This is a genomic window from Variovorax sp. KK3 (assembly GCF_001984055.1).
In the GTDB taxonomy this organism is placed as follows: Bacteria; Pseudomonadota; Gammaproteobacteria; order Burkholderiales; family Burkholderiaceae_C; genus Variovorax.
The window spans coordinates 1-47,459 of sequence record NZ_LYVO01000055.1 but is presented as its reverse complement, the minus strand read 5'-3'; the positions used below and the strand labels follow the sequence as shown (position 1 = coordinate 47,459).

44 protein-coding genes and 1 tRNA gene are annotated in these 47,459 nt (G+C 67.1%); 20 read left to right on the top strand and 25 right to left on the bottom strand.

Annotated elements, in window-relative coordinates; all coding sequences use genetic code 11:
• The first annotated feature begins 122 nt into the window (after positions 1–122).
• Positions 123–2,621 carry a tannase/feruloyl esterase family alpha/beta hydrolase gene (locus tag B0W80_RS23180; RefSeq protein WP_256856667.1) on the top strand — a complete coding sequence of 833 codons (2,499 nt, stop codon included), beginning with the start codon at positions 123–125 and terminating at the stop codon, positions 2,619–2,621.
• Positions 2,621–3,991, top strand: a complete 1,371-nt coding sequence (locus B0W80_RS23175) for a S9 family peptidase (protein WP_306171869.1) — start codon at positions 2,621–2,623, stop codon at positions 3,989–3,991. Before B0W80_RS23180 ends, B0W80_RS23175 begins: the two co-directional genes overlap by 1 nt.
• Before the next feature lie 7 nt (positions 3,992–3,998).
• Here B0W80_RS23175 and B0W80_RS23170 read toward each other — a convergent pair whose 3' ends face one another.
• The 6 genes from B0W80_RS23170 to pbpC form a co-directional block, all read right to left on the bottom strand.
• Entirely contained in the window at positions 3,999–5,156 is a 1,158-nt protein-coding gene (locus B0W80_RS23170) for an alpha-hydroxy acid oxidase (protein ID WP_077001518.1), read from the bottom strand.
• Positions 5,157–5,254: 98 nt separating this feature from the next.
• A complete protein-coding gene (locus tag B0W80_RS23165; RefSeq protein ID WP_077001517.1) occupies positions 5,255–6,229 on the bottom strand; it encodes a tripartite tricarboxylate transporter substrate binding protein in 975 nt (324 codons plus the stop codon).
• A gap of 35 nt (positions 6,230–6,264) precedes the next feature.
• Positions 6,265–7,419, bottom strand: coding sequence for a mandelate racemase/muconate lactonizing enzyme family protein (locus tag B0W80_RS23160; protein WP_077001516.1), 1,155 nt, complete (start codon positions 7,417–7,419; stop codon positions 6,265–6,267).
• A gap of 115 nt (positions 7,420–7,534) precedes the next feature.
• Positions 7,535–8,425, bottom strand: coding sequence for a LysR substrate-binding domain-containing protein (locus B0W80_RS23155; protein ID WP_077001515.1), 891 nt, complete (start codon positions 8,423–8,425; stop codon positions 7,535–7,537).
• Positions 8,409–9,158, bottom strand: a complete 750-nt coding sequence (locus tag B0W80_RS23150) for an aspartate/glutamate racemase family protein (RefSeq protein WP_077001514.1) — start codon at positions 9,156–9,158, stop codon at positions 8,409–8,411. The genes B0W80_RS23155 and B0W80_RS23150 overlap by 17 nt, the downstream gene beginning before the upstream one ends.
• 68 nt (positions 9,159–9,226) lie before the next feature.
• Entirely contained in the window at positions 9,227–11,407 is a 2,181-nt protein-coding gene (pbpC, locus tag B0W80_RS23145) for a penicillin-binding protein 1C (protein ID WP_077001513.1), read from the bottom strand.
• Between the two features lie 208 nt (positions 11,408–11,615).
• On the opposite strand from pbpC, the gene B0W80_RS23140 reads away from it, so the two are divergent.
• Positions 11,616–11,831: a hypothetical protein gene (locus B0W80_RS23140; RefSeq protein WP_179107003.1), complete on the top strand. Its 216-nt coding sequence runs from the start codon at positions 11,616–11,618 to the stop codon at positions 11,829–11,831.
• A gap of 30 nt (positions 11,832–11,861) precedes the next feature.
• Here the strand turns inward: B0W80_RS23140 and B0W80_RS23135 are convergent, their stop codons facing one another.
• From B0W80_RS23135 to B0W80_RS23115, 5 genes are all read right to left on the bottom strand, one after another.
• Positions 11,862–12,284, bottom strand: coding sequence for a GFA family protein (locus B0W80_RS23135; RefSeq protein WP_218668936.1), 423 nt, complete (start codon positions 12,282–12,284; stop codon positions 11,862–11,864).
• Positions 12,285–12,407: 123 nt separating this feature from the next.
• A complete protein-coding gene (locus B0W80_RS23130; RefSeq protein ID WP_077001511.1) occupies positions 12,408–12,809 on the bottom strand; it encodes a PaaI family thioesterase in 402 nt (133 codons plus the stop codon).
• A 24-nt stretch (positions 12,810–12,833) separates the two neighbouring features.
• Positions 12,834–13,103, bottom strand: a complete 270-nt coding sequence (locus B0W80_RS23125) for a DUF2277 domain-containing protein (protein WP_077001510.1) — start codon at positions 13,101–13,103, stop codon at positions 12,834–12,836.
• A 192-nt stretch (positions 13,104–13,295) separates the two neighbouring features.
• Positions 13,296–13,372 (bottom strand) — tRNA-Pro (locus B0W80_RS23120).
• Between the two features lie 49 nt (positions 13,373–13,421).
• Entirely contained in the window at positions 13,422–14,414 is a 993-nt protein-coding gene (locus B0W80_RS23115) for a polyprenyl synthetase family protein (protein ID WP_077001509.1), read from the bottom strand.
• A 186-nt stretch (positions 14,415–14,600) separates the two neighbouring features.
• Here B0W80_RS23115 and rplU point away from each other — a divergent pair, with 186 nt between their 5' ends.
• From rplU to proB, 4 genes are all read left to right on the top strand, one after another.
• Complete coding sequence (gene rplU / locus B0W80_RS23110) at positions 14,601–14,912, top strand: 50S ribosomal protein L21 (protein ID WP_077001508.1); 312 nt, start codon at positions 14,601–14,603, stop codon at positions 14,910–14,912.
• A gap of 12 nt (positions 14,913–14,924) precedes the next feature.
• A complete protein-coding gene (rpmA, locus tag B0W80_RS23105; RefSeq protein WP_077001507.1) occupies positions 14,925–15,182 on the top strand; it encodes a 50S ribosomal protein L27 in 258 nt (85 codons plus the stop codon).
• Positions 15,183–15,258: 76 nt separating this feature from the next.
• On the top strand, positions 15,259–16,311 hold the full coding sequence (cgtA, locus tag B0W80_RS23100) for an Obg family GTPase CgtA (RefSeq protein WP_077001506.1): 1,053 nt from the start codon (positions 15,259–15,261) through the stop codon (positions 16,309–16,311).
• A 15-nt stretch (positions 16,312–16,326) separates the two neighbouring features.
• Positions 16,327–17,475 carry a glutamate 5-kinase gene (gene proB, locus B0W80_RS23095; protein WP_077001505.1) on the top strand — a complete coding sequence of 383 codons (1,149 nt, stop codon included), beginning with the start codon at positions 16,327–16,329 and terminating at the stop codon, positions 17,473–17,475.
• A 31-nt stretch (positions 17,476–17,506) separates the two neighbouring features.
• Here the strand turns inward: proB and B0W80_RS23090 are convergent, their stop codons facing one another.
• On the bottom strand, positions 17,507–18,061 hold the full coding sequence (locus B0W80_RS23090) for a CNP1-like family protein (RefSeq protein WP_143684748.1): 555 nt from the start codon (positions 18,059–18,061) through the stop codon (positions 17,507–17,509).
• Positions 18,048–18,707 carry an RNA pyrophosphohydrolase gene (locus tag B0W80_RS23085; RefSeq protein ID WP_077001504.1) on the bottom strand — a complete coding sequence of 220 codons (660 nt, stop codon included), beginning with the start codon at positions 18,705–18,707 and terminating at the stop codon, positions 18,048–18,050. The genes B0W80_RS23090 and B0W80_RS23085 overlap by 14 nt, the downstream gene beginning before the upstream one ends.
• A 123-nt stretch (positions 18,708–18,830) precedes the next feature.
• Here B0W80_RS23085 and B0W80_RS23080 point away from each other — a divergent pair, with 123 nt between their 5' ends.
• Positions 18,831–20,576: a proline--tRNA ligase gene (locus B0W80_RS23080; RefSeq protein ID WP_077001503.1), complete on the top strand. Its 1,746-nt coding sequence runs from the start codon at positions 18,831–18,833 to the stop codon at positions 20,574–20,576.
• The gene (locus B0W80_RS23075) at positions 20,573–21,211 is read left to right on the top strand and encodes a lytic transglycosylase domain-containing protein (protein ID WP_077001502.1); all 639 of its coding nucleotides are present in this window, start codon (positions 20,573–20,575) and stop codon (positions 21,209–21,211) included. Before B0W80_RS23080 ends, B0W80_RS23075 begins: the two co-directional genes overlap by 4 nt.
• A 6-nt stretch (positions 21,212–21,217) precedes the next feature.
• Here B0W80_RS23075 and B0W80_RS23070 read toward each other — a convergent pair whose 3' ends face one another.
• The 6 genes from B0W80_RS23070 to hemA form a co-directional block, all read right to left on the bottom strand.
• Positions 21,218–22,534: a hemolysin family protein gene (locus tag B0W80_RS23070; protein ID WP_077001501.1), complete on the bottom strand. Its 1,317-nt coding sequence runs from the start codon at positions 22,532–22,534 to the stop codon at positions 21,218–21,220.
• 66 nt (positions 22,535–22,600) lie between these two features.
• Positions 22,601–23,608: an AAA family ATPase gene (locus B0W80_RS23065; RefSeq protein WP_077001500.1), complete on the bottom strand. Its 1,008-nt coding sequence runs from the start codon at positions 23,606–23,608 to the stop codon at positions 22,601–22,603.
• Between the two features lie 93 nt (positions 23,609–23,701).
• On the bottom strand, positions 23,702–24,028 hold the full coding sequence (grxD, locus tag B0W80_RS23060) for a Grx4 family monothiol glutaredoxin (protein WP_077001499.1): 327 nt from the start codon (positions 24,026–24,028) through the stop codon (positions 23,702–23,704).
• Between the two features lie 30 nt (positions 24,029–24,058).
• Entirely contained in the window at positions 24,059–24,904 is an 846-nt protein-coding gene (gene prmC, locus B0W80_RS23055) for a peptide chain release factor N(5)-glutamine methyltransferase (RefSeq protein ID WP_143684747.1), read from the bottom strand.
• A complete protein-coding gene (prfA, locus tag B0W80_RS23050; RefSeq protein ID WP_077001498.1) occupies positions 24,901–25,989 on the bottom strand; it encodes a peptide chain release factor 1 in 1,089 nt (362 codons plus the stop codon). The genes prmC and prfA overlap by 4 nt, the downstream gene beginning before the upstream one ends.
• Positions 25,990–26,063: 74 nt before the next feature.
• On the bottom strand, positions 26,064–27,335 hold the full coding sequence (gene hemA / locus B0W80_RS23045; RefSeq protein ID WP_077001497.1) for a glutamyl-tRNA reductase: 1,272 nt from the start codon (positions 27,333–27,335) through the stop codon (positions 26,064–26,066).
• 82 nt (positions 27,336–27,417) lie between these two features.
• On the opposite strand from hemA, the gene B0W80_RS23040 reads away from it, so the two are divergent.
• Positions 27,418–27,696 carry a hypothetical protein gene (locus B0W80_RS23040; protein ID WP_077001496.1) on the top strand — a complete coding sequence of 93 codons (279 nt, stop codon included), beginning with the start codon at positions 27,418–27,420 and terminating at the stop codon, positions 27,694–27,696.
• A 12-nt stretch (positions 27,697–27,708) separates the two neighbouring features.
• On the opposite strand, the gene B0W80_RS23035 is transcribed toward B0W80_RS23040, so the two are convergent.
• From B0W80_RS23035 to ugpB, 6 genes are all read right to left on the bottom strand, one after another.
• Positions 27,709–30,147 (bottom strand): DUF3772 domain-containing protein, encoded by a 2,439-nt coding sequence (locus B0W80_RS23035; RefSeq protein WP_083745564.1) that lies wholly within the window; start codon positions 30,145–30,147, stop codon positions 27,709–27,711.
• A 45-nt stretch (positions 30,148–30,192) separates the two neighbouring features.
• Complete coding sequence (gene ugpQ, locus B0W80_RS23030) at positions 30,193–30,933, bottom strand: glycerophosphodiester phosphodiesterase (RefSeq protein ID WP_077001495.1); 741 nt, start codon at positions 30,931–30,933, stop codon at positions 30,193–30,195.
• On the bottom strand, positions 30,930–31,937 hold the full coding sequence (gene ugpC / locus B0W80_RS23025) for a sn-glycerol-3-phosphate ABC transporter ATP-binding protein UgpC (RefSeq protein ID WP_077001494.1): 1,008 nt from the start codon (positions 31,935–31,937) through the stop codon (positions 30,930–30,932). Before ugpC ends, ugpQ begins: the two co-directional genes overlap by 4 nt.
• A 45-nt stretch (positions 31,938–31,982) precedes the next feature.
• The gene (gene ugpE, locus B0W80_RS23020; RefSeq protein WP_077001493.1) at positions 31,983–32,831 is read right to left on the bottom strand and encodes a sn-glycerol-3-phosphate ABC transporter permease UgpE; all 849 of its coding nucleotides are present in this window, start codon (positions 32,829–32,831) and stop codon (positions 31,983–31,985) included.
• A gap of 45 nt (positions 32,832–32,876) precedes the next feature.
• The gene (ugpA, locus tag B0W80_RS23015) at positions 32,877–33,758 is read right to left on the bottom strand and encodes a sn-glycerol-3-phosphate ABC transporter permease UgpA (protein ID WP_077001492.1); all 882 of its coding nucleotides are present in this window, start codon (positions 33,756–33,758) and stop codon (positions 32,877–32,879) included.
• A gap of 159 nt (positions 33,759–33,917) precedes the next feature.
• Entirely contained in the window at positions 33,918–35,228 is a 1,311-nt protein-coding gene (gene ugpB / locus B0W80_RS23010) for a sn-glycerol-3-phosphate ABC transporter substrate-binding protein UgpB (protein ID WP_077001491.1), read from the bottom strand.
• A 236-nt stretch (positions 35,229–35,464) separates the two neighbouring features.
• On the opposite strand from ugpB, the gene serA reads away from it, so the two are divergent.
• From serA to B0W80_RS22960, 10 genes are all read left to right on the top strand, one after another.
• Positions 35,465–36,694 carry a phosphoglycerate dehydrogenase gene (serA, locus tag B0W80_RS23005; RefSeq protein WP_077001490.1) on the top strand — a complete coding sequence of 410 codons (1,230 nt, stop codon included), beginning with the start codon at positions 35,465–35,467 and terminating at the stop codon, positions 36,692–36,694.
• A gap of 86 nt (positions 36,695–36,780) precedes the next feature.
• Positions 36,781–40,659 (top strand): FAD/FMN-binding oxidoreductase, encoded by a 3,879-nt coding sequence (locus B0W80_RS23000; protein WP_077001489.1) that lies wholly within the window; start codon positions 36,781–36,783, stop codon positions 40,657–40,659.
• A complete protein-coding gene (locus B0W80_RS22995) occupies positions 40,656–41,108 on the top strand; it encodes an HIT family protein (protein ID WP_077001488.1) in 453 nt (150 codons plus the stop codon). Before B0W80_RS23000 ends, B0W80_RS22995 begins: the two co-directional genes overlap by 4 nt.
• The gene (locus B0W80_RS22990; RefSeq protein WP_077001487.1) at positions 41,108–41,521 is read left to right on the top strand and encodes a gamma-butyrobetaine hydroxylase-like domain-containing protein; all 414 of its coding nucleotides are present in this window, start codon (positions 41,108–41,110) and stop codon (positions 41,519–41,521) included. Before B0W80_RS22995 ends, B0W80_RS22990 begins: the two co-directional genes overlap by 1 nt.
• A 102-nt stretch (positions 41,522–41,623) precedes the next feature.
• Entirely contained in the window at positions 41,624–42,355 is a 732-nt protein-coding gene (ubiE, locus tag B0W80_RS22985) for a bifunctional demethylmenaquinone methyltransferase/2-methoxy-6-polyprenyl-1,4-benzoquinol methylase UbiE (RefSeq protein WP_077001486.1), read from the top strand.
• A gap of 38 nt (positions 42,356–42,393) precedes the next feature.
• The gene (locus tag B0W80_RS22980; protein ID WP_077001485.1) at positions 42,394–43,443 is read left to right on the top strand and encodes a Tim44 domain-containing protein; all 1,050 of its coding nucleotides are present in this window, start codon (positions 42,394–42,396) and stop codon (positions 43,441–43,443) included.
• 47 nt (positions 43,444–43,490) lie between these two features.
• The gene (locus B0W80_RS22975; RefSeq protein WP_077001484.1) at positions 43,491–44,045 is read left to right on the top strand and encodes an SCP2 domain-containing protein; all 555 of its coding nucleotides are present in this window, start codon (positions 43,491–43,493) and stop codon (positions 44,043–44,045) included.
• Positions 44,042–45,607 carry a ubiquinone biosynthesis regulatory protein kinase UbiB gene (gene ubiB, locus B0W80_RS22970; RefSeq protein WP_077001483.1) on the top strand — a complete coding sequence of 522 codons (1,566 nt, stop codon included), beginning with the start codon at positions 44,042–44,044 and terminating at the stop codon, positions 45,605–45,607. Before B0W80_RS22975 ends, ubiB begins: the two co-directional genes overlap by 4 nt.
• 19 nt (positions 45,608–45,626) lie before the next feature.
• The gene (locus B0W80_RS22965; protein ID WP_077001482.1) at positions 45,627–47,075 is read left to right on the top strand and encodes a sodium:solute symporter family protein; all 1,449 of its coding nucleotides are present in this window, start codon (positions 45,627–45,629) and stop codon (positions 47,073–47,075) included.
• 76 nt (positions 47,076–47,151) lie between these two features.
• Positions 47,152–47,459, top strand: a 308-nt coding sequence (locus B0W80_RS22960) for an FmdB family zinc ribbon protein (protein ID WP_077001519.1), incomplete at its 3' end; no start/stop codon positions are given.

The following is a 47,459-nucleotide window of genomic DNA, read 5'->3' as shown; positions in this document are numbered from 1 at the left end:
GCTTCGCCGCGTTTCCCGTCACGCCGACCTCGCCCGGTTCGGGGCCTTCGGCGGAGCCTGATCCACCCGTCACGCCGCCCGTGACGGTCACGCCCAAGGTCTCCTGCGCATCGCTCGCCAACATGGACATTCCAGCCGGACGCATCGGCCTGCCCACCCAGGGCGCGACCGTGGCCACCGCCGTGGACGTCGCGGCCAACGAACCCGGCAATCAACTTGGCGCCCATTGCCGGGTACGCGGCAGCATCCGTTCGGTGGATGCGAACGCGCCGGTCATCAACTTCCAGCTCAACCTGCCGCAGCAGTGGAACCAGAAGCTCATCCACTTCGGCGGCGGCGGCTTCAACGGCCGCCTGATCGACGGCACCGAAACCGTTCGCTTCGGGCCGCCCGACAAGCCCGCGCCGCTGGCCCTGGGTTACGCCACCTTCGGCGACGACTCGGGCCACCAGAGCAGCAGCATCACCGACGGGCGTTTCGCCGCCAATGACGAATCGCTCGCCAACTACGGCGGCCAATCGCTCAAGAAAACGCATGATGTCGTGATGCAGATCGTCCTGGCGCACTATGCCGACGCACCGAAGAAGGCCTACTTCCTCGGCACCTCGACCGGTGGCCGCGATGCGCTGGCCTACATCCAGCGCTGGCCCACCGACTACGACGGCGTCGTCGCCAACGAGCCCGCGCTCAACTACAGCGGCACGCGCCTGTCGAACGTGGCGGTGGGACGTGCTCTCTATGCCAACGGCGGCGCGGGCTGGCTCAACGTCGCCAAGACCCTGCTGGTGCAGCGCACCGTGCTGCAGGCCTGCGACCGGCTCGACGGCGCCGCCGACAGCATCGTCAGCAACGTCGAGAGCTGCCGTCTGCTCAACGCGCAGATCCTGGCCTCGCTGCGCTGCAGCGGCGGCACCGACAACGGCGACGGCTGCCTGTCCGACGCCCAGCTCACGACGGTGCGCACGATTGAGTCACCGCTGGTCTTCAGCGGCTACACCCTGGCAAACGGCGTGGGCCGCGCCGGCGGCTACAACCTGCTCGAAGGCGCACTGGTCGCGGGGCCCTACACCACGCGCGACCTCGGCACGCGGCCGGTGCCCGCCAATCCGGCGACTTCTGCCGATGCCAATATGTACGTCACCGGCGACCAGTGGGTGAAATACTTCGTCACCCGCAGCGAAGCCTTCGACTCGCTGGGCTTCGACCCCGCGGCGCCCGGACCCTGGGCGGCACGCGTGGCCGAGGTCTCGGCGATCACCGACGCCACCAATCCGCAGCTGACCCCCTTCCTGGCGCGCGGCGGAAAACTGATCTTGTTGCACGGCCTGGCCGACGAAGTGATCAGCCCGAACTCGACCATCGACTACTTCCAACAACTGACCGCCACCGTTGGCGCCGATGCGGTGCAGCGCGGCGTGCGCTTCTACACCGTGCCCGGCATGGGCCACGGCACCGGCGTCTTCATCCCATCCTGGGACTCGCTCGCAGCGCTCGAAGGCTGGGTCGAAGGCGGTATGGCGCCGGCCACCGGCGTTGCGATGGACACGGTCGCCGGCAGCTTCGGCCGTACGCGGCCCCTGTGCCGCTTTCCGTCCTGGCCCAAGTACCGCGGCAGCGGCAGCCTGGATGCCGCCATCAACTACAGCTGCGTGACGGAAGTGGGCGACCCGCTCGCCTGTCCCAATCTCCCGGCGGCCGCCACCCGCTACAAGGGCGGCAACAGCCTGGGCGAAGAACTCGACGTGCTCGTGGACCCGTCCACGCTGGCCTACACGGTCACTGTCAACGCTAGCCTCGACCGGGCCGCCGGCACGCAGCGCGCCGGGACGCTCGCGGCCCGGGGCGCGTGCACCTATGCCAGCGCCGAGAACGGCGCCGTCTTCAGCTTCGGCGCAGGCGGAGTGCTGCAGGGTGGCGTGGCCGCGCCAGCGGGTGGCAGCTTCGCGCCGCTCGTCGCCTTCCAGACCACTTTCGAGAACGCCGCCACGCCCACGGTCTTCAACCCGGTGGCGAACATCTTCAACGCGGCCGGTGCGCAACAGGGCGCGGGCGCTGCCAGCAGTTACGCGGGGGCGGTGCGGCTTCGCAATGCGGGCACCTTCCAGTACTGCCGCGATGCGGTCACGGGTGGATTCATGAACTACGACCCGAACTGCACCCAGACGGAAAAGGGTTACGTCACGTGGACCGCTGCGCGGCAGGCTTTCGACGTCTACACCACCGCGCCGGGTGGCGGCGCCACGACCACCGGCGGTACGCTTTCGGGATCGATGGTGATCGGCCTGGTGGGCGGCAGCGCCGTGCCCTTGCACCTGGTGCGCGAGTCGGCCGCCAACCGCGGCATGCGCTTCATGGCGCCCCAACAGAGCCTGGCGGCAGGCGCGGCCGATGGCCTCTACGCCATGGCCAGTGTGCAGGGCGAGTCGCGCGAAGCGACGGTGGCCGGCACCGCCTTCAACCTCGGAGGCGCGACCGCGAGCCTGAGCTATGACACGCCCGTTCCGGGCGTTGCACAGGCCGACGCCGGCCGGCCGGGCTTCTTCCTCTTCAACCAGGGCGTGCTGGCTTACGTTTCCTCGTCCAGCGCCAGCGCAGCCTTCGACATCGGAGCACGTCATTGATGACCGCGAACACGAAGAACACGAAGAACACGACGACCAAGGTGATGATGACTCGGAAGACATCGATCCGCCTCCTTGCCGGCCTGGCAGCCATGGCGGCTGCCTGGAACGTCCATGCGGCTTCGCCGCCGAAGTCGGCCGCGTGTCCCGAAGCGGTCCCTGCTTCTGCCCGCTGCTTCACCGGCCAGGACGGCGCCGGCGCCTTCTACTGGATCGCGATCCCGCAGGACTGGAACAAGGTGCTGGTCATGCACGCGCACGGCGGGCCCGAAACCGGGCCGCCCGAATCCGAGCGCAGCCGCAAGGACCTCGAGCGCTGGGCCGTTACGGTGAAGGCCGGCTACGCGTGGGCCGGCTCCACCTACCGACGCGGCGGCTACGGCGTGACCATGGCCGCGGAGGACACCGAGCGCCTGCGGCGTCTCTTCGTCTCGCGCTTCGGCGCGCCGAAGCGCACGCTGCTGCACGGCCAGAGCTATGGCGGCGGCGTGGCCTCAAAGGCGGCCGAACTTTACCCGTCAGGCTCCTACGACGGCGTGCTGCTGACCAACGGCGTGCTGGGCGGCGGCAACAGCGCCTACGAATTCCGGCTCGACCTGCGCGTGGTCTACCAGCAGGTGTGCCGCAATCATCCGCGGCCCGACGAGCCGCAATACCCTCTGTGGATGGGCTTGCCGAAGGACTCGAAGCTCACGCGCGCCGAGCTGGCGGAGCGGGTCAAGACGTGCACCGGCGTCGGCCTGCCGGCGACGCAGCGCACACCCGAGCAGGCTGCGCGCCTGAAGACCATCCTCGGCGTCGTGAAGATTCCCGAGCGCACGCTGGTCGGTCACCTCAACTGGGCCACCTGGCTGTTCCAGGACCTCACGCAAGATCGCCTGGCCAACCGCAACCCTTTCGGCAACATCGGCGTGCGCTACCAGGGCTCAGCCGACGACGCCGCACTCAATGCCGGTGTGCTGCGTTACACCGCCGACCCGCAAGCCCAGGGCGCGCTGGCTGCCGACAGCCAACCGACCGGCCGCACCACGCTGCCCACGCTGACGCTTCATGCGATCAACGATCCGACCGCATTCGTCGAACTGGAAAGTGCATACCGCGATCTTCGCCAGAGCGCCGGCACGGCCGACCGCCTGGTGCAGAGCTTCAGCGACGAGTCCGAGCACAGCTACCTGAGCGATCCGCAGTACCCCGCGCTCTTCGCCGCCTTGCTGGACTGGATCGACAAGGGCGACAAGCCCACGCCTGCGACCATCGCGGCGCGCTGTGCCGCCTTCGAGCCGGCGTTCGGCGAAGGCGGCAAGGCCCGTTGCCGCATCCGCCCCGACTACCAGCCGCCGCCGCTGGCGTCGCGCGTGCCGCCGCGCTGATGCGGGCTCAGAAGGTGCCGGGCAGCAGGATGCTCGAATCGACCTCGTCGATCTGCGTGCGGCCGCAGAAGGCCATGGTGATGTCCAGCTCCTTCTGAAGGATCTGCAGCGCCCGCGTGACGCCTGCCTCGCCATAGGCGCCGAGCGCATACAGAAAACTGCGGCCGATCAAGGTGCCGCGCGCACCGAGCGCACGGGCCTTGAGCACGTCCTGCCCGCTGCGGACGCCGCCGTCCATCCAGACTTCGATTTCGGTGCCCACGGCTTCGGCGATGGCGGGCAGGGCCTCGATGGAAGAAGGCGCGCCGTCCAGCTGGCGGCCGCCGTGGTTCGACACGATCAGTGCATCGGCGCCGCTCGAGGCTGCCAGGCGCGCGTCTTCCACGTCCATGATGCCCTTCAGGATGAGCTTGCCGCCCCAGAGCTTCTTGATCCACTCCACGTCGGCCCAGCTCAGCGATGGATCGAACTGCTCGGCCGTCCATGACGACAGCGACGACAGGTCCTTCACGCCCTTCGCATGGCCCGCGATGTTGCCGAAGGTGCGGCGCTTGGTGCCCAGCATGCCCAGGCACCAGCGCGGCTTGCCGGCCAGGTCGATCAGGTTGGCGAGCGTAGGCTTGGGCGGGGCGGTCAGGCCGTTCTTGATGTCCTTGTGCCGCTGGCCGAGGATCTGCAGGTCGAGCGTGAGCTGCAGCGCCGACACGTTGGCAGCCTTGGCGCGCTCGATCAGGCGCTCGATGAAGTCGCGGTCCTTCATCACGTAGAGCTGGAACCAGAAAGGGTGCCGGTCGGTGTTCTCCGCGATGTCTTCCAGCGAGCAGATGCTCATGGTCGACAGCGTGAACGGAATGCCGAAGGCCTTGGCCGCGCGTGCGCCGAGGATCTCGCCGTCGGCATGCTGCATGCCCGTGAGCCCGGTCGGCGCGATGGCCACCGGCATCGCGACCTCTTCGCCCACCATCGTCGTGCGCGTGGAGCGGCCTTCCATGTTCACCGCCACGCGCTGGCGCAGCTTGATCTTTTGAAAGTCGCTCTCGTTGGCGCGGTAGGTGCCTTCGGTCCAGGCGCCGGAATCGGCGTAGTCGTAGAACATGCGCGGCACGCGCGACTGGGCGATCACTCGCAGGTCTTCGATGCAGGTGATCTTCGACAGGTCGGGCACTCGGGGTCTCCTTGATCTCAATGGCGCTGGGGCCCCGATTATCGCGGGCACCACGTCGGCGGCCGATTCAGGGGCCGCCATCGCGCCGCGCGATACCGCTATTGCGCCGAGATCTTCTGCTCGCTGATCAGCTTGCCCCAGCGCGCGGACTCCTGCGCCATGGCGTCGGCCAGCGCGGCCGAAGGCAGGAAGTCGGTGACCGCGCCCTGCAGCGCAGCGGCGGGCGCGAGGTCCGGCGCGCTCATGGCGGTGCGCACGGCCTCGCCCAGTTTTTCAACGATGGGTGCGGGGGTGCCTGCGGGCGCCAGCAAGAAGAGGCGCGGTGCCACGTCCACGCCGGGCACCGCGGTCGACAGCGCCGCCACGTCCTCGGCGCCCGGCAGCTTGTCGGTGCTCATCATCGCCACGGCGCGCAGCTTGCCGGCCTTGGCCTGCGCCATGCCGGCCGTGGCGCTCACCACGCCCAGCGGCACCTGGCCGCTGATGACGTCCGGCACGATCTGGGCCGCGCCCCGGTAGGGAATGTGCAGCGCGAAGGTGCCCGACTGGCCCTTGAGCATTTCGAAGCCCAGGTGCTGGACCGTGCCGACGCCGGAACTCGCGAACGAGTAGAAGCCGGGCTTCGCCTTCATCGCGGCCACCAGTTCACGCGGGTTCTTCGCGGGGAAATCGTTGCTGGCGACGATCAGCAGCGGCGACTTGAACAAGCCGGCCACCGGCACGAAGCTCTTAACCGGGTCGAAGGTGAGCTTGGCCTGCATGTACTTCGCGATCAGCGTCGAGCTGTCGCCCAGCAGCAGCGTGTAGCCGTCGGGCGCAGCCTTGGCGACCGCATCGCCGGCGATCACGCCCGCCGCGCCTGCGCGGTTTTCCACCACCACCTGCTGGCCCAACAGCGTCGACAGGCGAGGCGCGATCAGGCGAGCCATGGCATCGACGCCGCCGCCGGCGGAATAACCGACCATCAGTCGAATCGGCCGCTCGGGATAGCTGGCCTGCGCGAAGGCCTGGCCGGCGAGCAGCGCGGCACCGAGGGCGAGCAGGGTGCGGCGGGGGAGGAGGTCGGCGTTCATCGTGGTGTCTCCGTCAATCTTGTTTTGAAAGGGGTTCAGGCTTTGCCGGCGCCGCGCGAACCCGGGCGCTTCGCGAGTTCGGCTACGCGCTCGCGGTTCGGCTCGAAACCCAGGCCGGGCTTCTCGGGCAGGGCGAGCATGCCCTGGCTCGGCACCGGCAGGTCGTCGAACACCAGTTGGCAGCAGTCGACGGCCACCGAGTGGTATTCCACCAGCGAGCCGTTGGCGAGCCCTGCATGCAGGTGCATGTTGTGATGCGGCCAGGCGCCGCCGTTGGCGAAGCGTGCATTGAAAGCCGAGGCCATGCCGGCGATGCGCTGGCATTGGGTGAAGCCACCGGTGATGCAGGCGTTGGGCTGCACCACGTCGACCGCCTGCGCCATCAGCATGTCGCGGAAGCGGCTTGCATGGCCCTCGTTCTGGCCGGCGGCCAGCGGGATCGAGGTCTTTTGCCGCAGCTTGACCATGTTGGGGATGTCGTTCTGCGTCACCGGCTCTTCGAAGAAGCTGATGCCGTACTGCTCGATGCGCTGTGCCAGCGAGAGGGCGTGGAAATAGTCGAGGCTGCAGTTGGCGTCGATGTAGATCTGCACGTCCGGCCCGACCGCCTCGCGCACCGCGCGGATGCGTTGCACGTCTTCGGCGATGAGCGTGTCGAGCGGGCGGGGCTCGTCGCGCCGCGACAGGCCATGGTGGCCCACCGTCATCTTGAGCCGCTTGAAGCCGCGCTCGACCCAGCTGCGCGCGGCCTCGGCCAGTTCGTCGCGCTCGAAGAAGGCGAAGCCGAAGGTGGCGTACACCGGCACTTCCGCCCGCGCACCGCCCAGCAGGCGCCAGCAGGGTTGGCCCAGTGCCTTGCCCTTGAGGTCCCACAGCGCCAGGTCCAGCGCCGCGATGGCATGGCTCGCGTAGCCCGACTGGCCGCGCGGGGTGAGCAGCCAGTACAGCTTGTCCCAGATCTGCTCGTGTCGCATCGGGTCCATGCCGACGAGCGCGTGGGCGGCGATGTCGTTGACCACCGAGGCGATCACCTCTTCTTCGGTGATGGCGGTCATGCCGGTGCCGACCAGGCCGTCGTCGGTTTCGATGTCGACCAGGCAGAGCGAGAGCGAGGTGGTCTTGCTGCGACCCGATGCCTGCACGGTGATCGGCAGGTGCAGGGGTGTCGCGGCAACGCGGGTGATCTTCATGTGGGGTGTCTCCAGGGCTGGGGCGCAGTTTAGAAAGCCGTGCCCGCCGCTCACAAGCATGCCCCGCGAAGCCTGCTTTCGCGAACGGCGAAATCGAGGGTTTGCCCGAGGCCGCTCAGGTCCGGCGCAGGAAATCGATCAGCGTCAGCGTGGCCGGTGCGGGCTCGACTCCGCTGCGCATCGCGATGCGGTGCATGCGCGCTGCCCAGGGATCGGTGAGGCCGATCGCTGCCAGCGGCAGGCTGGCGAGTTGGGGGCCGATGGCCTGCAGCGGCAGCACCGTCACGCCCAGTCCGCCGGCGACCATGCGACATACCGCATCGAAGCTGCGCATCTGCATGCGGACTTTCAGCGCCTTGCCGGCCTGCGAGGCCGAACGCATGAGGCGCGCGGACAGCGCCGTGCCGTCGTTCAGCGTGATGAAGTCTTCGTCCAGCGCATCCTCCAGCGACACCGGCCGCGCCCCCGCCATCGCATGGCCGGCCGCGACCACCAGCACCAGCGTGTCGGAAAAGCAGTCGGTCAGCGTGATGCCGTGCGGCGCATGCGCCATGTCGACGATGCCCAGGTCGGCGCGCCCTTCGAGCAGCAGCAGCGGAATGTCGTGGCTGCCGTGCTCGGCCACGTCGATGCGGATCAGCGGATGCGCGCGCGCCATGCCGTCGAGCTTGGCCGGCAGCACCTCCAGCATGGCCGACGCGTTGGCCACCAGGCGCACATGCCCTTGCAGTCCCCGCGCATAGTCGTGCAGGTCGACCGAGAGCCGGTCGGCGTCGGCCAGGATCTCGCGGCCGCGCCGCACCAGCATCTGGCCGGCCGGCGTGAGGCGCACGCCGCGCGACGAACGCTCGAAGACGCGCAGGCCCAGCGCTTCTTCCAAGGCCGTGATGCGCGCGCTGGCGGCGGCCACTGCGAGTTGCAACCGGTCGCCGGCAGCGCTGATGGAGCCGAGCTCCGCCGCCGCCACGACCACGCGCAGCGTCGCCAGGTCAAGCGGCTCGTTCAAGCGGGGACTCGAGCTCGAAGAGCCGGCCGTGGCCCGGCGATGCGGCGTCGAGGCCGCCGGCGCGCACCAGGTCCCAGAACCCGGCCGGCGAACTGGAGGTGACGGGGATGCCGAGCTTCTGCTCCAGCGGCACATGGATGTCGAGCGTGAGCAGGCCGCCGCACGAGATCAGCAGGCCCTGGGCCGAGCGGTCCGCCGCGAAGGTGCGCTCGGCCAGCGCCATCAGCGTGTCGGCATCGACCCGGCCCACTTCTTCCACGCCGGTGATCGACAGTCCCTCGATGTGCGTGACGGTGATGCCGCAGCTCGCGAGGTACGCCACCAGGCGCTGGTTCAGCGTGTCGATGTAGGCAGTGGCCACCGCCACACGTTTGATGCCCATGGTGCGAAGGCTCTCGACGATGGCGTGGCTCATGGTGGTGCAGGGCAGGCCGGTGGCTTGCTGCATGCGGTCGCGCAGCGCATGGGTGAATTCAAGGCCGCGGTAGAAGCTCAGCGAGGTGCCCATCAGCGATACCGCCTGCGCACCGGCGTCGCGCAGCTCGACCGCCAGCGCGAGGATGCGGTCGACCACGGTGTCGAACCCCTCGGGCGAAATGCCCGGGATGCCCAGGCCGCGCGCGATGAAGCGGATGTCGCGATCGCCGTAGAGCGCCTCGCCGTCGATCGGCACGAGGCCAGCGGCAGGTGGGACGATGAGGCCCAGGGTGGCTGGCTGGTGGACAGTGGTCATTGCGATGTCTCCTTTCGTGGTCGATGCGGGCGCGTGAAGCGACGCATTGTGCGTGACGGGGATTTTTGCTACCTGGCCGCGCGCCGTATGCCCGCGCCGCGCACTTCGAGCCGTACTTGGTCGATGACCTTGCCCTGCGCATCGGCCAGCTCCACCACGTGCCGTCCAGGCCATGGCAGCCACTGGGCGCTGCCGCCGCGCGCGAAGGGCTTGCCGTCGAGGCGCCACTGCACGCTGCCGCCGTCTGCCTCGAAGCGCACGCGCTGGTGGCGCGGGGGGATGTCTGGGTCGAGCGCGATGATGGTGCCGTCGGCCGGTGCGGTGATGCGCGGCACGCCTTCTGCGGTGGCCTTGGAAGGCAGGTCGAACACGGACTGCTCTGTGCCGGCGATGAACCATTCTTCTCTGGCGGCCTCCAGCTCGTCGCCGAATCGCACGCGCTGCCGCACCAGGCCCGGCGGCGCGGCCGGGGCGCGGCTGGCTTCGCGGCGGTGCAAGAATCCCATCAGCTCGGCCCACACCGGCGCGGCGCCGCTGGTGCCGCTCACGTCCCACATCGGCGCGCCGCTCGCGTTGCCGATCCACACGCCCACGGTGTAGCGCTCCGACCAGCCGACGGCCCAGTTGTCGCGCATGTCCTTGCTGGTGCCGGTCTTCACGGCAGACCAGAAGCGGGTGCCGAGCACGCTGTCGAGCCCGAAGGTGCGCGCGCGCGCGTTGCCGTCGCTGAGGATGTCGCCCACGATGAAGGCCGCACGCGGGTCGATGACCGGGCTATTGCTCCTTCCCCCGCTGGGGGAAGGCCAGGATGGGGGCGGGGGCGCCGGCAGGAGGTGCGTTTCTCCGACCAGCCCGCCATTCGCCATCGTCCGATACGCATTCGTCAAGCCGAGCAGCGACACCTCCGCACTTCCCAGCGCCAGGCTGTACCCGTAGTAATCGCCGCTCTGACCCAGCGTCAACCCGGCCGTGCGCAGTTGTCGCGCGAAAGCGTCGGGCGACACCATCACCAGCGTCCGCACCGCCGGCACGTTGAGCGAGGCCGCGAGCGCGGTGCGCACCGAGACCAGGCCCTTGAATTGCCGGTCGTAGTTCTGCGGGATGTACAGGCCGCTCGCCGTGCTGATCTGGGCCGACGAGTCGTCGAGCAGCGAGGCAGCCGTGAGCCGCCGTTCGGCGATGGCCTGCGCGTAGAGCAACGGCTTGAGCGTGGAGCCTGGCTGGCGCTGCGCCAGCACGCCGTCGACCTCTGCGGCGCGGCTCAGCTCGCCGGACGAGCCGACCCAGGCCAGCACGTCGCCGCTGGCGTTGTCGAGCACGACCAGGGCGCCGTCTTCGACGTTGCGGCCGCGCAGTTCGCGGAGATGGCGCTGCAGAGTGGTGAGCGCGAAACGCTGGACCGGCGCACGCAGCGTGGTGCGGATGTCTCCGGCGGCCGGCGTCGCGGCGGCCTTCGCTTCCTTCAGCGCTTTTCGCGCCAGGTGCGGCGCGATGCCCTCGCTCGCGTCGAAGGCCCTGCGTTGCAGCGCCGCGCTGGCGAACATGTCCAGCACGGCGCAATCCGGCTTCGTCGCAGGCTCCATGGTCCGCAGCACCTCGCAGGCGCGCTGGGCCACGAGTGCAATCTTCGCGTTAGGCGCCCGCACCAGCGCTGCCGCCAACGCCGCCTCGCGTGTGTCCAGCCCGTGTGGGGCTTTTCCGAAGAGCGTGCGCGACAGCGCATCGATGCCGACGATTTCGCCGCGGAAGGGCACCGTGTTGAGATAGGCCTCGAGTATCTGGTCCTTGCGCCATTGCCGCTCGAGCCGTTGCGCCGCAACGCTCTGGCCGAGTTTCTGGGCGAGGTCTCGGCCGCCGCTTCCTCGGCGCAGTTCGTCGTCGAGCAGGCCGGCCAGTTGCATGGTGATAGTCGAGGCGCCGCGTGTGCGCGTGTTCCAGAGGTTGCCCCACGCGGCGGCCGACACGGCGCGCCAATCGACACCACTGTGTTCGTAGAAGCGCTTGTCTTCGCTCAGGACCATCGCGGTGCGCAGGGCCGGCGAAACCTCGGCCAGCGCCGTCCAGCGGCCGCGCCGTACGCTGGTGTCGGTGCGCAGGCGCTGCAGCAGCGCGCCGTCGCGGTCGAGTACTTCGACATCGGAGGGGCGGAACTCGCGCCTTACCTGCTCGAACTCAGGCAGCGCCGACGCCGCGCCGGTCAGCGCGGAGAACAGGCAGATCGCCAGCAGGCGAAGCGGTGTGCGAGTCATGGAGCGGCGAGCTTGCCACAGTGGCACGCCTGAATGCGGCGTCGACCTACTTGCAGACGGCGGGGCGGGACGATGGCTGCCTGAGCCCACGCCGCCACGATGGATGAACATCCAGTCACCGGCTTCACACATCAGCCAAGGGTGGACACGGATGCGACAAGAGGCCTGCCGATGATGGCAGCGTTCGCACTCAAGGAGAGATCAGATGATGAAGACAACACTTGCATTGGTGATCGTGGCGTCGGCCACATTGGCCGGCTGCGTGGCCGTTCCGTATGACAGCGGCCGGCCGCCGCCGCGCGCCAACTACGGCTACGGCGATCGCGACCGAGACGGCGTGCCCAATCGCTATGACCGCGACCGCGACAACGACGGCGTGCCGAACCGCTACGACCGGCGTCCGAACGATCCGTACCGCAACTGACCGGATCGGCAGGCGGTGCGATTCCTGCCGCTATTCCTGCGGCGGGAATTCGGCATGGCGCGGCAGCGTGTCGGAGAGTTGCACCCAGGGCAGGCGCTTGGAGTCCCACGAGTGCATGGCGGGCGCCAGGCGCTCTGGCTGGTCGAAGCTCCCGATCGTGACGTCGATCAATCCTGGGATGTAGTCTGCCGTGAAGCAAATCTGTGTGCCGCAACGCGCGCAGAAGCTGCGTCGTGCACCGGGCGACGATTCGTACACGGTGGGCTGCTGCGCAGGAAATTCGACCTGCGATGCCTCGTACATCGCCCACGCCACCGCGGGTGCTGCGTTGGCTCGACGACAAGTGGTGCAGTGGCATAGCGCGGTCATCAACGCTTCGCCTTGGATGCGGTAGCGCACGGCGCCGCACTGGCAGCCGCCTTCGAGGGGAGGGTCGTTCGACAAGTTCGACAAGAGAGGCTCCTTTTCCTGTACGAGGATCAAGGCCGGCGCATCTGTTGTCGTGCTATTTGCTGGGCGGCTCGTCGCGGGGTGCGACTTGGGTAGTGTAGGCAGCGGCCCGGCCGCGCGGGATCATCAATCCATCACCAGCTGTGTCTGTGTCACCACGGCGCATAGCTTGCCTTCAGCGGTCCGAATGGTGGTCTGCCAGACCTGGGTTGTCCTGCCCCGGTGCAATGCCACGCTCTCGCCGGTAACCGTGGTGTCGACACGCGCGCCGCCGATGAATTTGGTGCTCGAGTCCGTCGTCGTGGTGCGCTTGCCCTCCGACAAGTTGATAAAGGTGCCCACTGCGCCGAGCGTGTCGGCGAAGGCCATGTAGGCGCCGCCGTGCAGGATGCCGCCGGTGGTGCACAGATCGGGGCGCACCTTGAGTTCGGCGACGACCCGCTCCGGTTCGAGCACCAGCAGACGGATGCCCATCAAGCCGGGAAAGGTCGGGTCGAGGATGCGCTGGACGTCTTCGATCGAAGGCATGGGTGATGTCATGGTGGTTCGCGATCAGGCGCCGAAACGGATGGCAGACCGGGCGCGTGCGCGCTCTGCCTCGACCTCGCGATCACGTGGATCGGCCGTGGTGACCAGCGAATCGATCAGCACCCGTGCGATGCTTGCGATGTCGTCGACGGCGCGATCGAATGCGGCCTCGTTGGCCCTCGACGGGATGTTGAAACCGCTGAGCTTGCGCACGAACTGCAGGGACGCCGCGCGTACCTCGTCATCGGTGGCGGGAGGCTCGAAGTTGAAGAGTGTCTTGATGCTTCTGCACATGGTCGCTCCGTGAAGGCCGCAGTGTTGCATCGGGGCTGCCTCTGCGTCCAGTGTCAAAAGATTTGCGGAGCGGCGGCACGTGGGCCCGAATGGAGTGCCGCGAAGCCTGCAGGAGCGGGCTCGTGTGCGTATGACTGCTCATACGCGGGCCGTTGCCGCGATGGCTTCGGTCTGTGATTTGAAAAGGAAAACTGGTCGGGGTGAGAGGATTCGAACCTCCGGCCTCTACGTCCCGAACGTAGCGCTCTACCAGGCTAAGCTACACCCCGATTGTTGCGAGAAAGGGAATTGGCCGTTGTGCCTCACTGTCGTGAGGTATCAGGCGCGTCGCTCAAGCAACTGAGCCGCTAATTGTAGCAAACCCGCGGCGTACGAATTCGACGGAAAGCCGGTCAACGCATCGATCGCGCGCTGCGCCTCGGATGCGGCGGCTTCGCGCGTCGCTTCCAGCGCGCCTGTTTCGCGGACGATCGCGACGATTTGCGGCAGCTGCGTGGTGTCTCCAGCTTCGATGGCGGAGCGGATCAAGTCGCGCTGGGCAGGCGTGCCGCGTTGCATGGCGAGGATCAAAGGCAGCGTCGTCTTGCCCTCGCGCAGGTCGTCGCCCACGTTCTTGCCTGTCTCGCTGGCATCGCCGGCGTAGTCGAGTACGTCGTCGATGACCTGAAATGCAGTACCCAGTGCCTGGCCGTACGCCGCGCAGGCTTCCTCTACGTCGGGTGCGACGGTGGCGAGCACTGCGGCGAGCCGGGTGCTGGCTTCGAACAGCTTGGCCGTCTTCGAACGGATGACGCGCAGGTACGCTTCCTCGTCGAGCGAGGCGTCGTGCATGTTCATCAGTTGCAGCACCTCACCCTCGGCGATCACGTTGGTGGCCTCCGCGAGGATTTCCATCACCCGGATATCGTGAGCGTCCAGCATCATCTGGAACGCTCGGGAGTACAAAAAATCTCCGACGAGCACGCTGGCCGGGTTCCCGAAGGACTCGTTGGCCGTAGGCCGGCCGCGCCGCAACGTCGACTCGTCGACCACGTCGTCGTGCAGCAAGGTGGCGGTGTGGATGAATTCGACCACCGCAGCCAGGTTGAAGCGCTGCTCGCCCTGATAGCCGAGCGCCCCTGCCATCAGCAACAACAGCGCCGGCCGCAGCCGCTTGCCGCCGGCTGAAATGATGTATTGGGACACTTGTCGTACCAATGGCACGCCTGTGTCCAGACGTTGGGCGATGACGCGGTCGACGCCTTTCATGTCTTCCGCGATAAGGCTGAGAACGGCGGAGGCGGGGGAGGTATCGGCGGGGGGAATTGACAAGGCGGAGGCGCTGTAGCGCTGCTTTGAGGGGAGGGCGGCCGACCCGGGCCGTAACGCGGCGATTATAGGGAGCCAGGGTGTGTTGCCGGCCCGGCTGCGCGGCGGCTATGCCCTGAATGACCTTGCATGCTAGAATCTTGGGCTCTGCGGAATTCGCCGCGGAGCCATCTTTTCTAAGAGGTTTACATGTACGCGGTCATAAAAACCGGTGGCAAGCAGTATCGCGTTGCTTCCGGCGAGAAAATTAAAGTAGAACAGATTGCTGCGGACGTAGGCCAGGAAATCGTGATCGACCAAGTGCTCGCCGTCGGCGACGGCAGCGCAATCAAGGTCGGTACGCCCCTGGTGTCCGGTGCAACGGTGACAGTCACTGTGCTGTCGCATGGCAAGCACGACAAGGTCCGCATCTTCAAGATGCGCCGTCGCAAGCACTATCAGAAACGTCAAGGCCATCGCCAGCAGTTCACCGAACTGCAGATCGGCGCGATCGCCGGCTAAGGAGTTGACACCATGGCACAGAAAAAAGGCGGCGGCTCTACGCGAAACGGGCGCGATTCCAAGCCCAAAATGCTCGGCGTGAAGGCGTTCGGCGGCGAACTGATCAGCGCAGGCTCGATCATCGTGCGTCAGCGCGGCACCCAGTTCCACCCCGGCACCAATGTCGGCGTGGGCAAGGACCACACGCTGTTTGCGCTGGTCGAGGGCCGGGTGTCTTTCGGCACGAAGGGCGCGCTCAACAAGCACACGGTCAATGTGACGCCGGCCTGAGCCCGTCACTTCGATCCTTTCGAAGCCCCGCTTTGCCGGGGCTTCTTCATTTGTAAACTGCAACGCTCAGACTCCCATGAAGTTCGTCGACGAAGCCTTCATCGACATCGCCGCAGGCGATGGCGGCAACGGCTGCGTGTCGTTCCGCCATGAGAAGTACAAGGAATTCGGCGGCCCGGACGGCGGCGACGGTGGTCGCGGCGGCCACGTCTTCGCTGTGGCGGACGTCAACCTCAACACACTGGTGGACTTCCGCTTCTCGCGCCGCCACGAGGCAAGGCGCGGCCAGCACGGCATGGGGTCGGACATGTTCGGCGCCGCTGGCGATGACATCACCCTGAAGATGCCGGTCGGCACCGTGATCAGCGATGCGGAGACGGGCGAAGTCCTGTTCGAATTGTTGACGCCCGGAGAGAAGCTCGTCATCGCCAAGGGCGGAGACGGTGGCTTCGGCAACCTGCGGTTCAAGAGCGCCATCAACCGCGCCCCGCGTCAGAAGACGCCGGGCTGGGCCGGCGAGCGCAAGAGCCTGAAGCTCGAGCTCAAGGTGCTTGCCGATGTCGGCCTGCTCGGCATGCCCAACGCCGGCAAATCCACTCTGATCACGGCAGTTTCCAATGCCCGGCCGCGTATTGCCGACTATCCCTTCACGACGCTGCATCCGAACCTCGGCGTGGTGCGCGTCGGGCCCGAGCAGAGTTTCGTAGTGGCCGACCTGCCCGGGCTCATCGAAGGTGCGGCCGAAGGCGCTGGCCTCGGTCATCAGTTCCTGCGTCACCTGCAGCGCACTCGCCTTCTGTTGCACGTGGTGGATCTGGCGCCTTTCGACGACACGGATCCGGTCGCGCAGGCCAAGGCCATCGTCGGCGAACTCAAGAAGTACGACGCGGCGCTGTACGACAAGCCGCGCTGGCTGGTGCTCAACAAGCTGGACATGATCCCCGTCGAGGAACGGGCCGCCAAGGTGAAGGACTTCGTCCGCCGCCTGCGCTTCAAGGGGTCCGTGTTCGAGATATCCGCGCTGACGCGCGAAGGCTGCGAGCCGCTCGTGCAGGCGGTTTATCAGCACGTCAAGGCCGAGCAGGTGGCCGAGCAGCCACCGACCGAGATCGATCCGCGATTCGCCTGACTTGGCCCGCCCGACATGACTTCCGCGCTCGTTACCTCCACGCCTGTTCTGAAGGAAGCACGCCGCCTCGTGGTCAAGGTGGGTTCCAGCCTCGTCACCAACGAAGGGCGGGGCCTGGACGAGACGGCGATCGGCGAATGGTGCCGGCAGCTCGCGAGCCTGGTGCGAGAGGGTCGCGAGGTCGTGATGGTGTCCAGCGGCGCCATCGCCGAAGGCATGAAGCGCCTGGGCTGGCGCACCCGGCCCCACGAGGTTCATGAGCTGCAGGCCGCTGCCGCCGTGGGCCAGATGGGTCTCGCGCAGATCTACGAGACCAAACTGCGCGAGAACGGCCTGGGCAGTGCGCAAGTGCTGCTCACGCATGCCGATCTCGCCGACCGCGAGCGCTACCTGAATGCCCGCTCGACACTGGTGACGCTGCTCGCGCTGGGCGTGGTGCCGGTCATCAACGAGAACGACACGGTCGTCAACGACGAGATCAAGTTCGGCGACAACGACACGTTGGGCGCGCTGGTCGCCAACTTGGTGGAGGCGGATGCGTTGGTCATCCTGACCGATCAAAAGGGCCTGTACACAGCCGACCCGCGCAAGGATCCGGAAGCGCGCTTCGTTCACGAGGCTGCGGCCGGCGACCCGGCGCTGGAGGCCATGGCCGGCGGCGCGGGCAGCAGCATCGGCCGCGGCGGCATGATCACCAAGATCCTGGCCGCCAAGCGCGCGGCCGGCTCGGGCGCCTCGACCGTCATCGCATGGGGCCGCGAGCCCGATGCCCTGTTGCGCTTGACCCGGGGCGAAGCCATTGGCACGCTGCTGGTCGCCCAGACCGCCAAGCACCAGGCCCGCAAGCGCTGGATGGCCGACCACCTGCAATTGCGTGGATCGGTATCGGTGGATGCAGGTGCCGCGGCCAAGGTCCGCGGTGAAGGCAAGAGCCTCCTTCCGATCGGCATGACGGCCGTCGACGGCGAGTTCTCACGCGGTGAAGTGATCGCCGTGCGCGACGAGCAGGGTGTCGAGCTGGCCCGCGGCCTGGCCAATTACTCGAGTGCCGAGGCACGGCTGCTGTGCCGCAAGCCCTCGGCCGAGTTCGAGCGTCTGCTGGGTTACGTTGCCGAGCCGGAGATGGTGCACCGGGACAACATGGTCCTGATGCCTGCCGGCTGACACGCCGTCGCCACGGCTCGGCCCAGTTACTTCAGGGCAGCTCGCGCAGCGGATTTTTCATCTGCTGCACCATCTCGCGCACCGATGCGCGCGGCGCATGTCCGCGGCAGAGGCCCTGCAGCGCAAGTTCCTTGGCGTAGCGAGAGTTGCGGTCGTTGATGCGCTTCCATTCCGCGTTGTTCGCGAGTTGCCAAGCGCCTTCGTTGAAGCGTGCGTATTGCTTGACTTCTTCGGAGGCGCAGCGGATGCCCTCGTAGAACGCATTGGTGGCGCCGCCTGCCTTGTTGCTCGCCACCACCACGTAGCGCACCACGCCGTCGCCCGTGACCGACAGCGTGTTCGGATCGACGCCGAACTTGAGCGTCGAATAGGGCGGCATCGCGAGTGGGAGGACCCGGCTCTCGCTGAAGGCGGGAGGTGGCGGCACCTCGGCCTCCTTCCATTCGTCGGCTTGGGCCGTTACCTTCGGCGGCGGAGGGCTGCCGGCCTGCGCCCAGTCGGGGTTGTCGGTGTCATGTGAACCCGAGGCGCAAGCGGCAATAAGGAAGGTGCCCGCCAGCAGCAGTGCCGGTCTAGCGAGGCGCATGGAAAGGGTCTGAAGTCGAAGACGGGTCTGGCACGGAGTGAGGGGCATTGGGATTCGGGTCGAAGCTGGCCCCGGGAGGCAGCTCGAAGTTGGTTTCATGACCGTTGCCAGCGGGGTGGCGCTCGAACTCGCGGGCGCGCACGTTGCTGCGCAGGAATCGGTTGCGGAAGTCTTGCCGGGGCAGGTAGCGGGCCAGTTCGGTCAGTGCCATCTCGTAGACGCCGCGTTTGAATTCGACCACCACGTCCAGCGGAACCCAGTAGTCGTGCCAGCGCCAGGCGTCGAATTCGGGGTGGTCGGTGGCGCGCAGGTTGAGGTCCCAGTCGTGGCCCGTCAACTGCAGGAGGTACCAGATCTGCTTCTGGCCCTTGTAGTGGCCTCGTGCGTCTCGGCGGATGAACCGGTCCGGCACCTCGTAGCGCAACCAGTCACGGGTACGGGCCACGATGCGCACGTGCTCCGGCTGGAGCCCCACTTCTTCGTGCAGTTCCCGGAACATGGCCTGTTCGGGACTCTCGCCGCGATCGATGCCGCCTTGCGGGAACTGCCAGGAATGGGTACGAATGCGCTTGCCCCAGAAAACCTGGTTCTTCTGGTTGAGCAGGATGATGCCGACGTTGGGCCTGAAGCCGTCGCGGTCGAGCATAATCAAACCCCAATTTTTTGAACTGAGTCGATTATGCATGCCGGGTCGCCCTCGGCAAAGCGACCGGTTCCGGGCCCTTTGGCGGCCCATCCTTCTCGCCTACCAGGACCTCTTTCTCCACCGATGAAAGCTTCCCGATTCTTTATTTCCACCCTCAAGGAAGCGCCGGCCGATGCCGAGGTAGTGAGCCACCGCCTGATGCTGCGCGCCGGCATGATCAAGAAGCTGGGCACTGGCATCTACACGTACATGCCCATGGGCCTGCGGGTGATCCGCAAAGTCGAGGCAATCGTGCGCGAAGAGATGAACCGCGCCGGCGCGGTCGAGCTCACCATGCCGGTGGTGCAGCCGGCCGAGCTGTGGGAAGAAAGCGGTCGCTTCCAGGCCTACGGCCCTGAACTGCTGCGCATCAAGGACCGCCACGAGCGCGGTTTCATCGTGCAGCCGACCAGCGAAGAGGTGGTCACCGACATCGCGCGCCAGGAAATCCGCAGCTACAAGCAGCTGCCGAAGAACCTCTATCAAATTCAGACCAAGTTCCGCGACGAGCGGCGACCGCGCTTCGGACTGATGCGCGGGCGCGAGTTCATCATGAAGGACGCCTACAGCTTCGATCGCGACCTGGACAGCGCCAAGGCCAGCTACAAGATCATGGCCGATGCCTACCGGCGCATCTTCGACCGCTTCGGCCTGCGCTACCGGGCCGTGGCAGCGGACAGCGGTGCGATCGGCGGCGACGTGAGCCAGGAATTCCAGGTGATCGCCGCCACGGGCGAAGACGCGATCGTCTACTGCCCCAACAGCGAGTACGCGGCCAACATGGAAAAGGCCGAAGCACTGGCGCCGGCCGGCCCGCGCGGCGCGGCGACCCAGCCTCTGGCCAAGACGCCCACGCCGGGCAAGGCGACCTGCGCCGATGTCGCCCAGTTGCTGGGCGTGCCGTTGGCGACCACGGTCAAGTCCCTGGTGCTGGCCACCGACAAGCCGGGTGCCGACGGCCAGGTCGCGGGCAGCCAGGTCTGGCTGCTGCTTCTGCGTGGCGACCATGAAATGAACGAGATCAAGGTCGGCAAGGTGCCCGGCCTGGACCAAGGCTTCCGCTTCGCGACCACCGCCGAAATCGACGCCCACTTCGGCTGCGAACCCGGCTATCTGGGCCCGCTGAACCTGAAGCAGCCGGTGCGGCTGGTGGCAGACCGCGAGGTGGCCGTCATGTCCGACTGGATCACCGGCGCGAACGAGGTCGACTTCCACATGACCGGCGTCAACTGGGGCCGTGACCTGCCCGAGCCCGAGTTGGTGGCCGATCTGCGCAACGTCGTGGCCGGCGACGCCTCGCCCGACGGCAAGGGCGAGCTGGCGATCGAGCGCGGCATCGAGATCGGCCATGTCTTCGTGCTCGGCACCAAGTACAGCAAGCCGATGGGAGCCACTTTCCTCGACGAGGGCGGCAAGCCGCAGTTCGTCGAAATGGGCTGCTACGGCATCGGCATCACGCGCCTGCCGGCGGCCGCCATCGAGCAGAACAACGACGAGCGCGGCATCATCTGGCCCGACGCGCTTGCGCCCTTTACCGTCGTGCTGTGCCCGATCGGCATGGACCGCAGCGAAGAGGTCAAGAAGGCCGCCGAGGCGCTCTATGAAGACCTGCTCGCGGCCGGCGTCGACGTGCTGCTCGATGACCGCGGCGAGCGCCCCGGTGCCATGTTCGCCGACTGGGAACTGATCGGCGTGCCCCACCGACTCGTGATCTCCGACCGCGGCATCAAGGAAGGCCAGTACGAGTACCAGCATCGCCGCGATGCCGCGGCGACGAAGGTGCCGGTGGCCGATGCCGCATCCTTCATCAAGGGCAAACTGGCCGCATGAGCCTGTCCCGGCGCTCGTGCCTGATGGCCGGCGCCGCTGCCGGCGCGTTGCCGCTGCTGCCGGCCGTGGCGCATGCGGGAGCGCAGCTTGAAGAGCCACTGATCGACTCGGTGCGCAATGCCTTGAGTGCGTCGATCCGCAGCAGCGCCCCGCCGAAGCCCGAATTCCGCGACACCCCCACGCGGCTCGCCTACTTGCGCTGGCTGGGCGACATGAGCGAGCGCCTCAAGAAGAAGATGCCCGGCAACCAGGAGCGCATCGAGTTCCTGCAGACCGTGTGGTACGAGAGCAAGCGGGCCGGGCTCGAAGTCAGCCTGGTCCTGGGCCTCATCCAGGTCGAAAGCAACTTCCGCAAGTTCGCCGTTTCGAGTGCGGGCGCTCGCGGGCTGATGCAGGTGATGCCGTTCTGGACGCGCGTGATCGGCGACGGCGACTCGTCCACGCTGTTCCGCATGCAGACCAACCTGCGCTTCGGCTGCGTCATCCTGCGGCACTATCTCGACCGCGAGGCGGGCGACCTGTTCATGACGCTGGGCCGCTACAACGGCAGCCGCGGCCGGGCACCTTACCCGAATGCGGTGTTCTCGAACCAGCGCCTTTGGCTCTTCACCGATCGGCGCGACGACCGCGCCTGACCTCAGCTACTTGGCCACCGGCGTGGCGGCGACCGCTCCGCCGCGCGTCACCATCACCTGGTCGATGCGGTGGCTGTCCACGTCCATCACCTCGAAGGTGAAGCCGCCCCAGCTCACCGTGTCCGTGCGCCGCGGCACGCGGCGCAGCATCACCATCAAGAAGCCGGCCAGCGTCTCGTACTCGTCGGCGTGCGGCAGCTCGTCGATGTCGAGCGCGCGCTGAACGTCCTGGATCGGCGTCACGCCGTCGATGAGCCACGAGTTCTCGTCGCGCTTCACGATCTGCTGTTCCTCGTTCTGCACGCCCACCAATTCGCCCATCACCGTGTTCATCACGTCGTTGAGGGTGATCACGCCCACCACCAGTGCGTATTCGTTGACGATGATCGCGAAGTCCTCGTGCGCCTGCTGGAACTGCTCCAGCACTTCGGTCAGCGACAGGCGGTCGGGAATGACCAGCGCCTTGTGCAGCGGCAGGCCTTGGTCGAACGACAGGGGCTGCCCGGCGAGCACGCGCTGGAACATGTCCTTGGCATCGACGTAGCCCAGCACGTGGTCGATGTCGTTCTCGCAGACCGGGTAGGCCGAGAAGGGTTCAGCAACGATCCGCGCCCTCAGCACTGCTTCTGAATCGTCCTTCTGAAACCACGCGATCCGCTCGCGCGAGGTCATGACACTGTTGACGAGCCGGGTGTCGAGCTCGAACACGTTCGCGATCACCTGCTGCTCACGCTCGGCCAGCACGCCGGCGCGCGCGCCGGCTTCGGTCATGGCCAGGATGTCGGCGGACGTGATCTTGTCGTCGCGCTGCATCGGTATGCCGAGTAGCTTGAAGAGCAGGTCGGTGCATTGCGTGAAGAGCCAGACCAGCGGCTTGAAGGTGGTGATCAGCACCTGCATCGGCCCGACCATGCGCATCGCCAGGCGCTCGGGATCGTTCATGCCCAGGCGCTTGGGAAACAGGTCGGCGAAGACCAGGAAGAAGGCGATGATGGTGACGAAGGAGGCGAGGAAGGCGACGGTCTGCGAGGTCTCCACGGTGAACCAGAGTTCGAACAGCTGCGCGAAGTAGGGCGTCAGGGCGCCTTCACCGACCACCCCGCCCAGGATCGCGACGGCATTCAGCCCGATCTGGACGACGGTGAAGTAGTGGCCGGGCTGTTCCTGGATGCGCAGCACGCGTTCGGCCCGAACGTCGCCTTCGTCGGCCATCTGCCTCAGACGCAAGCGGCGCGAGGCGGCCAGTGAAATCTCCGCCAGGGAGAAAAACGCGCTGGTCGCGATCAGCAGGACGATGATGAGGAGGCTTTGGGTCAGCGTCATGGGACGGTCTTGGCAGACCGCATGGTGCCATGAGCGGGGCCGAAAGCCCGGATGACGACCGACGGGCTACTGAACGAAGCCGATGCGGCCACGGCCCGGTCCGGCGCGCGGCAGGTCGTCGACGCGCACCTCGTCGCGCCCGGCCAACCGGGCATTGCCGAACCCGGTCATCAGCGCGCGACGCATCTCGCGCGGAGCCAGCGTCGCCAGGTGGTCGAGCACATCGGCCGTGGGCTCGTCCGCCAGCAACCGGCCCCAGTCGTGCGCCTTGCGGATCGACGCATAGAGCTGGGCCGCGATCTGACGGGCCGCTTCGGGCGAGGGTGCGTCGATCTCGAACACGTTCATGCGGTTCAGGATGGGCTCGGGGATGCCGCGCGCGTCGTTGGCGGTCGTCACCCAGATGACCTGGCTCGCGTCGATGGGCACCTCGGCGAACTCGTCGACGAAGGCATGTGCGGTGTCGTGCTCCAGAAGACCGTAGAGCGCGCCGAGTGGGTGGTACTGGGCATCGGAGCCGGCCTTGTCGATTTCGTCGATCACCATGACCGGGTTGGCGTACTGGCCTTCGACCAGCGCTTCGAACACCTTGCCGGGCTTGGAACCCTTCCATTGCGACGAGGCGCCGGAGAGCAGCCAGCCGGCCGTCATCGAACTCATCGGAACCAGCGACATGCCGGTGCCCAGCATTTCCGCGAGTCGTCTTGCGAAGTGGGTCTTGCCGATGCCCGGCGGGCCGAGCAGCAGCATGGGCGTCACCTCGAGCCCATCGCGGCTGTCCTGCGCCAGGGCGACGTGGCGGCGCATGTCGTCGAGCACTTCCGTGAAATTGGGCAACTCGGCATAGAGGCTCGTCATCTCGGGCACGCCGCTGGGCTTCACCTGGAAGCGCTCGGGTCCGCGCTCCAGCATGCGCTCGTAGGTGGTGCGCAGGTGTTCGTGGTCGCGGTCGGGGAGCTTGGCCAGCTTGCGCTCCACGTCATGCGTGCGAAACACGCTGCGCAGATGCGCCACCGGCAACTGGAATGGCGACGCGGGTGCAGGGACCAGGTCGCGGGACGGGCGGGAATCCATGAAGACCTCCGATCGAACACATTCAGACACAGCATAAGCCGTGCCCGGTGTCGGCGGATGTCTATGTTTTCTCGCTTCGGCTGGGTTTCAGGCTCAGGCGGTGCTGCCGTTGAGAAGCGTTTGCAGCTCGCCCGACTCGTACATCTCCATCAGGATGTCCGAGCCGCCCACGAACTCGCCCTTGACGTAAAGCTGCGGAATCGTGGGCCAGTTGCTGTATTCCTTGATGCCCTGGCGAATGCCGTCGTCCTCGAGCACGTTGACGGTCTTCAGCGTACGGGCATCGACGCCCACGGCCTTCAGAATCTGGATCGCGCGGCCCGAGAAGCCGCACATCGGGAAGCTGGCGTTGCCCTTCATGAAAAGCACGAGGTCGTTGGTCTTGACGAGGTCGTCGATGCGCTGCTGGACGTCGGTCATGGGGGGAGCTCCAAATAATGAGTTGGCGGATTATTTCACCGTGCGCCAGATTCCGCCCGAGCACCGGGCGATCCCTGCCAGGTCGTCGCGGCTTTGGACCTGCACGAAGCCGCGGGCCGCGAGCAGGGTGCGCACCGCCTCGGCCTGGTCCCAGCCATGCTCCAGCAACAGCCAGCCGCCGTCGACCAGATGCGCGGGCGCTCGATCGACGATGCAGCGGATGTCGTCCAGCCCGTCGGGTCCGGACACCAGCGCGCCCAGCGGCTCGTGCTGCAGCGCCGCCAGGTGTGGGTCGCCGGCTGCCACGTAGGGCGGATTCGAGACGATCAGGTCGAACCCGGTGTCTGCGCCCGCGAGCCAGTCGGCCTCGGCGAAACGCACGTCCAGCTTCAGCCGCTGCGCGTTGATGCGCGCCACGGCCAGTGCATCGGCGCTGCGATCCACGGCGGTCACCCGCGCATCGGCACGCGCATGCCGAATCGCGAGCGCGATCGCGCCGCTGCCGGTGCCCAGGTCGATCACGGCTGGCGCCACGCGACCCTGCATGCAATCGAGTGCCCAGTCGACGAGGGTCTCGGTGTCGGGCCGCGGCACCAGCACGCGGGCGTCGACTTGCAGGCCCAACCCATGGAATTCCTTCTCGCCCAGCAGGTAGGCCACAGGCTCGCCAGCGATGCGGCGGCTGCAGAGCTGGGCGAAGCGGGCCGGGAGGTCGTCGTCCAGCGCATCGCTATCGTGCGCGAGCAACCAGGCCCGGTCGCCAGAGGGCCGACCCAGCAGGTGCAGCAGCAGCAACTGGGCATCGAGCCGTTCCACGCCCTGCGCAGCCGCTGCAGCCAGCAATTGCGCGACGGTCATCGTGGTCATCGTGCTCATGCGGGCAGGCTTGCTTCCAGCTCCGCCAGCTGCTCCGCCTCGCGTGCCGCACGCAGCGCTGCCAGCACCTCGCCGAGGTCACCTTCCATGATCGTCTGCAGCTTGTAGAGCGTGAGGTTGATGCGGTGATCGGTCAGCCGGCCCTGCGGAAAGTTGTAGGTGCGGATGCGATCGCTGCGATCACCGCTGCCGATCAGGCCCTTGCGCAGCGCCGCGTCCTTGGCGGCGCGCTCACTGCGTTCCTTTTCCTGGATGCGGGCCGACAGCACCTGCAGCGCCTTGGCCTTGTTGCGGTGCTGGCTGCGATCGTCCTGGCATTCGGCCACGATGCCGGTCGGGATGTGCGTGATGCGCACCGCCGAGTCGGTCTTGTTGATGTGCTGGCCGCCGGCGCCGCTGGCGCGGTAGGTGTCGATGCGCAGGTCGGCGGGGTTGATCTGCACCGCCTGCGCCTCGTCGGGCTCGGCCAACACCGCCACCGTGCAGGCGCTGGTGTGGATGCGGCCCTGGGTTTCGGTGGCGGGCACGCGCTGAACGCGATGGCCGCCGGACTCGAAGCGCAGCTGGCCGAAAACCTCGTCGCCGCTCACCCGCACCACCACTTCCTTGAAGCCGCCCAGCTCGCTCTCGCTGGCACTGACGATCTCGCAGCGCCAACCGGCGCGCTCGGCGTGGCGGGTGTACATGCGCAGCAGGTCGCCGGCGAAGAGCGCCGATTCGTCGCCGCCCGTGCCGGCGCGGATTTCGAGAAAGGCGTTGCGCGCGTCCTCCGGGTCCTTGGGCAGCAGCAGGCGCTGGAGCTCTTCCTCCAGTTCCACCAGCTCGGTCTCGGCGCCGGCGATCTCCTCGCGGGCCATCTCGGCCATGTCGGGGTCGTCCAGCATCTCGCGCGCTGCCGCCAGGTCCGATTCGCGCTGCAGGTAACGGTGGTAGCGGCCGGCCACCTGCGTCACTTCGGCGTGCTCGCGCGAGATGGTTCGGTACTGCGCCATGTCGGACATGATGTCCTCGCGCGACAGCAGGAAGTCCAGCTCGCCGAGGCGTTGCACGTAGCGCTCGAGTTGTTGACGCAGAAAGGATTTCACGGGAGACCGATCGGGGGGGGCGGAAACAAGGAGCCGTGCAACGGCACGGCAGCAAAGGCGGCGGCAGAGCGCCGCTAACGCTCTTTGCGCAGGAAGAGCCGCGAAATCGCCTGCGCCGTGTGCTCGCGCGCCGAGGCGTCGCCGGCATGCAGTTCGGCCATGGCGCCGTGCAGCATCTTCTGGGTGAGCCCGCGCGACAGCGCTTCGAGCACCGCTTCGACCGATTCGCCCTTGGCCAGCAGCTTGCGTGCGCGGGCCATTTCGAGGCTGCGCCATTCGTCGGCCTGCGCATTGAGCTGCTGGATCAGCGGCACGCTGACGCGCTGGTCGAGCCAGTGCATGAAGCTGCGCACGCCGGCGTCGATGATGACCTCGGCCTCGGCCACCGCCGCTTGGCGATTGGCATGGCCTTGCTGCACCACTTGTGCCAGGTCGTCGACGGTGTAGAGGTAGATGTCCTCGAGCGCCTTCACTTCGGGCTCGATGTCGCGCGGCACCGCCAGGTCGACCATGAACATCGGCCGGTGCTTGCGCAACTTGAGCGCGCGCTCCACCGCGCCCAGCCCGATCAGCGGCAGGGTGCTGGCTGTGCAGCTGACGACGATGTCGAATTCGGCGAGCCGGGCCGGCAGCTCCGCCAGGCGCATCGCCTCGCCGCCGAAACGCGACGCCAGCTTCTCGCCCCGCTCCAGCGTGCGATTGGCGATGACGATCGAGCGCGGCTCCTTGGCTGCGAAGTGCGTGACGGCCAGGTCGATCATTTCGCCCGCGCCGACGAAGAGCACGCGAGTCTGCTTCAGGTCCTCGAACAACTGGGCCGCCAGACGCACCGCGGCGGCGGCCATGCTGATCGAATGCGCGCCGATTTCGGTGGCGGTGCGCACTTCCTTGGCCACCGCGAAAGAACGCTGGAACAGCTGGTTGAGCGTGCTGCCGAGCGAGCCCACGGTCTCGGCGGCGCGCACCGCGTCTTTCATCTGGCCGAGGATCTGGGCCTCGCCCAGCACCATGGAGTCGAGCCCGCTGGCCACGCGGAAGGCATGGCGCGCCGCCCTGTCGTCGTGCAGCTGGTACGCATGGGAGCGCAGCAGGGCGGGCGACACGCCGCCGCTCTCGGCCAGCCAGTCGAGCGTGTGGTCGAGGGCAGGGTGATCGGCGGCGCAGTAGATCTCGGTCCGGTTGCAGGTCGAGATGATCGCGGCCTCCACGTCGGGATGGCGCTGGCTGCCGAAGGAACTGCGCAGGCTTTGCAGGGTAGGGCCTATCTGGTCGATGGCGAACGCGAAACGACCGCGCAGATCGAGCGGCGCGGTCGTGTGGTTCAAGCCGAGGGCCCAGACTGACATAACCGGGGATTATAAAATCCGCCGCCACTCGCGCGCTCCCCCTTCCGGATGACCCCGGCGCGAAGGCCATTTGCCCCTCTTCATGTCCGCGCTCGACCTCCTGATCCACCTGCTGAACTTCGCCGCACCGGCCTTCTTCGTCGCGCTGCTGCTGGCCATGCTGTTCCGCCTGGCGATGCATGGGCGCAGCGCGGCGGTCAGCCTGTGGAAGCAGGTCGGCATCAACTTCGCGGCAGGCCTGGTCGTGCTGGCGGCCGGCCTGGTCTTCTTCGGCCGCGATGGGCGCATCGCCACCTATGCCGCGCTGGTCCTGGTGTGCGGCAGCGTCCAGTGGTGGCTGCTGCGCGGCTGGCGCAACTGAGCCGGCTTCGCCTCAGACCGGCAGCGGCGAAGGCGGCGGCGCAGGCGGCGCCAAGGCAGCCGCTTCGGTCTGCGACACGACCACCATCGGCGACGCCAGCGGCAAGCCCGCGCCCTTGAACAGGTCGAGGATCACGAACAGCAGATCGCTGCGCACCCCGCCGGCCAATCTCGGGCTCTGCACATAGGCAATGGCCTGCAGGATCAGCATGCCGTGCTCGATGCCTTCCAGCGATACCGAGGGCGCCGGCGCGTCCAGCACGCCCTCATGGTCGGCGCAGGCGGCCAGCATCAGCTCGCGCGCGCGCTTGGCATCGGTGCTCAAGGGCATCGGCAGGCGAATCAGGACGCGGCCCTCGGCGTTGGCCAGGGTCATGTTGCGCACGGTCTTGGTGATGAACTCCGAGTTCGGCACGATCAGCGTGGAGCGGTCGGCCAGCTGGATCTCGGTGGCGCGCACGTTGATGCGCCGCACGTCGCCCTCGGCGGTGCCCAGCACCACCCAGTCGCCCACCTTCACCGGCCGCTCCGCCAGCAGGATCAGGCCCGAAATGAAGTTCTGCACGATCGCCTGCAGGCCGAAGCCGATGCCCACCGACAGCGCGCTCGCCACCCAGGCGATGCGCTCGATGCCGATGCCTAGCGCCGACAGCGCGATGGCGATGACCATGATCCCGCCCACGTAGCCCAGCAGCGTGGTGATGGAGCTCTGCATGCCCGGCTCGAGCGCCGTCTGCGGCAGGTAGCGTGCCTCCAGCCATTTCTTGAAGACGCGCAGCGCCACGAAGCCGACGCCCAGCACGGCCACCGCGCTGAAGATCGCGCCCGGCACCAGCGTGAACTCGCCCACCTTCACACCGGTGCCGAACTGGCCGCTGCGCTGGAACACCTCGCCCGGGCCGGTGCCCAGCGGCGTCGCCAGCGCGATCAGCATGTAGAAGAAGAGGGCGACCCGAGCCAGGCCCGAGAGCACCACCGCCGCCTGGTCCAGCGTGCGCGGCGCGAAGCCGAAGCTCTTCTGCAGCTTCTGGCCGAAGTTGCTCTTCGAAGACACCGTCGCCATGAACAGGTCGTCTGCGAACTTGAAGAGCAGATAGAAGGCCGAGGCCACGATGCCGGTCCAGGTCAGCTGGTTGGCAAGGAAGCTCGCCAGCGCGACGTAGCCGAGGCCCACCAGCACCCAGATCGCCACCACCGTCAGCGCGACCGCGCTGAGCAGGAAGCTGATCCACATCGGGCGCTCGGGCTCGGCGGGCACCGCGGTCGTGTCCTTGGCTGCGTCCTTCGTGGCGGGTTCGGCCGGCGCGCCGCCGGCAGGTTCGTGCAGGCGCAGCAGCATCGTGCCGATCAGCGCGGTCAGCGCCAGCGCTGTGACCACGTGCGTCGCCACCACGGCAGCGAAGCTGGCGTCGACGATCGCGTTGACCTGGCTCGGCACCCACACCAGCACCGCGATCAGTGCCGTGAGCCAGGGGAAGGGCGCCAGGCGGCGGGCCATGCCGTCCGGAATGGGCGGCAGCCGCCACGAGGGGCGCCGGTTCGACAGCAGGGCGCGGCCCAGCCCGACCACGAAGGCGATGAAGATGATCGACTGCACGACGGCCTGGGCCAGCTTCCGGATCTGGGGCCCCCAGATGCCATGGCGGTCCAGCGTGGCGAACACCCCTTGCGCGGCCAGCGCGATCAGCAGCACGTTGACCGCCACCACCGCGATGACGAGCAGCGAGCGCCGCAGCCGCCCCGCCGGGAGCACCCGCGCGGCCATGCGGACCAGGCCGTACTCGGCGGCCCAGTTGCCCAGCAACGCGAGCAGCAGTGCGGCCGCCAGGCTCAGGAAAACCGAGGTCCGGTTGGCGGGCTCCAGCGCCGATTGCATGCCGGCCACCAGCTCGTCGCGCAGGCCGGCCAGCCGGTCGACGTCCTCGGGCATGGCATCGACGATGTCGAACCAGAACTGCCGGCCCAGGGGGGACGAGGCGCGTTCGGTGAGCTGTGCCTCGAAGATTTTCCGCCGCTTGGCCAGCAGCTCGCTGCCACGCTGTTGCACGTCGACCGTGATCAGGCGCGCCAGGCGCACGTCGGCGTCGAGCGCATTGCGGTCCTTCAGCAGCACGGCCCGCTGGCGCGTGATGTCCGGATCTTCAGGCGGCGCACCGGCCGGCGGCGCGCTGCCGAGTTCGCCCAGGCGCGCATTCAGGTCGGCCAGCGGCCCGGTGCGAGAGCCCACGAACTTGTCGGCCTGCGCGCCGATGGCGTTGAGCTGCGCCATCTGGTTGCGCACCTCTTCGACGGTATTGACCGACGGAGGGATCCGGTCGAGGCGACCGCGCAGGTCGGCCACGGTCGGTTCGGGCGTCGCGGTGTTCGCGCTGCCCTGGGCGAAGGCCGCGCAGCCGAGCGCGGCGGCCAGCAGCAGCGCCGCGAGACGGGGCATCCAGCTGATGCAGCTCATGGGCCGATCATAGAAGGGCGTTGCCGCGTCCCCCGCGGCGCAGGGTCAGCCAACGGGGCTGAAGCGGTCGACGCGGTCGGTGACGATGCCGTCGGTGCCCAGGTCTTGCAGCCAGCGCGCGACCGATTCGTCGTTGACGGTGTAGCTCAGCGCGCGCAGGCCGGCCGCGTGCACCTGGGCCACCGTGGTGGTGTTCCACAGCCCGTAGTTGCAGACGACGGCCGTGCAGTCGAGTTTCAGCGCGGTGTCGAGCCAGCCGTCGCGCAGCGTGTCGAGCAGCAGCCCGCGCGGCAGCGCCGGCTGGGCGGAGCGGGCGCCTTCCAGGGCCTTGGTCGAGAACGAGGTCAGGAAGGGCGGGGCCAGCGGCACGTCGTCCCACAGCCGCGCCGCCAGGTCGGCGACCACCTCGCCGGTGTGCCGGTCGGTGCCCGGCGTGGGCTTGATCTCGATGTCGAGCAGGAAGCGGTTGGCCAGGCAGAAGCGGAGCAGGGCCTCCAGCGTGGGCAAAGGTTCGCCGGCATGGCGGCGCGAATGCCAGGCGCCGGCGTCGAGCTGGCTCAGCGCCGCCCAGGCGTTTTCGCCGGCGATGCCTTGGCCGTTGCTGGTGCGTTCAAGGGTGGCGTCGTGCAGCAGGAAAGGCACGCCGTCGGCGCTGATCTTGGCGTCGCACTCGAACATGCGATAGCCGTGGTCGGCACCCAGGCGGAAGGCCGCCAGCGTGTTCTCGGGTGCCAGCCGGCCCGCGCCGCGGTGCGCGATCCAGAACGGATAAGGCCACGGCTTCATGGCGCGCGCTTGCCCGAGCCCGCGTCGAACCAGTGCAGCTTGTCCTGCCGCGCCGCGATCTTCACCGTGTCGCCGGCCTGCGGTGCCGGCAGGCCCTCGTCGGCGCGCACCACGATCTGTTCGTCGCCCACGCGGCCGTAGATAAGACGCTCGGCACCGAGCAGCTCGACGTATTCGACCTGCACGGTCCACCCGTCTGCATCGAGCGACAGATGCTCTGGGCGAATGCCCAGGATCATGCCCGGCCGCACGCCGGGCGCGTGCTTGAGCAGGTTCATCGGCGGCGAGCCGATGAAGCCGGCGACGAAGGTCGTGGCAGGGCGCGCGTACACCTCTTCGGGCGTCGCGAACTGGTCCATCACGCCCGCGTTCATGACGATGATGCGCTGCGCCAGCGTCATCGCCTCCACTTGGTCGTGCGTGACGAAAAGCGAGGTGATGCCCAGCTCGCGGTGCAGCTTCTGGATCTCGAGCCGTGTCTGCGCGCGCAACTTGGCGTCGAGGTTGGAAAGCGGCTCGTCGAACAGAAAGACCTTCGGCTGGCGCACGATCGCACGGCCCATGGCGACGCGCTGGCGCTGCCCGCCCGACAGCTCGCGCGGCTTTCGCTCGAGCAGGTGGCCCAGTTCGAGAATCTTGGCCGCCTTGTCGACGCGGGCCTTGATCTCGTCCTTCGGCACCTTCGCGATCTTCAGGCCGTACGCCATGTTCTCGAAGTTCGTCATGTGCGGGTACAGCGCGTAGTTCTGGAACACCATCGCGATGTCGCGCTGGGCGGGCTCGACGTCGTTCACCACACGGTCGCCGATGGCGATCTCGCCTGCGCTGACTTCCTCGAGCCCGGCGACCATCCGCAGCAGTGTCGACTTGCCGCAGCCCGAAGGGCCGACGATGACGACGAACTCGCCCGTGTCGATTTCGGCCGAGACGCCGTGGATCACCTGGTTGGCCTTCGGGCCCTTGCCGTAGCGCTTGATGACGTTGCGAAGGGAAATGGCAGACATGTTCTGGCTCTCGTTTTGATTTGTTCTCGCGATGTCCTGCTCGCGTTACTTCTCGGTATCGACCAGGCCCTTGACGAACCAGCGCTGCATCAGCACCACCACGATGGCCGGCGGCACCAGCGCCAGGATGGCCGTGGCCATGACGAGGTTCCAGTCGACCGCGGCGTCGCCGGAGGCGATCATTCGCTTGATGCCGATCACCACCGGGTACATGTCCTCGCTGGTGGTGGCCAGCAGCGGCCACAGATATTGGTTCCAGCCGTAGATGAACTGGATGACGAACAGCGCCGCGATCGAGGTCTGCGACAGCGGCACCAGGATGTCCTTGAAGAAGCGCATCGGCCCCGCGCCGTCGATGCGCGCGGCCTCGACCAGCTCGTCGGGCACGCTCATGAAGAACTGCCGGAACAAGAAGGTGGCGGTGGCCGACGCGATCAACGGCACCGTCAGCCCCGCGTAGGTGTTGAGCATGTTCAGGTCCGCCAGCACCTTGTAGGTCGGCAGGATGCGCACCTCCACGGGCAGCATCAGCGTGACGAAGATCATCCAGAAGACCAGCTTCTTGAACGGGAACCGGAAATACACGATGGCGAAGGCCGACAACAGCGAGATCGCGATCTTGCCGATGCTGATGACGAGCGCCGTCACCAGGCTGATCCACATCATGCGGCCCACCACCACGCGCGCGCCCTGGGTGTCGGCGCCCACCAGCGCAGAGGTGTAGTTCTCGACCATGTGACCGCCCGGCGTGAGCGGCATCGGCACCTGGAGGATGGCGTCGCGGGTATGGGTGGACGCCACGAAGGCGAGGTAGATCGGGAAGGCCACGATGGCGATGCCCAGGATCAGCACCACGTGCGACAGGAGGGTGAGGCCGGGCCTGCGTTCAACCATGGCGGCGGCTCCGGAAGGCGGCGCAAGCGAGGGAATGGGAGGCCATCAGTACTGCACCTTTTTCTCGACGTAGCGAAACTGGATCACCGTCAGCGCGACCACGATCACCATCAGCACCACCGACTGCGCGGCCGAGCCGCCGAGGTCGAGCGCCTTGAAGCCGTCGTGCCACACCTTGTAGACCAGGATCGCGGTGTCGCGGCCCGGGCCGCCTTCGGTGGTCGCATGCACGATCGCGAAGGTGTCGAAGAAGGCGTAGACGATGTTGATCACCAGCAGGAAGAAGGTGGTGGGCGACAGCAGCGGAAACTGGATCGTGAAGAAGCGCCGCAGCGGCCCCGCGCCGTCGATGGCCGCGGCCTCGATCAGCGCCTTGGGAATGGACTGCAGGCCGGCCAGGAAGAAGAGGAAGTTGTACGAGATCTGCTTCCAAACGGCCGCCACCACGATCAGCGTGAGCGCCTGGTTGGAATTGAGCAGGTGGTTCCAGTCGATGCCGATGTAGCGCAGGAAGTACGACACCACGCCGATGCTGGGCGAGAACATGAACACCCACAGCACGCCCGCGATGGCCGGCGCCACGGCGTAGGGAATGATCAGGAAGGTCTTGTAGACCAGCCCGCCCCGCAGGATACGGTCGGCGAAGATGGCCAGCACCAGCGACAGCGCGATGCCGCTGCCGGCCACCAGCACCGAGAAGAGCGCCGTGACCTTGAACGACTCGATGTACGCGGGGTCGTCGAAGAGCGTCTGGAAGTTTTCGAGCCCGACGAAGGCGGTGGAGGTGCCGAAGGCATCCTCCTGCTGCATCGATTGCCAGATGGCCTGGCTGGCCGGCCAGAAGAAGAACACCAGGATCACCGCCATCTGCGGTGCGATCAGCAGCCAGGGCAACCAGCCCGACCGGAAAAGAACGCGTTTCTCCATATCCCTCCAACGCCTCAATGCAACACGCCCGCCAAATTCATCGAATTGTGGCGGGCGTGCGAGTCTACTGCGGCCGTCACCTCACCGGCAGGCGCTCTCTCCGCTGGGCGGCGGAGAGCGCAGGGTGGGTGACACGTAGCCGCGTAGCGAGCAAAAGCCTCAGCTCTTGTTCGCCTTCTGGAAGCGCTCCAACTGTTCGTCACCACGCTTCACCGCGGCGTCCAGCGCTTCCTTCGGCGTCTTCTTGCCGTTCCAGATCTGCTCGGTTTCCTCGTCGATGATGGTGCGGATCTGGACGAAGTTGCCCAGGCGGATGCCGCGCGACTTGTCGGTGGTCTTGCGGATCATCTGCGTCACGGCCACGTCGGTGCCCGGATTTTCCTTGTAGAAGCCCGACGCATCGGTCAGCTTGAAGGCCGCGGTGGTGATCGGCAGGTAGCCGGTGCGCTTGTGGCTGTCGGATTGCACCTTGGTGTCGGACAGGAAGGTGAAGAAGTTGGCCACGCCCTTGTAGTGGTCGGCCGGCTTGCCCGACATCACCCAGAGGCTGGCACCGCCGATGACGGTGTTCTGCGGCGCGCCCTTCACGTCGGAATAGACGGGCAGGGTGGAGATGCCGTACTTGAACTTGGCATCCTTGGCCACGCGTGCGTAGAGGCCCGAGGAGCCGGTCATCATCGCGCATTCGCCCGAAGGGAAGGCGGCGTCGGGCGTGTTGTTGCGGCCCTTGTAGACAAAGGTGCCGTCCTTGGCCATCTTGGCCAGGTTCTCGAAGTGCTTGACGTGCAGCGGCGAGTTGAAGGCCAAGCGCGCCGCGGTGCCGCCGAAGCCGTTGTTCTGCGTCGCGTACAGCGTGTTGTGCCAGGCCGAGAAGCTCTCGAGCTGGGTCCAGCTCATCCAGCTCGTGGTGAAGGGGCACTTGTGGCCGCTGGCCTTGAGCTTGTCGGCGGCGGCGATCACCTCGGGCCAGGTGGTGGGCGCCTTTTCGGGGTCGAGGCCGGCGGCCTTGAAGGCGTCCTTGTTGTAATAGAAGATCGTTGTCGAGCTGTTGAAGGGGAAGCTCAGCATCTGCCCGTTGGGCGCGGTGTAGTAGCCGGCCACGGCGGGCACGTACACGCTGGGGTCGAACTTGGCGCCGCCCGAGCTCATGACTTCGCCCACCGGCTTGATGGCGGTCTTCGACGCCATCATCGTCGCGGTGCCCACCTCGAACACTTGCAGGATGTCCGGCGCATTACCGGCACGGAACGCGGCGATGGCCGCCGTCATCGACTCGTCGTACTGGCCCTTGTAGGTCGCGACGATCTTGTAATCCTTCTGGCTCGCGTTGTATTGCTTGGCGAGGTCGTTGACCCACTCGCCGAGCGGGCCGCTCATCGAATGCCACCACTGGATCTCGGTCTGCGCCATCGCAGGTGCCGAGAGCGTCGCCGCCAGCGCCGATGCCACGGCGAACGTCTTGAATTGCATGAAAACTCCTATGGAGAAACAAAAGCGCGAATGCTAGGTCGTGCGTATGACACGACCGCGTCACATTCTGTCGCACGCGAAGGGCAACCCTCCAGCCGGGGAAACCCTTTTCATGCCCGGGCCGCACGCCTGGCGCGGGCCGTGTGTTGCACTGCACCATGCTAGGATCGCCTCCCCCTTTCCAGGCCTCGGGGCAGCCGTCGCAACTGTCGCGATCGTCGCAATCTTCAGCGCGTATGAGCAAGACATCCCTCGACAAAAGCAAGATCAAGTTCCTCCTGCTCGAAGGCATTCATCCTTCGGCCGTCGAGGTGCTGCACACCGCCGGCTATGCCAACGTCGAGACGCTGGCCGGCGCCTTGCCCGAGGAAGAGCTGAAGAAGCGCATCGCCGACGTGCACTTCCTCGGCATCCGGTCGCGCACCCAGCTCACCGCCGAGGTGTTCGCCGCGGCGCAGAAGCTGGTCGCGGTCGGCGCCTTCTGCATCGGCACCAACCAGATCGACCTCGACGCCGCACGCGAGCACGGCGTGGCGGTCTTCAATGCGCCCTTCTCCAACACGCGCTCGGTGGCCGAACTGGTGCTGGCAGAGGCGATCCTGCTGCTGCGCGGCGTGCCCGAGAAGAGCGCGGTGGCGCACCGCGGCGGCTGGCTCAAGTCGGCCGACAACGCCTTCGAGATCCGCGGCAAGACGCTGGGCATCGTGGGCTACGGCTCCATCGGCGCGCAGCTGTCGGTGCTGGCGGAGGCGCTGGGCATGCAGGTGGCCTTCTTCGACGTGGTCACCAAGCTGCCGCTGGGCAACGCCCGCCAGGTGCGCACGCTCAACGAACTGCTGCTGCAGAGCGACATCGTCAGCTTGCACGTGCCGGAGACCGCGGCCACGCAGTGGATGATCGGCGCCAAGGAAATCGCGGCCATGCGGCCGGGCTCGATCCTCATCAATGCCTCGCGCGGCACGGTGGTCGAGATCGAGGCGCTGGCGCAGGCGCTCAAGCAGAAGAAGTTGCTGGGCGCCGCGATCGACGTGTTTCCGGTCGAGCCGCGCAGCAACAAGGACGAGTTCCAGTCGCCGCTGCGTGGGCTCGACAACGTCATCCTCACGCCGCACATCGGCGGCTCCACCATGGAAGCGCAGGCCAACATCGGCCTGGAGGTGGCGGAGAAGCTCGTCAAGTACAGCGACAACGGCACGTCGACGTCTTCAGTCAACTTCCCCGAAGTGGCGCTGCCTGCGCACCCGGGCAAGCACCGGCTGCTGCACATCCACCGCAACGTGCCGGGGGTGCTGTCGGAGATCAACCGCGTGTTCGCCGACAACGGCATCAACATCGCCTCGCAGTACCTGCAGACGAACGAGAAGGTCGGCTACGTGGTGACGGACATCGACGCAGCCTACTCCGACCTCGCCCTCGAAAAGCTGGCGCAGGTGCCGGGCACGATCCGCAGCCGGGTGCTCTTCTAGGTCGCCGGGCGCCCCCAGGCGGGCTGACTTAAAATTCAGGGCCCTGGTTCAGAGGCGCGCAGCGCCCGACCGAGGCCCACCCCCCGATGAATGCACCGACCGCGTTGACGGCGTTGTTGTCGCAGGCCGCAGAGCCCGCGCGATTGCGTGAGATCCCGTACAACTACACCAGCTTTTCCGACCGCGAGATCGTCATCCGCCTGCTAGGCGAACGGGGCTGGGAACTGCTGCAGACCCTGCGCGCCGAACGCCGCACCGGCCGCTCCGCCCGCATGCTCTACGAGGTGCTCGGCGACATCTGGGTGGTTCAGCGCAATCCCTACCTGGTCGACGACCTGCTCGACAACCCGCGCCGGCGCGGCCAATTGGTCGACGCGCTCAACCATCGGCTGAGCGAAGTGCAGAAGCGCCGCACGCCCGACGCCGCTGCACAGCGCGACTCGCTGGTGGGCGAACTCACCGGCCTCGTGGCTCAGGCGGTGCTTGCCTTCGACACGATGTTCCGCGACATCGCCGCGCTGCGCCGCAAGTCCAATCGCACGCTGGGCCGGCTCACCGCACGCGACAACATCAAGTTCGACGGGCTCTCACGCGTGTCGCACGTCACCGACGCCACCGACTGGCGGGTCGAGTATCCCTTCGTCGTGCTGACACCCGACACCGAGGCCGAGATGGCCGCGCTGGTCAAGGGCTGCATCGAGCTCGGGCTCACCATCATTCCCCGCGGCGGCGGCACGGGCTACACCGGCGGTGCCATTCCGCTGACCTGGAACAGCGCTGTCATCAACACCGAGAAGCTCGAGGCGATGACCGAGGTCGAGCTGGTCGCGCTGCCCGGCATCGACCACCCCGTGCCCACGGTGTGGACCGAGGCCGGCGTGGTGACCCAGCGCGTGGCCGACGCGGCCGAGCGCGCGGGCTTCGTGTTCGCGGTCGACCCTACCTCGGCCGAGGCCTCCTGCGTGGGCGGCAACGTCGCGATGAACGCGGGCGGCAAGAAGGCGGTGCTGTGGGGCACGGCGCTCGACAACCTGGCGTCGTGGCGCATGGTGACGCCCGCTGCTGAGTGGCTGGAAGTCACCCGCATCGGCCACAACCTGGGCAAGATCCACGACGCCGAGAGCGCGGTCTTCGACCTGCAGTACTTCGCGGCCGACGGCCGCACCAAGCTGCGCAGCGAGCGGCTCGAGATCCCGGGCAAGACCTTTCGCAAGGAGGGTCTCGGCAAGGACGTCACCGACAAGTTCCTGTCCGGCCTGCCCGGCATTCAGAAAGAAGGTTGCGACGGCCTGATCACCAGCTGCCGCTGGGTGGTGCACCGCATGCCGGCCCATACGCGCACCGTGTGCCTGGAGTTCTTCGGTAACGCGAAAGACGCGGTGCCGAGCATCGTCGAGATCAAGGACTTCATGTTCGCCGAGCAGAAGCGCTCGGGCGTGCTGCTGGCCGGCCTCGAGCACCTGGACGACCGCTACCTCAAGGCAGTGGGCTACGCGACCAAGTCCAAGAAGCACGGCGGCCTGCCGAAGATGGTGCTGTTCGGCGACATCGCCGGCGACGACGCCGATGCGGTCGCGCGCGTCACGTCGGAAGTGGTGCGAATCGCCAACTCGCGCAGCGGCGAAGGCTTCATCGCCATCAGCCCGGAGGCGCGCAAGAAGTTCTGGCTCGACCGCAAGCGCACGGCCGCCATCAGCCGCCACACCAACGCCTTCAAGATCAACGAAGACGTGGTGATTCCGCTGCCGCGGATGGCCGAGTACACCGACGGCATCGAGCGCATCAACATCGAGTTGTCGCTGCAGAACAAGCTGCAGCTGGCCGACGAACTCGAGGCCTTCTTCCTGCGCGGCAACCTGCCGTTGGGCAAGAGCGACGATGCCAACGAGATCTCGTCGGCCGAGCTGCTGGAAGACCGCGTCGCACAGGCCTTGGCCCTGATTCGCGAGGTGCGCGCGCTGTGGCATGGATGGCTGGACCGCATCGACACCCTGTTCCCGCAGCTTCAGGATCACTCGTTGCGCGCGAGCTGGAAGGCGCAGATTCGTACGCCGCTGGCCGCCATCTTCACGGGCGCAGAGTTCGCGCCGATCCTGGAGGCGTGCAACGCGATCCACAAGCAGGTGCTGAAGGGGCGCGTGTGGGTGGCGCTGCACATGCATGCCGGCGACGGCAACGTGCACACCAACATCCCGGTCAACAGCGACAACTACGAGATGCTGCAGACCGCCCACGCGGCGGTAGCCCGCATCATGGTGCTGGCGCGCGGCCTGAACGGCGTTATCTCTGGTGAGCACGGCATCGGCATCACCAAGCTCGAGTTTCTGTCCGACGACGAGTTGCAACCCTTCGCCGACTATAAGCAGCGCGTCGACCCCGAAGGCCGCTTCAACAAGGGCAAGCTGTTGCGGCCCTCGATGCATGCCGGCCCGGGCCTCTATGCCGACCTGACCAATGCCTACACGCCCAGCTTTGGCTTGATGGGCCACGAGTCGCTGATCATGCAGCAGAGCGACATCGGCGCCATCGCCGACAGCGTCAAGGACTGCCTGCGTTGCGGCAAGTGCAAGCCCGTGTGCGCCACGCACGTGCCGCGTGCCAACCTGCTTTATTCGCCGCGCAACAAGATCCTCGCCACGTCCCTGCTCGTGGAAGCCTTCCTGTACGAGGAGCAGACCCGGCGCGGCGTCAGCATCAAGCACTGGGAGGAGTTCGAGGACGTGGCTGACCACTGCACGGTCTGCCACAAGTGCGTGACGCCCTGCCCGGTGAATATCGACTTCGGCGACGTGTCGATGAACATGCGCAACCTGCTGCGCAAGATGGGCCAGAAGTCTTTCCGCCCTGGCAACGCGGCAGCGATGCTCTTCTTGAACGCCACCAATCCGCAGACCATCAAGGCCATGCGCACCGGCATGGTGGGCATCGGCTTCAAGGCGCAGCGCCTGGCCAACGACCTGCTGCGCGGCCTGGCGAAGAAGCAGACCGCGGCGCCGCCCGCGACCCTGGGGCCTGCGCCGATCAAGGAGCAGGTGATCCACTTCATCAACAAGAAGATGCCCGGTGGATTGCCCAACAAGACCGCGCGTGCCCTGTTGGACATCGAGGATGCGGACTACGTGCCGATCATTCGCGACCCGAAAGCCACCACGCCCGAGACCGAGGCCGTGTTCTATTTCCCGGGCTGCGGTTCGGAGCGGCTGTTCTCGCAGGTCGGTCTGGCCACGCAGGCCATGCTGTGGCACGCGGGCGTCCAGACCGTGTTGCCGCCCGGCTACCTGTGCTGCGGCTACCCGCAGCGCGGCAGCGGGCAGTTCGACCGTGCCGAGAAGATGATCACCGACAACCGCGTGCTCTTCCACCGCGTGGCCAACACCCTGAACTACCTGGACATCCGCACGGTGGTGGTGAGCTGCGGCACCTGCTACGACCAGTTGCAGGGCTACCAGTTCGAGAAGATCTTCCCGGGCTGCCGGATCATCGACATCCACGAATACCTGCTCGAAAAGGGCATCACCCTGGGTGACGCGGGCGGCGGAGGCTATCTTTACCACGACCCCTGCCACAGCCCGATGAAGCAGCAGGAGCCGATGAAGACGGTCAAGGCGCTGGTCGGCGAGGGCGTGCGCAAGAACGACCGCTGCTGCGGCGAGTCCGGCACCCTGGGCGTGACGCGGCCCGACATTTCGACCCAGATCCGCTTCCGCAAGGAAGAAGAGTTGCGCAAGGGCGAAGCCGCGCTGCGAGCCAGCGGCGCCGTGGCCGCGAAGGCCAACGTCAAGATCCTCACCAGCTGCCCGAGCTGCCTGCAGGGGCTGAGCCGCTACGGCGGCGACTTGAGCAACGGCCTGCTGGAGGCCGACTACATCGTGGTCGAAATGGCCCGCAAGATCCTCGGCGAAGACTGGATGCCCGACTACGTGGCGGCCGCCAACCACGGCGGCATCGAGCGGGTGCTGGTATGACGGCGCCAGCGCGTGTGGCCGGTTGCCCGCTGTGCGAGCAGGCCGGAGGCCGCCTCGTGTCCGAGGCCTCGAAGTACCGCGTCATCCATGCCACCGAGCCGGGCTTCCCGGCCTTCTACCGCGTGGTCTGGAAGGACCACGTCGCCGAGTGGTCCGACCTGGAGGCCGAGGATCGGGCGCTGTGCATGGAGGCGGTGGTCGCCGTGGAGCGCGGCCTGCGCGAGGCACTCGCGCCGACCAAGATGAACATCGCCACACTTGGCAACATGGTTCCCCATCTGCATTGGCACGTGATCGCGCGCTTCGACTGGGATGCGCGTTTTCCCGGGCCCGTCTGGGCCGAGGTGCAGCGCGAGCGCGATCCGGCGCGCGAAGCCGCGGTCGAGCAGCAATTGCCGGCGGCAGAGCAAGACATGGTCCGCCGCCTGGCGGCAACAAGGAGTTCCTGATGGCAGGTTTGCAGGCGGGCTCGCCCACGCCCCAGTCGATCACCGTGCATGGCCAGTCGCGCGTGCTGGAGGTGAGCTTCTCCGACGGCGCGAGCTTTCGCATCCCCTTCGAGCTGATGCGCATCTATTCGCCCTCGGCCGAGGTACAGGGCCACGGACCGGGCCAGGAGGTGCTGCAGACCGGCAAGCGCCACGTGGACCTGGTCGAACTGCAGCCGGTCGGCAATTACGCCGTGCAGCCCAGCTTCTCCGACGGCCACGACAGCGGCATCTATTCGTGGGACCTGCTGTACGAGCTGGGCGCGAAGCAGCAGGCGCTGTGGGCCGACTACGAGCAGCGCCTCGCCGCGGCCGGAGTCGACCGCGATGCACCGATGCCGCAGCAGGGCGGCCATGCCTGCGGCAGCCACTGACGGCCGCCGCGACCCTTTGGCGGCGAATGCCCGCCGTGAATGCCCGCCGTGATTGCGGGGTCGTCGGCTTGATGCGAAGCCTTCCGGCCTAACATCGGCTGCATGAGCAGCACCCATTTTGGCTTCGAGACGGTCGAGGAAGGCGACAAGGCACGGCGCGTACGCGGCGTGTTCGATTCGGTCGCCAGTCGCTACGACCTGATGAACGACCTGATGTCGGGTGGCCTGCACCGCGCTTGGAAGGCCTACACCGTCATGGTCGCCAACCTGAGCGAAGGCGCCAAGGTGCTCGACATCGCCGGCGGCACGGGCGACCTGGCCCTGGCCTTCGCGAAGAAGGTCGGCGAGACCGGCGAGGTGGTCCACACCGACATCAACGAGGCCATGCTGCGCACCGGCCGTGACCGACTGCTCGATGCGGGCGTGGCCCTGCCCACGCTGGTCTGCGATGCCGAGCAGCTGCCTTTTCCCGACAACCATTTCGACCTCGTGAGCGTCGCCTTCGGCCTGCGCAACATGACGCACAAGGACCTGGCGCTCAAGGAAATGAACCGTGTGCTCAAGCCGCGCGGAAAGCTCCTCGTGCTCGAGTTCTCGAAGGTCGCGAAGCCGCTGTCCAAGGTCTACGACTGGTATTCCTTCAGCGTGCTGCCTCGCCTGGGCAAGGCCGTGGCCGGCGACGACGCGAGCTACCGCTACCTGGCCGAGTCGATCCGCATGCATCCCTCGCAAGAGGAGCTCAAGACCCTGATGAAAGAGGGCGGTTTCGGCCACGTGGACTATCACAACATGACCGGGGGTGTCGTCGCCCTGCATGTTGGAATCAAGTGCTGACGATGACCACAAGATTTTTTTGCCGCAGAGGAGACGTCATGAAGAGTTTGTTATCCGTGATGCTGGTGTGCGCCCTGGCCGTCGCGAGCGTGGACGCCGATGCGCGCCGCATGGGCGGTGGCAAGTCGGTCGGCAAGCAGTCCGGCAACGTCACCCAGCGTGAAGCCGCGCCCACCCCGCCGGCAACGCCTGGTGCCCCGGCGCAGAGCAACGTGAACAACGCCGCCGCCAAGCCCGCCACGCCGGCGGCAGCGCAAGCGGCGCCGAAGCGTCCCTGGGGCGCCATGCTCGGCGGCCTGGCCGCGGGCCTCGGCCTCGCGTGGCTGGCCAACTCCCTCGGCCTGGGTGCCGCGTTCGGCAATATCCTGTTGATCCTGCTGCTGGTGATGGCGGCCGTGGTGGTGTGGCGCATCTTCGCCGCCCGTTCGCGCGGCAACAACGGCATGGCGCAGCGCAACGGCGGGCTCGCGTTCCAGGGCGCGGGCAGCAGCCCGACCCAGGCCGCTTCGCCGGCGCAATACAGCCCGAACAACGTCGGCAACGATGCCTCGGCGCGCCCCTGGGAGCGCAACACGGCCGCGTTCGACGCCACTCCGGCTCAACAGCCGGTCGAGCACGCGACCACCGGCGGTTCGGCCATGGCCAATGCCGGCGGCGGCAGCATGATCGGTTCGGCCTTGGTCGGCTCGCAGTCCTGGGGCATTCCCTCGGGCTTCGACACCGACGGTTTCCTCGCCGCTGCCAAGCGCAACTTCATCACCCTGCAAGACGCCTGGGACCGCGCCGACATCGGCACCCTGCGTTCGATGATGACCGACGGCATGGTCGGCGAGATCCAGCAGCAGCTCGCCGAGCGCGAAGGCCACACCGGCGGCCAGCCCAACAAGACCGAGGTCGTGATGCTCGACGCCAAGCTGTTGGGCATCGAGGAGATGCCTGATGCCTACATGGCCAGCGTGGAGTTCTCCGGCATGATCCGCGAAGACCTGTCTTCGGGCCCGAGCCCGTTCCGCGAAGTCTGGAACATGACCCGCCCGGTGACCGGCGGCAGCGGCTGGCTGGTGGCAGGCGTGCAAGCCTTGCAGTAAGTCGCGCAATGCTTCGATCCGGTCGCGATGACCGGGATAATGGGGACATGGTCACACCATCGTCCCCTTTTTCTTTTCTCGACGATTTCGTCAACCGCGTCGGTGCTCGCCTGCAGCCGCCCGACTGGGTGATCCACGAGGTCCAGCACCGCGCCGTGCTCTTCCTCAATCATGTGCTGCAGCAGGAGCCCGAGGCGCAACAGCGCCTGATACGCCAGCAGGGCAGGGTGGTGCAGTTCGAATGGCGCTTCGTGACGATGAAGGTCATCGCCACCCCGGCAGGCCTGCTCGACCTGGCGCCCGAGGGCGCGGTCCCCGAGCTTTTGCTCGCAGTCACCGAAAGCTCGCCCTTCGGTCTCGCCAAGTCGGCCTTCCGTGGCGACAAGCCGGCGGTGCGCATCGAGGGTGACGTGCAACTGGCGGCCGAAGTCAACTGGCTGGTCGACCATGTGCGCTGGGACCTGGAGGACGATCTGGCGCGCGTGATCGGCGATGTGCCGGCCCATGCCATCGCCAACGGCGCGCGCCGCGTGGTGGAAGGCCTGCGCCAGTTCGTCGGCGAGCGCGGCGGCAAGCCAGCCGGCTCCGCAGGCGCCGAATGAGGCGCTTCTACCGCGGCATCTTCATCGTCCTGATCGCGCTGCGCTACGGGCTGGACGAGCTCGTGCTCACGAGCTTCCAGAAGCCCTGGCTGCGGGTGGTGGCCCGCATCGTCTCGGTCGGCCGCAAGCTCGATGCGCCCCGCGGTCAGCGGCTGCGCGAAGCCTTGGAGCGCCTGGGGCCGATCTTCGTCAAGTTCGGCCAGGTGCTGTCGACCCGGCGCGACCTGTTGCCCGCCGACATCGCCGACGAACTGGCCTGGCTGCAGGACCGCGTGCCGCCCTTCGATTCCAGGGTGGCGATCGCGACCATCGAGCGGGCCTTCCGGCGCCCGGTCGGCGAGGTCTTCGTCGAATTCGACGAGACGCCGGTGGCCAGCGCCTCGATCGCGCAGGTGCACTTCGCGACCGTCCGCAACACCGATGGCGCCCTGCGCGAGGTCGCTGTCAAGGTGCTGCGCCCGGGCATGCAGGGCGTCATCGAGAAGGACCTCGAACTCATGGCCATGATGGCCCGCTGGGTCGAGAACCTGTCGACCGACGCCAAGCGCCTCAAGCCGCGCGAGGTGGTGGCCGAATTCGACAAGTACCTGCACGATGAACTCGACCTGGTGCGCGAGGCTGCCAACGCCGCCCAGCTGCGGCGCAACATGGCCCAGCTCGATCTGGTGCTGATCCCCGAGATGTTCTGGGACCTGTGCCAGCCCGAAGTGATCGTGATGGAGCGCATGAAGGGCGTGCCCATCGCGCAGCTCGACCGCCTGCGCGCCGCCGGGGTGGACATTCCCAAGCTAGCGCGCGACGGCGTGACCATCTTCTTCACCCAGGTGTTCCGCGACGGGTTCTTTCATGCCGACATGCACCCGGGCAACATCCAGGTCAGCCTGGAGCCCGCGACCTTCGGGCGGTACATCTCGCTCGACTTCGGCATCATCGGCACGCTGACCGAGTCCGACAAGGAATACCTGGCGCAGAACTTCGCCGCCTTCTTTCGCCGGGACTACAAGCGGGTCGCCGAGCTGCACCTCGAAAGCGGCTGGGTGCCCGGCGGTACGCGCGTCGACGAACTTGAAGCGGCCATCCGCACCGTCTGCGAGCCCTACTTCGACCGCCCGCTCAAGGAAATCTCGCTCGGCATGGTGCTGATGCGGCTGTTCCAGACCTCGCGGCGATTCCACGTCGAGATCCAGCCGCAACTCGTGTTGCTGCAGAAGACCCTGCTCAACATCGAAGGCCTGGGCCGCCAGCTCGACCCCGAACTCGACCTGTGGCACACCGCCAAGCCCTTCCTCGAAAAATGGATGAGCGACCAGATCGGACCGCGCAAGCTGTTCGAACAGCTGCGCGCCGAGGCGCCGCGCTATGCCAAGCTGCTGCCGCAGCTGCCTCGGCTGCTGCACGATTTCCTGGAGAATCGGCCCGCCGACCACCGCCGCGAGCTGCTGGAACTCCTGGCTGCACAGAAGCGCACCAACAAGCTGCTGCAGGCCATCATCTACGGTGGCATGGGATTTGTATTGGGACTGATCGTGATGCAGGTGCTGATGCGCGTGCGTCTGTTCTGAAGAGGAAGGAGCTTTCGCCGTGCTGTTGACCCTGGTCATCGTCTATTTGCTGATCACCATCGCCATCGGCCTCTACGCGGCCCGGCGTGTCAAGAACACCACCGACTTCGCGATCGCAGGGCGCCACCTGCCCCTGTTCATGATCGTGACCACCACCTTCGCGACCTGGTTCGGTTCCGAGACGGTGTTGGGCATTCCAGCCAAGTTCATCGAAGGCGGACTGCATGGCGTGATCGAAGACCCCTTCGGCGCCGGCACGTGCCTGATCCTGGTAGGGCTCTTCTTCGCCGGCAAGCTCTACCGCATGACGCTGCTGACCATCAGCGACTACTACCGCGAGCGCTATGGCCGCATCATCGAAGTGGCGTGCTCGCTGATCATCATGCTGAGTTACCTGGGCTGGGTGTCGGCCCAGGTCACGGCGCTGGGGCTGGTGTTCAACCTGCTGTCGGGCGGCGTGGTCAGCATCCCTGCGGGCATGGTGATCGGTGTGGTCTCGATCCTGGCCTACACGCTGTTCGGCGGCATGTGGTCGGTGGCGGTGACCGACTTCATCCAGATGATCATCCTCGTCATCGGCTTGGCCGTGATCGCGGTGTTCGCCGGCAACATGGCGGGCGGCGCCGACAAGGTCGTGGCGCTGGCTGCCAGCAAGGATCTGTTCCGCTTCTGGCCCGAGCCGAGCTGGAAGGACATCGTCTTCTTCTTCGCTGCGGCCATCACCATGATGCTGGGGTCGATTCCGCAGCAGGACGTGTTCCAGCGCGTGATGTCGGCCAACAGCGTGAAGGCCTCCACGCGCGGGCCGGTGATCGGCGGCATCTGCTACATCCTCTTCGCCTTCGTGCCCATGTTCCTGGTGGCGAGTGCGCTGCTCATCATGCCGGAGCAGACCGAAACCTTGCTCAAGGACGACCCTCAGAAGGTGCTGCCCACGTTGGTGCTCGAGAAGATGCCGTTCATCATGCAGGTGTTCTTCTTCGGTGCGCTTCTGTCTGCCATCAAATCCACCGCATCGGCCACCTTGCTCGCGCCGAGCGTGACCTTCACCGAAAACATCTGGCGCCAGTTCCGCCCTGCCGGCACCGACCGCGAAAACCTGCGCACCATGCGCATCACAGTGCTGGTGTTCAGCGCTGCGGTGCTCGCCTACGCCATCCGCATGCAAGGCACGTCCATCTACGAGCTGGTCTCGGGCGCCTACCAGGTGCCGCTGGTGGGCGCCTTCGTGCCGCTGGTCTGCGGCCTTTACTGGCAGCGCGCCACCACCCAGGGCGCGGTGGCGTCGGTGGCGCTCGGCATCGGCGTCTGGCTGCTCTTCCTGGCGATGCCCTGGGGCGAGCAGTTTCCGGCGCAGCTCGCCGGTGTTCTGGCCTCCTTCCTCGGCATGTTCGCCGGCTCGCTGGCACCCCAGTGGGTGCCCAACCGGCGCACCCCGCACCGGCCTTTGGCGGTCGACCCGGCCTGACCGTCACGGGGAGGGTGCAGCCCTATAATCGTGGGCTTTGCGAGCGGCCGCCGGCCGCTTTTTCCCTTCCCTCCTCATGCCTATCTACGCCTACAAGTGCAGCGCCTGCGGCTTTGCCAAAGACGTGCTGCAGAAACTGTCCGACGCGCCGCTGACCGTTTGCCCGCAATGCGGCGCAAGCGAATTCAGCAAGCAGGTCACGGCAGCCGGCTTCCAGCTCAAGGGCTCCGGATGGTACGTCACCGATTTCCGCGACGGCAATGGCAAGAAGGGGGCCGACAAAGCCGCCAACGGTGCGAGTGCGCCGGCCGAAGGGGCTGCTGCCCCCTCGGGCGGCACCGCCGGGGCACCGGCGGCGGCAGCGGCCCCCGCCGCAGCGCCGGC

Excerpts from the sequence above, each read along its gene's own strand:
- B0W80_RS23180 (WP_256856667.1), top strand. The coding sequence starts at position 123 with ATGGACATTCCAGCCGGACGCATCGGCCTGCCCACCCAGGGCGCGACC.
- B0W80_RS23175 (WP_306171869.1), top strand. The coding sequence starts at position 2,621 with ATGACCGCGAACACGAAGAACACGAAGAACACGACGACCAAGGTGATG.
- B0W80_RS23165 (WP_077001517.1), bottom strand. The coding sequence starts at position 6,229 with ATGAACGCCGACCTCCTCCCCCGCCGCACCCTGCTCGCCCTCGGTGCC.
- B0W80_RS23160 (WP_077001516.1), bottom strand. The coding sequence starts at position 7,419 with ATGAAGATCACCCGCGTTGCCGCGACACCCCTGCACCTGCCGATCACC.
- B0W80_RS23150 (WP_077001514.1), bottom strand. The coding sequence starts at position 9,158 with ATGACCACTGTCCACCAGCCAGCCACCCTGGGCCTCATCGTCCCACCT.
- pbpC (WP_077001513.1), bottom strand. The coding sequence starts at position 11,407 with ATGACTCGCACACCGCTTCGCCTGCTGGCGATCTGCCTGTTCTCCGCG.
- B0W80_RS23140 (WP_179107003.1), top strand. The coding sequence starts at position 11,616 with ATGAAGACAACACTTGCATTGGTGATCGTGGCGTCGGCCACATTGGCC.
- B0W80_RS23130 (WP_077001511.1), bottom strand. The coding sequence starts at position 12,809 with ATGCCTTCGATCGAAGACGTCCAGCGCATCCTCGACCCGACCTTTCCC.
- B0W80_RS23125 (WP_077001510.1), bottom strand. The coding sequence starts at position 13,103 with ATGTGCAGAAGCATCAAGACACTCTTCAACTTCGAGCCTCCCGCCACC.
- rplU (WP_077001508.1), top strand. The coding sequence starts at position 14,601 with ATGTACGCGGTCATAAAAACCGGTGGCAAGCAGTATCGCGTTGCTTCC.
- rpmA (WP_077001507.1), top strand. The coding sequence starts at position 14,925 with ATGGCACAGAAAAAAGGCGGCGGCTCTACGCGAAACGGGCGCGATTCC.
- cgtA (WP_077001506.1), top strand. The coding sequence starts at position 15,259 with ATGAAGTTCGTCGACGAAGCCTTCATCGACATCGCCGCAGGCGATGGC.
- proB (WP_077001505.1), top strand. The coding sequence starts at position 16,327 with ATGACTTCCGCGCTCGTTACCTCCACGCCTGTTCTGAAGGAAGCACGC.
- B0W80_RS23090 (WP_143684748.1), bottom strand. The coding sequence starts at position 18,061 with ATGCGCCTCGCTAGACCGGCACTGCTGCTGGCGGGCACCTTCCTTATT.
- B0W80_RS23085 (WP_077001504.1), bottom strand. The coding sequence starts at position 18,707 with ATGCTCGACCGCGACGGCTTCAGGCCCAACGTCGGCATCATCCTGCTC.
- B0W80_RS23080 (WP_077001503.1), top strand. The coding sequence starts at position 18,831 with ATGAAAGCTTCCCGATTCTTTATTTCCACCCTCAAGGAAGCGCCGGCC.
- B0W80_RS23075 (WP_077001502.1), top strand. The coding sequence starts at position 20,573 with ATGAGCCTGTCCCGGCGCTCGTGCCTGATGGCCGGCGCCGCTGCCGGC.
- B0W80_RS23070 (WP_077001501.1), bottom strand. The coding sequence starts at position 22,534 with ATGACGCTGACCCAAAGCCTCCTCATCATCGTCCTGCTGATCGCGACC.
- B0W80_RS23065 (WP_077001500.1), bottom strand. The coding sequence starts at position 23,608 with ATGGATTCCCGCCCGTCCCGCGACCTGGTCCCTGCACCCGCGTCGCCA.
- grxD (WP_077001499.1), bottom strand. The coding sequence starts at position 24,028 with ATGACCGACGTCCAGCAGCGCATCGACGACCTCGTCAAGACCAACGAC.
- prmC (WP_143684747.1), bottom strand. The coding sequence starts at position 24,904 with ATGAGCACGATGACCACGATGACCGTCGCGCAATTGCTGGCTGCAGCG.
- hemA (WP_077001497.1), bottom strand. The coding sequence starts at position 27,335 with ATGTCAGTCTGGGCCCTCGGCTTGAACCACACGACCGCGCCGCTCGAT.
- B0W80_RS23040 (WP_077001496.1), top strand. The coding sequence starts at position 27,418 with ATGTCCGCGCTCGACCTCCTGATCCACCTGCTGAACTTCGCCGCACCG.
- B0W80_RS23035 (WP_083745564.1), bottom strand. The coding sequence starts at position 30,147 with ATGAGCTGCATCAGCTGGATGCCCCGTCTCGCGGCGCTGCTGCTGGCC.
- ugpQ (WP_077001495.1), bottom strand. The coding sequence starts at position 30,933 with ATGAAGCCGTGGCCTTATCCGTTCTGGATCGCGCACCGCGGCGCGGGC.
- ugpC (WP_077001494.1), bottom strand. The coding sequence starts at position 31,937 with ATGTCTGCCATTTCCCTTCGCAACGTCATCAAGCGCTACGGCAAGGGC.
- ugpE (WP_077001493.1), bottom strand. The coding sequence starts at position 32,831 with ATGGTTGAACGCAGGCCCGGCCTCACCCTCCTGTCGCACGTGGTGCTG.
- ugpA (WP_077001492.1), bottom strand. The coding sequence starts at position 33,758 with ATGGAGAAACGCGTTCTTTTCCGGTCGGGCTGGTTGCCCTGGCTGCTG.
- ugpB (WP_077001491.1), bottom strand. The coding sequence starts at position 35,228 with ATGCAATTCAAGACGTTCGCCGTGGCATCGGCGCTGGCGGCGACGCTC.
- serA (WP_077001490.1), top strand. The coding sequence starts at position 35,465 with ATGAGCAAGACATCCCTCGACAAAAGCAAGATCAAGTTCCTCCTGCTC.
- B0W80_RS23000 (WP_077001489.1), top strand. The coding sequence starts at position 36,781 with ATGAATGCACCGACCGCGTTGACGGCGTTGTTGTCGCAGGCCGCAGAG.
- B0W80_RS22995 (WP_077001488.1), top strand. The coding sequence starts at position 40,656 with ATGACGGCGCCAGCGCGTGTGGCCGGTTGCCCGCTGTGCGAGCAGGCC.
- B0W80_RS22990 (WP_077001487.1), top strand. The coding sequence starts at position 41,108 with ATGGCAGGTTTGCAGGCGGGCTCGCCCACGCCCCAGTCGATCACCGTG.
- ubiE (WP_077001486.1), top strand. The coding sequence starts at position 41,624 with ATGAGCAGCACCCATTTTGGCTTCGAGACGGTCGAGGAAGGCGACAAG.
- B0W80_RS22980 (WP_077001485.1), top strand. The coding sequence starts at position 42,394 with ATGAAGAGTTTGTTATCCGTGATGCTGGTGTGCGCCCTGGCCGTCGCG.
- B0W80_RS22975 (WP_077001484.1), top strand. The coding sequence starts at position 43,491 with ATGGTCACACCATCGTCCCCTTTTTCTTTTCTCGACGATTTCGTCAAC.
- ubiB (WP_077001483.1), top strand. The coding sequence starts at position 44,042 with ATGAGGCGCTTCTACCGCGGCATCTTCATCGTCCTGATCGCGCTGCGC.